This window comes from Flavobacterium sp. B183 (genome assembly GCF_023539155.1).
Taxonomy (GTDB): Bacteria; Bacteroidota; Bacteroidia; order Flavobacteriales; family Flavobacteriaceae; genus Flavobacterium; species Flavobacterium tructae.
The window spans coordinates 3,978,042-4,035,712 of sequence record NZ_CP097434.1 but is presented as its reverse complement, the minus strand read 5'-3'; the positions used below and the strand labels follow the sequence as shown (position 1 = coordinate 4,035,712).

Annotated in this window: 20 protein-coding genes (1 of these 20 only partly in view); 18 read left to right on the top strand and 2 right to left on the bottom strand. The window is 35.6% G+C overall.

The features are described from left to right. The first annotated feature begins 282 nt into the window (after positions 1–282). The 9 genes from M4I44_RS16785 to M4I44_RS16745 all read left to right on the top strand — a co-directional run bounded on the left by M4I44_RS16785 (position 283) and on the right by M4I44_RS16745 (position 7,948). On the top strand, positions 283–609 hold the full coding sequence (locus M4I44_RS16785; RefSeq protein ID WP_249965464.1) for a hypothetical protein: 327 nt from the start codon (positions 283–285) through the stop codon (positions 607–609). A gap of 440 nt (positions 610–1,049) precedes the next feature. After that, positions 1,050–1,562, top strand: coding sequence for a hypothetical protein (locus M4I44_RS16780; protein ID WP_249965463.1), 513 nt, complete (start codon positions 1,050–1,052; stop codon positions 1,560–1,562). 206 nt (positions 1,563–1,768) lie between these two features. Continuing rightward, a complete protein-coding gene (locus M4I44_RS16775; protein ID WP_017496817.1) occupies positions 1,769–2,179 on the top strand; it encodes a hypothetical protein in 411 nt (136 codons plus the stop codon). 523 nt (positions 2,180–2,702) lie between these two features. Then, positions 2,703–2,999, top strand: coding sequence for a hypothetical protein (locus M4I44_RS16770; RefSeq protein ID WP_157495843.1), 297 nt, complete (start codon positions 2,703–2,705; stop codon positions 2,997–2,999). 10 nt (positions 3,000–3,009) lie between these two features. Next, positions 3,010–4,128: a hypothetical protein gene (locus tag M4I44_RS16765; RefSeq protein ID WP_249965462.1), complete on the top strand. Its 1,119-nt coding sequence runs from the start codon at positions 3,010–3,012 to the stop codon at positions 4,126–4,128. Positions 4,129–4,162: 34 nt separating this feature from the next. Next, on the top strand, positions 4,163–4,999 hold the full coding sequence (locus M4I44_RS16760) for a hypothetical protein (protein WP_017496820.1): 837 nt from the start codon (positions 4,163–4,165) through the stop codon (positions 4,997–4,999). 660 nt (positions 5,000–5,659) lie between these two features. Beyond that, a complete protein-coding gene (locus M4I44_RS16755; RefSeq protein WP_249965461.1) occupies positions 5,660–6,577 on the top strand; it encodes an N-acetylmuramoyl-L-alanine amidase in 918 nt (305 codons plus the stop codon). An 84-nt stretch (positions 6,578–6,661) separates the two neighbouring features. Continuing rightward, positions 6,662–7,213, top strand: a complete 552-nt coding sequence (locus tag M4I44_RS16750) for a hypothetical protein (protein WP_249965460.1) — start codon at positions 6,662–6,664, stop codon at positions 7,211–7,213. A gap of 243 nt (positions 7,214–7,456) precedes the next feature. Then, a complete protein-coding gene (locus M4I44_RS16745) occupies positions 7,457–7,948 on the top strand; it encodes a hypothetical protein (protein ID WP_249965459.1) in 492 nt (163 codons plus the stop codon). A 105-nt stretch (positions 7,949–8,053) separates the two neighbouring features. Here M4I44_RS16745 and M4I44_RS16740 read toward each other — a convergent pair whose 3' ends face one another. After that, a complete protein-coding gene (locus M4I44_RS16740) occupies positions 8,054–9,109 on the bottom strand; it encodes a serine hydrolase (protein WP_249965458.1) in 1,056 nt (351 codons plus the stop codon). Between the two features lie 220 nt (positions 9,110–9,329). Continuing rightward, positions 9,330–9,686: a hypothetical protein gene (locus tag M4I44_RS16735; RefSeq protein WP_249965457.1), complete on the bottom strand. Its 357-nt coding sequence runs from the start codon at positions 9,684–9,686 to the stop codon at positions 9,330–9,332. A 280-nt stretch (positions 9,687–9,966) separates the two neighbouring features. Here M4I44_RS16735 and M4I44_RS16730 point away from each other — a divergent pair, with 280 nt between their 5' ends. From M4I44_RS16730 to M4I44_RS16690, 9 genes are all read left to right on the top strand, one after another. Then, a complete protein-coding gene (locus tag M4I44_RS16730) occupies positions 9,967–10,593 on the top strand; it encodes a 4'-phosphopantetheinyl transferase superfamily protein (RefSeq protein ID WP_249965456.1) in 627 nt (208 codons plus the stop codon). A gap of 7 nt (positions 10,594–10,600) precedes the next feature. Next, positions 10,601–11,338 (top strand): thioesterase II family protein, encoded by a 738-nt coding sequence (locus M4I44_RS16725; RefSeq protein ID WP_070908390.1) that lies wholly within the window; start codon positions 10,601–10,603, stop codon positions 11,336–11,338. 562 nt (positions 11,339–11,900) lie between these two features. Further along, positions 11,901–13,499 carry an MBL fold metallo-hydrolase gene (locus M4I44_RS16720; protein ID WP_249965455.1) on the top strand — a complete coding sequence of 533 codons (1,599 nt, stop codon included), beginning with the start codon at positions 11,901–11,903 and terminating at the stop codon, positions 13,497–13,499. 18 nt (positions 13,500–13,517) lie between these two features. Then, positions 13,518–15,317 (top strand): cyclic peptide export ABC transporter, encoded by a 1,800-nt coding sequence (locus M4I44_RS16715; RefSeq protein WP_249965454.1) that lies wholly within the window; start codon positions 13,518–13,520, stop codon positions 15,315–15,317. 76 nt (positions 15,318–15,393) lie between these two features. Beyond that, positions 15,394–16,788, top strand: coding sequence for an aspartate aminotransferase family protein (locus tag M4I44_RS16710; RefSeq protein WP_249965453.1), 1,395 nt, complete (start codon positions 15,394–15,396; stop codon positions 16,786–16,788). Between the two features lie 19 nt (positions 16,789–16,807). Next, entirely contained in the window at positions 16,808–19,186 is a 2,379-nt protein-coding gene (locus M4I44_RS16705) for an AMP-binding protein (RefSeq protein ID WP_249965452.1), read from the top strand. A gap of 113 nt (positions 19,187–19,299) precedes the next feature. Continuing rightward, positions 19,300–31,941: a non-ribosomal peptide synthetase gene (locus tag M4I44_RS16700; protein WP_256472263.1), complete on the top strand. Its 12,642-nt coding sequence runs from the start codon at positions 19,300–19,302 to the stop codon at positions 31,939–31,941. A gap of 13 nt (positions 31,942–31,954) precedes the next feature. Beyond that, on the top strand, positions 31,955–44,818 hold the full coding sequence (locus M4I44_RS16695; RefSeq protein ID WP_249965450.1) for a non-ribosomal peptide synthetase: 12,864 nt from the start codon (positions 31,955–31,957) through the stop codon (positions 44,816–44,818). Further along, on the top strand, positions 44,818–57,671 hold the 5' portion of the coding sequence (locus M4I44_RS16690) for a non-ribosomal peptide synthase/polyketide synthase (protein WP_249965449.1). It continues 3,193 nt past the right edge of the window; 12,854 of the gene's 16,047 nt are visible here — the first part of the coding sequence; it begins with the start codon at positions 44,818–44,820; its stop codon lies beyond the right edge, outside the window. The genes M4I44_RS16695 and M4I44_RS16690 overlap by 1 nt, the downstream gene beginning before the upstream one ends.

The following is a 57,671-nucleotide window of genomic DNA, read 5'->3' as shown; positions in this document are numbered from 1 at the left end:
TTCAAAGATAATAATTATACTATTTATATTTTTAAACAGTTCAAAGATAATCGGTATTCAGTTTAATATGGGGTAATATGTATGAAACATATTTGGTTGTGTAGCATACAGTAAAAAATAATTGGCGTTTCTGTAATCTATTCTTTTCTTGCGGCTTGTTAAACAAAAGTACACTTTTTCTTATGTTTAAAAAATAACAGCCACAGATTATCAGATTCTCATAGATTTTTTAATCATTTTAATCCTTTAATCTGTGGCAAGAATAAAAATCAAAAAACTATTATGGAGCGAAATGAAATGGAGAATCTGGAGAAATTTAAAAAGCTAACGGCGCGTTATTTCCACACCTTAAAGCCGGGCGAAGATCAAACACAAAGCAATACGGCTCAACTGAAGTTTGTCAATTATTATGAGCTGGGTTGTGTGATTACCAATATGCTCAGATTGTGCATAGTGGCGTTGGATGAACATGCTCCTAAGTTTCAGGAGACAGAAAAAAATGAAACGATTAATGTGGGGCTTATTCTAGAAACCGTTTTGCAGCTGTTTCCTATGGATGAACTTGAATTTTTGAGCGAACTGAGTCAGTTGCTGGCTGCCGAGTCGTAGAATGGTATTTAAAAAAAACGTGGAGTCTAATTTTTTTAAACACATAGAAACATAGTTTGGTTTGCATTTAAAAGGCGTTTCACTTTATTTAAAAGCGCATAGTACACTATGTGAAAGAAACGTGTTTCTGTTTTGTATTCTTTTATACAGTTTAAAATCTATGTTTCTATGTGTTAATATTTTTTCATTAATGACGTCTAGCGGGCCAGGAAAAGTAAAGTTTCATGCAAAATTTAAAAAACATGTATTTGCTTGCTCTTAGTGAAACTGTTTTTATTAATCTATCTTAGTTGTGTCAAAATATAAAAGAAAAAATATTTTGACACAAATTGTGTGTCAAAGTTGAAAATAAATTTAAATTTGACACACAATTTGTGTCAAATTTTAAAAATAGAATAAAATTGACACAATAGTTAAAGTAGTAACCCAATTAAAAATAAATGATGGATAAGGAGAAGCAAATAGGAGAACTTTTGGGTATCAAACAGGAAGATATAGCCATGTTACTGCAAATTGTTCGTAGTAAGTGGTCGATGTATGTATCAGGAAAACGTGATTTACCTGTAGCAGCTAAACTAAAACTGAGTGAAATGCTTGCTTTTGTGAAGCAATTGGACGGGCAGGATCAGCATAATTTTGAGCATATCGAAACTCAGAAAGTAAAAACAAAAAAGTTTTTAGAAAAACAACTGGCCACCAATAAACACAAACAACTGGTTACATCCAAAAAACTCGAGAGTCATCAAAAAAAATACGAGGCTACACTCATCGCTTTACAGCTCTCCGATTTCTTAGCAACCAAAGAGGAGCAGACAGTTTTGCAGGTTATTAGAAACAATGCCAAAAAAGATATTACCAAAAATGGCTTAGATGTGCAGGAGCCCTACGTACTTAAACTCTGGGTACTGCAACAAGAGGAACTAAAGCTGAATGAGCGGCTGTTGAGTTATTAGTTGTGAGTTGTGAGTTGTGTAGGTTAGCCGAATGTCCGGCTGAGCGAAGTCGAAGCTGGAGTTTCCGATTAATAATTGATAATTCATAGTGGATAATCTACTTTTTTTGGATAAAAAAGTTAATCTTTTTATAAAATATTTCTTACATATAAAAGGTGTTTTGATTTTTAATACTATTGTAGTATAAATCTTAAAATATTAAAGACATGGCTTATTCTATCAAAAGAATTACAACAGCAGCAGACTGCGACGCTTTATTGATGTGGGCAGAGAAAGAGAAGGCAGAATTAACTTTTAAAAAGCTTTCTGAAGATTATCAGACCACTCGGTTTGAAACTTCGTCTTTAGAAATAGAAGCAATATTAAAGGGGGTGCTCGCCGAACTAAAGGCTGCAGATGTTGTACTTGATGCACTACCGGATGGTCCAACTAAGGAAGACGAGCTTAAAAAGAAGGTAAAGTTAGAGTATAAAAAATTCTTACTCGAAAATCGAAAAGTAAGTTACGGAGTAGTGGCCTTGCTGCAAAAAGAACTGGACTTGCAACGCGTAAACAATGAATTGGAGGAAGTAGAAGAGTTTTTAAGTACTATTACCGCTCATAAAACTACCTTGTAACAGTTTGTAAGTATTAAAAAGAGGGTTGTCTGATAAAGACAACCCTTTTTTATTGAACACTTGTACTAAATAGATTCTCTTCTTTATAAATAAAAACGCGTATAAGTACGTATTGGTTCTATATGTTTTTGATCGTACCTTAGTTTAAGATAGTTTAAACTCATACAATACTTATAAATTATAGTATACTGGGGTAAGTTCTGTTTTTTATTAATATTATCTTCACTACACACGCCTATAAAAAAGCAAATAGTAATGACCTCTTAATAAGTCATAGTTTGCAATAGTATTATTATTCTGGATATATATTTGAGTTACATTTTCCTTATACTTTGCACATAACAAAGATGGAAATTGGTAAAGTTATAATAGTTTTAGTCTCACTTTAGAAAACCTTTTCTTTATAAAATATAGCCGAAATTAAAAAGAGTTTATTACTCTTTCTTTTTAATTCATGTTTCCAAAATATCCTCGGAAGCCGAAAAGAGGGCATCGAGTAGGCGAAATTAAATTATTGAAATTTATGGGAAGTGTTCGTATTAAATTAAGTATTAAGGGAGGTAAAGCACCTGTTCCTGTTTTGGTTTTTATTGACAAAGTTAATAGTAGTCATGACACAAGTATCAAAAGAGATGTTTCTTTTGATGAAACCTTTGTAATTGGAGAAGGGGAATACAATGTGATTGTTTCCGGTGAAAATCCGAAGAAAGGTCAGACCGATGTAGAGGTAAGTTATACAGATAATTTAGGAAAAAACAGTAAGAAATCTTACAATATAACTAGTCCTATTTATTCGAAGATTTTTAAAGTTTTTATATAACCGTAAGCCTATGAAGAGAATATTACTTATTATATCGCTATTACTTAATGTAAATATGCTTTGTCAAGAGCAAATAATTGAAGAAATTGATAATAGTAGAACCGGTAACTTTAAAGATGCGCTTTACAACGTTATTCAGTTGACCACAAAAAATTTTTCTAAAGATGAAAAATCATTAGAATTGAATACTACATTGTTTAAAATCATGTATAATGCTGATATATCAAAATTATCAGATCTCACAATTGAAAAATCTTATTTTTTACGAAATTTTCAAATAAATGCAAAAGTCAATTTAGATGAAAAGTATAAATACACTGGATTTTCGGGAGGTTTTACTTATGCCATCGTCAATGGGAGGGATAGCTTAACAATCAATTTGGCTAAAACTAAATATGGTAAGTATAGAGAACTTTTTATAAGAAGGTTTCAAATTATTCAATCCAAATTAGCGGTCGGTTTAAACGATAAAGAATTAGACGAATTGAATAAAGCCAGTGAAGATTTGCTAAACGGAATTGAATACAATCCTGCTGACAATACTTATTATGAAAAAATAATAAAGGAATTTGAGAAGAATAAAACATCACTTAAAAATATAGATGAAACGGGCCCTAATAATCAGGACATTTCAAATTATATCAAATCTTTAAGTCAGCTTCGGTCTTCAGAGATCGACAAGGCTAAAACTAAACTTCTTTGGACTATTGCTGCCGATGGCTCTACTAATACAGAGGGTAAATTTAATAAATATTCTCTGAGTACAATTCTACTCAAGGGAATTGCAAAATCTAATGAAGAAATTGATGTAAGGTGCACATTTACTTATGCTGATACAAGTTTGGTCAGTATGCCGAGAACGTCTTTAAACGGAAAGGCTGGTTTGAATTTTGTGCTATTGAGAAAGCATCCCGAAAAAATAAGCTGTTTTGAAATTAAAGCTTTGGGGGAGTACAATAAGATTTTTAAAAATGTATTGCCTGATGAGGACCATGAAACTATTACTGCCAATGTAGAATTAAGGATACGATTGGCTAAAGATTTTTGGATTCCAATTACGGTAAAATATGATGTTGAAAATTCCAATGTTCTTGGTTTTCTCAACGTTACATACAATTTTGGGAGTTAACCACAGTTAAATTTAACTATTAAATAGAAACATAATGGAAAATAAAGATATCTGGGATAAATTAAGTACGATAGGTACTTTTTTATCCACTACGGTATTGGTAGTATTTACGTCTCTGGTAGGTTATCAAACTTCAATAATGTCTGATAAGGTTGCCACTTTTGAAAAAAAAATCGATGAAAATAAAATGATTGGAGATCTTATTGAAAAATTTACGCAAGATACTTCTATGAAAAGTAGCATTAGATCAGATTTGGCTTTATTGACGCTGGAAAGGTATTTGAGAAACAATACCGAAGGAGGAGTTTTGAGAGCTCAAGATAAGGAAATGTTAGTTGGTTTTGCAGAATCACTTATTTTAAACACAAAAAAGACAGGTGTAAACAAAGAAGAATTGTCATATAAAGTTCCAAGAGATTTTTTAATGAAGTATGATACTATAAAATGGAACAATATTGTCAGTTTGTATGGGGTGGACAAAACTAGTTCTATTTACCCAACTAATGTAGTATATGACTCAACTATTAAGAACCAACAGCCCGTTTCTCAAGTAGCTGATACCTTGAAATCTACACTCATCACTTCGATACTCAAAAAGATAGTATATATTCAGTATGCCTCAGGTATTAATATTAAAAATGTAGAAAGCATACAGCAAAAATTTAAGGAGAATGAATGGGCCGCACCAAGAATTGACAAGGTTAACGGAAAGTTTAGCAATATTATTAAATACTTTCATGCAGAAGATGAGAGGCTTGCTAAAGAGGCAAACAAATTATTGAATGATGAATATAAGATTGTTAATTCAATTACTCCGAAATATCAAAAATTAGTTCCCATAGGACAAATTGAAGTGTGGACTTCTAAGTAATAAAAGAAACATTGTGTTTTCCCTACTAATAACGTTAAGAAATGATTGGTGACGCTCTTTGCGATTAGGCTTTTGCCCTTTTAGGGCGTAAACAATACGAATCACTATTGATAGTGCGTTGCACTCTGCTATTGCTAAAGCTCTTTCATAGCAATTAGCCGAGTAAATCGCAATTTAATACTAGTATGTACTTACTTCAAAGTAATACCAGATTACAACTAAAACTCTAAAACCAAGCAGGCTGAAAGCCTAAAAGTTATAGCATAGTGCAACGTACTATAATCTAAATTTATGACAAATATCGCCCTGAAAGGGCAAAAGCCCAACCGCAAAGAATTGAATTACGAATGAATTACCTGAACAATAAAATCAGAACGCGAATTAGTTCAGCGGTAAATACTTTCCTTAAATCACGTATAAACACTTGCTTGTAAAATATTGATTGTCAGTATATTTGGTAGATTTTAATGCTTTAAATGATGTTGCTTATAAAACGATAAGTAACGAGCGCTACTACTCATTTTTAATCCTAAACAATGACTTCGACATATTGATTTTACGCATAAAGAGGTTCGTATTTGTGGTTTTATCATCCATAAATGCAAAATGAAGATATTGTTTAAAAACTATCCTATTTCAAACTCTAAAAAACAAATCCTTATGAAAATTGACAAAAACTGGCTTGTTCAGGAAAGCCAAGCAGAAAAAATAGTAAAAGACCCCACCTCGAATTTCCAATATCAAATTTCGCCAAAATATTTAATCATACATTACACGGCAGGCGATAAAGCATCGGGGGCGATAACCTGGTTCAAACAGACTCCCGCACAAGGAAATACAGACCGGATTTGTGCTCACATTGTAGTTGACCTTGACGGAACCATCACGCAGCTTGCTCCATTTAACACCAGATGCAACCATGCCGGTTACAGCAGTTGGGATGGACGAACCGGAATGAATGAATATGCTATTGGTATTGAAATTGTAAATCCCGGATTCTGTGAAAAATTGACAGATGGCAGTTTCAGAAGAAGAGTAGGGGAGAACAAAGACGGAACACCCAGTTATAAAACATATCCTGCGTCAGAAAAAGACAGAATTGTAAAATTGAAACACAAACATAAATTTTGGGACAGTAAAGAAAATCAGTATTGGTTTAAATTTACAGATGCTCAGATAGCAGCGGTCTCTAAATTAAGTAAACTCCTGATTGATACCTACCAATTATCCTTTGTAGTGGGGCACGACGATATCTCACCGGCAAGAAAACCGGATCCGGGACCTGCTTTCCCCTGGGATGATTTTAAAACAAATGTTTTTGGAAAAACAGACAATATCGGAAAGATCTTTTTAGTGAACTCGGTCTCTGATGGCGTTGCCGAATTTAGAACAAAACCCGACAAAACTTCAAGCTCAATCCGAACATTAAAAAATGGCTATGAAGTGGGATTAATTGAAACTTTCGGACAATGGTCGAAAGTTTACTTAGTGAATGATATTAAAGATATCAAGGATTGGAAACATAGTATTAAAATAGAGGGATGGATACATTCAAGTCTTTTGAAGCCTAAAAGTTAAGTTGACTATTTTTATGAAATATGAAATATGTTTAAATTGTGTAAAACAATGGTGATCAATGTGCTAATTATTCAAAGGTAAACTATGAGAACACTTCGAACGAAATATTTGAGTAATATCCCTATAAATGAAGATAATTATAAAGTAGATTTTATAATTTTAGAAAAATATCAAAGCTTCTCCTCAGAAATACTGAGGCTTTCATTGCTTGGTCTAACCATTTACGGTTTTCTGATAACGAATGTAATATTTAAAATTACAGATGTTGACAAGAAAAATTTTATATTTATTAAACCATTCTCAGGGAATAAATTACTATTATTGCTTGGAGCGGTAATCTTGATATTGACCGCCTTAGTAGCTTTAAGTCATCGTTATTTTTCAACTGATTGTATGACACATTTTATTAGAGGCTTTCGTTTACGGCAAAAAATATCTGAAATTAAGAGCGCCCAAACAGATAATAAGAAAGTACTTAACAAGCTCAAAAAAACTTTAAAAAATGAAAAATTGAGCTTTGAGAAAGATTTAAATTTATGCAAATGGTTATTGATTACTTCTTGTCTATTTTTAATTGTAGGGATCTTAATAATCACAATTGCTTTGGCAAGTTCTTTTAAGGATTTACTGATTTAGAGATAAATTTTCAAATTTATCTTTTTATAAAAGTCATCGTTTCATTAATTTAAGGTTTGTTTTTGCTTGGGAGTGAAAAGGAAAACAAGTAACCACTTATTTGGTACTATGACTAGCTTTATATGATAGATTTATTACCCTTCGAAGTATGGAAACGAGACAATATAATGACAAGAAAATCGGAACCTACTATTTATAACTTCGACAATTGTAAATTAGCTGGATATCGGATAAAAAAAGACTATGACAACACATAAATATTGGGGAAAAATAGAACAAGATTGGGCAGGATTTTCTTCGGACATAACTTTTACGGATTCTTTTTTTGACCAACAGGATGTAGAAGTTTTTTTAGGGGAAGAATTTGACGAAGAGGGAGAAGAAATAGAAGAACCGCCAACAGAAAATCAACTGACACAATTTGCAGAAACGTATCAAAATTTTATAACGAATATTGAAACTAACTTGAAGAGTATTCAAAAGAAAGCGTATGAGAGATATTTAAAACTATACGTTCATTTTTATGAAGATTCTGAAAAATCAGGAGAACCGGCGTTAAATATTGACAACCTCGATAAACATAACGAATACATAAAAGAGATTATGTACCTGAGAGTTTTAGACGAGAAGACCATTAAAATATCAATCCGCTATAAACTGGATACAGAACATGGGCTTGAATTCAAGTTTGTAGAGGGACAAATAAAGAATGTGGGTGGAATTGCAGAGACATAATAGAAAACTATTAAGATGCTCTGCAAAAGTTCTAATAAAAAAACTCCCCGAATCAGGCCTGCTTTCCGATGCAATTTCGTTCTATGTGCTGTTTGTTTTTTTAGTTTATATTGATTTATTTATGTCATCATACAATTTATGAACTACTTTTTCCAAAATTTCTCCTGTTTCATTAAAGCTAGTATTTGTCAATATAGATATTCCTATATTTTGTTTAGGATAAATCACAAACCAATTCTGCATTCCGTATATACCTCCGTGATGTCTGTAAATTAATTCATTATCATCTTCTAATATATACCAATGATAGCCTTCCCAAAAATCAGAACCTTCTTTATATAGTTTTTTATGAGATTCATTTACAATATGATTTGACTCGTCAAGTTGTAATTTCATATATTTTATCAAATCTGTAGTGGTAGAATGCAATCCTGAAATTCCGCCCCATAAAGTTCTATTGAAGTTAGGCATTAATTCGTTTTTATCGTTGTAGCCTTTTACCAATCTTAGTCTTTCATTATCATTTAGTGTAAATTTGGTTTGGTTCATTTTATTTGGTTTTAAAACAAATTCGGTTACCAATTCCTCATAAGGTTTTTGATACACTTTTTCAAGTATATAGGCTGTTAACTCTGGAGCCGTGTTGGAATAAAAATAGGTCTCTCCAGGTATCGTTTCAATTTTGATTAATTTCAATCCCTCCAAAAAAGCCGTTTTATTTTCACCTTTTATAGGGAAATTGGGAAACCCGCTTGTATGGGTGAGAAGATGTTTAATTTTTATTGGCTCACCTTTAAACTCTAAATTGGGATAAGGTTCGTTAAGGTAGATTCTAACATCGTCGTCTAAATTTATTTTTTTATCAAGTACGGCTTTAGCGGCTACATAACCGGTAAAAGTTTTAGTTACAGAAGCTAATTCATAACGAGTAGAATCGTTTGGTTTATTTCCTTTTCCAATAGATAACTCTCCAAAATGTTTTATTGTAGATTCCCCATCTTTAAACACTGCTATTGAAACAGAATGAAATCTTTTGTCTTCTAACAACTGATGAGCATTTTTTGTAATCGCATTTTCAATATTTTGCTTATCGTTTTGCTGCTTACTTTTGCACCCAATTAAGGCAAAAATCAAAAATGGCATTAAGTGTTTTAGGGTCATAATTTTTAGTTTAATTACTGGAAGCTTACCTCATGTTTAGCTCTAAAAAAGATTAAATAAATGTTGTTTTATTTAATCTTTTTTAATTCATTAAGTTTTATCAAGAGTAATAATTCTTGCTAAGATATTGAAAAGGGGATTTTTAACATTACGGGAAAGCGTAAATAGCAAAGAAATAATTTAGCTCTGATTTTTTCTAATGCAAAAGCCTAAATTCGATTTAGTTTAAGTTTTTAGCCTTCATACGTAAACAATGCTCAGTTCCTAAATAGAGCGGGTTTCCTTGTTTTTCAGTCCAAAAACCTTCCAGTACATCTGCAGTGATGCATTTATAAACCGCAACCCCTTTATAGATTTTATTTTCGTCTCCTTTATAGCTAAAGTTAATGACCAGAATATTGTCTTTAAAGAACCCGTGACCTTTTTGTTGTTGGGTGTTGTTAATAAGCCATTGGGCAATAATCCGATTGTTTTCATCTAAAGATAAACTCAAAATACCTTTGTAAGTTATCTGATTACTTTCATCCTGATTGCTTCCGGAAATGGAATAATTGCCCACTAAATCCTGTATAGTCATTTACTTCCCGATGCAGAAATTAACAACCCCATATTTACTAAGGTTTCAGGCTCCGAGGTATTACTTTTGACTGTTGGTTGTTATAGATTTTTGTTTTTTAACGAAATTTATTTGATTAATAAAATTTTGTTATTAGGTTAATTACTGCTAAACTTGTAGAATCTTTATTATGAATCACAAAAAGTGAATAACAAAGTATAAAGTTAGTTGATTTATATTTCTTACGAAAATGATTTACATATATTATTCCTATATTTCTGAGAATAATCATAAAAAATTAATGCAAGAGTCTTTGCTAAAATTACCAATTGATTTTCAAAAAAAAGTAAAGAGCTATCGCAGATGGCAGGATGCTCAATTGTCATTATTAGGAAGGATATTACTTTATAAAGGGACTGATAATTTTGATAAAAAATATAGGGAAATCAATATAAAATATACCGAATATAATAAACCTTATTTTGGGGAAGAAAGAGGAGAAGTTTTTTTTAATATTTCTCATTCTGGAAAAATTGTTGTTTGTGCTGTGACTAATCTGTGTGAAATTGGAATAGATATTGAGTTAAAACGCGATATTCAGCTGGAAGATTTTCAACCTCAGATGACAGATGGGGAATGGATAAAAATTACCGGATCTTTTAATAAGATGGATTCATTTTATAATTATTGGACACAAAAAGAAGCTGTAATCAAAGGTTGTGGAAAAGGTTTAGCCGTACCACTAAGGTCTTTTGAAGTATTGAAAAATACAGCAATTGTTGATAATGAAAATTTTTTTCTAAAACAAATTTGGTTAGACGATCAATACAAATGCCATATAGCAACTAATAAATTAGTTAATGAATCAAGTATAAAGATTTCAGAATTTGATTCTTCAAAATTATCCCACAAATTAATTCAGATTTAAAAAATTAATGACAACGAATAATAAAATAATAGCTCTTCCATTTGCAGGAGGTAATAAATATAGCTTTAATAATATTGAAAAGTATATACCAAAAAAGATAGATTGGATTACCTTGGAGCTTCCAGGAAGAGGTAGTCGTTTTAAAGAGAAATTGTTTGACAACGTTGACCAGATGGTAAATGATCTATTTAATCAAATAATGCCACATATACAAGAAGGAAATTATATCATATATGGTCATAGTATGGGGACATTATTAGGATATGAATTGGCAAAGAAAATTACTGAAAAAAGAATGCATAAACCCATGGCTCTTTTTTTTACAGGACGCGGGGCGCCTGGATTTAGCCGCTTTAATAACAAAAAATCTATATTACCCAGTTCTCTTTTTTGGGAAGAAGTAGGTAAAATTGGAGGACTTCCAAAAGAAATTTTAGAATGTAATGAACTTTTGGATCTTTACTATCCAATTATGAAATCGGATTTTAAAGCTATAGAGGATTATAGCTATTTACCGATGGAGATACCCTTTACTTTTCCTATTCATATTTTAATGGGTAAGGATGAGATAGGTTTTGGTGATGAAAAAACCCCTCTTACAGGTATGAAGGACTGGCAAAATGAGACTAGCAATAATTGCACATTTGAACTTTTAGAAGGAGATCATTTTTTTATTTTTAAACATGCTGAATCAATCGCAAAAAGGATATCTCAAATTGCTATTAACTCCGTTGTTATTTTTTAGATTTTATTTTAAGGTTTTGTTCGTGATAATCTGAAATGCGATTTTCTAATTTGCACTTACTAAATATATTATTGTGTAATAAATTAGCTGTAAAACATTCTTAGATACTTCATTGTGATGGAATTCTCTATCCTAACGTTTTGCCTTTTTGAAATAAAATAAGTTTAAAATTATTTTCAGTGAGATATGTAAGTCACTATTTATTAAAGCTTGTTTTTTTGTTATCATTTGTAATACAGTAATATAAAAGTTAAAATAGTAGCATAAATTAAGTTGTAGTTTAACAGAATTTAAAAAAAACGTAAAGTTTTTTGAGAATCTTTTGTAATTACGGTTTCCCGTAAGGTTTAGTATCAGGAATACTATAAATTCGTGGCCTCTTGATTTTATTGGATGAATAATGTTATGTAGTTATCACTAATATTTGGAAGTTTAGGTATGTTAATCAACCTAAATCCATAAGATGAAAGAGGAATTTAATTTTTAGTTACAAACAGCTCTAAATTATCACTCAAAAAATATATGATGCCTTTGAAGGTAAATTAAGTACAAAACAATATTTATGAATACAGATCAAGTTTATTTAAAACCGAATTTAGTAATCGAGCCACTTTTTGATAACTGGTATGCATGGAGTCATTTAATATCTCCGGCAACAGCAGCAATGAATATTGTGGGTAGACATTTGAAAATAATGGGATCCTATATTCAGGCTCCTACTGCCCATGCCGCTGCTGTGAAAAATCCAAAAATGTTAGGTGGACCTTTTATAGATTATGAAGGAAAACGAGTAGACGAAATAGAGCAGTTACGCAACAATACTTTAAAAAGTCAAAAAGATCTCATTGCCTTTAGTGAAGGGATTAAAGAGCTAGATTTAATGCTTAAAACAAAAGCAAAAGGATACTCCCTTGAACCGCTATATGCAGAGGTTCCTGAGATATTAAAGGGCTATGTAGAATTGATTTATGATCTTAACAACCAGCCTTCATTTCGATTTTTTGAGACATTATTATATAATAGTGAATTTTACAAAGAAACTTCACAGAGTATTTTATTATGGTTAACTGATAATGACGAAAGACCCTTTGTACTCAGTACGCCACGTTTAGAAGATAAGGATAAAATACATTTGAATATACCTTTTAATCATAGTGGGCTAGATGAGCTCAGTAAAATGAGAAGAATTCCAGGATCACTAAGTGAAATTAAAAAGAAATTGGATATACCTTCTGATATGGAGGCTGTTTTTGAATCTTTTTTTACAACTGAAGTTCCTAAGCCTTATGAAAAATATACGGGAGATAAAGTAAGAATGCGTTATTTTGGTCATGCTTGTATATTAGTAGAAACTAAGGATGTAAGTATTCTTATAGATCCGATTATTAGTTATTATGGTTATCCTCAGGAAGTGGAGCGATTTTCAGATATGGATTTACCAGATATTATTGATTATGTCTTAATTACACATAATCATCAAGATCATATTTTATTCGAAACACTTATTCCTTTAAGACATAAAATAAAAAATATAGTTGTACCAAGATCTTCTAATGGTAGTTTGCAGGATCCTAGTTTGAAGTTGATGTTTAATTCGATTGGATTTAATAATGTAGTAGAAATTGATGAAATGGATACTATTAAATTTAACGATTGTTCTATTACCGGAATTCCATTTATAGGAGAGCATTCAGATTTAAATATTCAGGCTAAAATATGTCACCATGTGCGTGTTGGAGATTTTAAAATGCTTTTCGTTGCTGATTCCTGCAATGTAGAATCAAAAATCTATCAGAGAGTGCAATCTTTACTTGGAGATGTTGATGTTATCTTTTTAGGGATGGAATGTGACGGAGCGCCACTTTCATGGCTTTATGGTCCATTGCTAACAGAACCATTGGCAAGAGATAAGGATTCTTCCCGTAGATTGGCGGGCTCTAATTTTGAAAGAGGCAGGGGCTTAGTAGAAGCATTTAATCCAAAGGAAGTCTATGTGTATGCAATGGGGCAGGAGCCCTGGCTAGAATTTATTAGTAGTATAAAATATACAGCCGAATCTCATCCTATTGTTCAGTCTGACCTATTGATAAAGGATTGTCAGGCTAACAATATAATTGCTGAACGTTTGTTTGGAGAAAAAGAGATTATGTACTCAAAGTAGGTTGAATTTTTATTCCTTTTGATAATTGAAAATGCGTCAAAAGATCTAAAAAGATATGGACAAACAGATATTGTCGAGAGATTTTTCAAGGTATTTCAGATTTTTTTTCAGGAAATAAAAATTACAATTGCAACTAAATTAGCTAGAAAATTGGGAAAAGCAACATTGCTTAATTTATTAAGATTAAAACTAAAAGTAGCATTACCACTACTTGGATTTTTGGCTGTAATTAATGGTTTATGGAGTAGCAGTTTGTTAATGCTGGTAAGTCATAAAATATCCGGAACTCCATTACCCTTTTATAATGAGTTTGATTGGTTAATTTATTTAATTTTTGTTTTAGTCTCTTTTGTGCTTACCTACTATTTTAATGGCTACATGATAAAAGCGAGCCTAATCTTTGGTAAAGAAATGACTTTGCAAATAATTGATAAACTTCGACTATCAAATTATGAATCTTATTTGCAGATTGGTGAGGAAAGAGTAAGAACGATAATGGAAGATGTACGTACTTTAGAATCACTTCCCGGAGTTTTTATCACTTTTTTTAATTCTCTAGTAATGATAATTGCCGGAATGGGATACATGTTTTGGCTTTATCCTAAAGGAGCCTTAACGATAGTTTCCCTTATTATTATACTGGTTTTTATCTATGTATATCGAAATGGAATTATTGAAAAGGATATGGATGCCAAGAGAGATCTTGATGATGTATTTATGAGATTTTATAACGACTTTTTACATGGGTTCAATAAAGTTAAAATGAGTACTAAGAGAAGTGATTCTATATTTATTGGGCACATTACAGAGAATCGTGATAAAGCAATAAAGCTGAGTACCAAAGCAGGATTATCGTCTTTTGGCAATGAATTATTAGGAGGTTATTTTTTTTACTTTTTGATTGGTGCAATACTTTTTGTCTTACCTGTTGTTTTTAGTATTGATAAAACAGTCATTTCTGGTTTTATGATTACTCTTTTATTCTTAATGGGACCAATTGGTATTTTGATAAACCTTATGAAGAGTGTCATAGGGTATAATGTTGCATTTGCCAGAATTAATGAGTTTAACGATACTCTTACAGATAATTTGAATCATTCAGATGCCCTTCTGTTATCAGCTTCAAATGAAGAGTGGCCAGTTTTAGAAACTCTTTCAATCAATGAGATAACCTATCAGCATGTTGATGAAACAGGAAGTGTTACGTTTGAACTTAAACCAATCAACCTGAAATTTGGGAAAGGGGAAATTATTTTTATCTCCGGAAGCAATGGTAGTGGAAAAAGTACTTTTATCAATTTACTATCAGGATTATATATTCCGAAATCTGGAAACATTTTCCTTAATGATTTAGTAATTACAGATGATAACAGAGCGCAATATAGAGATATGATATCATGTATTTTTTCCAATAATTATCTCTTTACGGAGAATTATGATAATTTCAATCTTCTTCCATCTAACAAGCATTTAGCGGAGCTTTTGAAAAAAATGAAACTGGATAAAGTTATTAGACAGGATGAAAATAACAGAATATTTCAAAATTTGTCCAGTGGCCAGCAGAAGCGCCTCGCATTGATATATACACTTTTAGAAAACAAAGATATTTTCATTTTTGATGAATGGGCTGCGGAGCAAGATCCGGAATTTCGAAAGTATTTTTATGAAAATATAATTCCTGATTTAAAAAATAAAGGAAAAACTGTAATTGCAATTACCCATGATGACGCCTATTACCAGTACTGTGATCGATTAATAAAATTCAATTACGGTGGAATGCTAGTGCAAGAACAAATGGGTTTAGAAGTTGGTAGCTGATTTTCAGAGACCTCTTTAATTAAAGAGTTTAATTCTTCTAGATCTGTATTAATAAAATAAGTAAGAATAATTTACTATGGAGTTACTTAAAAAGTATCATTTATCTGAATGTGCAAAAATTGTTTCAGCTTCAATACCCGGTGAAAAATCGAAAGTATTGTTGAAGCTGCAAAGTGAAATTGAAGGAAGTGTTGTTTCATATCCTAGAAGTATGCCAATTGCAATAAAAAGAGCAAAAGGAAGTATTATTGAAGATGTGGACGGGAATCAGTTTATTGATTTTTTTGGAGGATGCGGAGTTCTGAATGTGGGACATGGTAACGAATATGTGCTTGATTATGTTAAAGAGCAACAAACAGAATTGATTCATGCATTAGATTTTCCAACTGAAAATAAGCTTGATTTAATTCAGCTAATATTAAAAAACTTGCCAACTGAGATTCAGGAGGAATACAAGGTGAGTTTTGGAGGACCTACGGGATCAGATGCTATAGAAGCAGCAATAAAACTGGCAAAAATTAAGACAGGACGTGATGGAATTATAGCTTTCACAGGAGGGTATCACGGAATGAGTTCCGGGGCTTTGGCAGTAACTTCGGATACATTTTTTCGTAATAAATTGACATCCCTAATTCCAAATGTAAGTTTTGCACCCTATAGTTATTGCTATCGTTGTCCTTTCAGTAAAAATAGTGATAGTTGTGAGTTCGAATGTGTAAGTCATTTCGAATGGATATTAAATACGGCACATTCAGGAATTGTAAAACCTGCTGCTATAATACTGGAACCTCTGCAAGGTGAAGGAGGTAATATCGCACCTAAAGAGGGGTACCTTGAACGTATAGTCGAAGTAGCTCATAAACATGATGTTATTGTAATTTTTGATGAAGTTCAAAGTGGTTTTTTCAGAACAGGAAAGTTTTTAGAATTTATGAATACAAAAGCGGTACCTGATATTGTAACATTTTCTAAAGGCTTTGGAGGAATAGGTTTTCCTATTTCCGGATTAATCTATAAAAAAAGTATAGAAGCCTGGAAGCCTGCGGATCATATAGGAACCTTTAGATCTAATCAGGTGAGTATCGCGGCAGCAAGAGGAGCTTTTGATTTTATTGATGAATATGAGATTGAAAAGTATACCGAGTCAATAGGATGCTATTTAATGGAAAAATTGAAGGAATTAGAAGCCGAAAATCCATTTATAGGAGATGTAAGAGGAAAGGGAATGATGTTGGGGGTAGAGTTTGTAAAAGATAAGATTACGAAGGAACCTTTTCCGGAATATCTTAAAGAGCTTAGAGAGGAATGCTTTCAGCGTGGGCTATTGTTTGAAGTAGGTGGTCATTATAAAAATGTAATGAGATTGATCCCTCCTTTAATCACAACTCACAAAATTGTTGATGAAGCAATTGAAATTATGAAAGAGGCCATCAAAGTTAGAATGGAAAAATACTTGGAATCAGTTCTGTAAAAAATAAAACCACATAATAATGCCACTAATAAAATCGACTAATCTAGAAGAAGTAACTTCGAAAGAAACCTTAGTTAAAGTTTTAATTAATCATATTAATCAAGCTCCCAATAAGGTTATTTATAGATTTTTAGAAAATGGGGAAGAAGAAAGTGATCGCAGAACTTTTCAGGATTTATATGATAATGCAAAACGTATTGCGTCTCATATTTTAGAATATGCAAATCCCGGAGATCGTGTTTTACTTTTATATCCGTCAGGATTAGATTTTATAGATGCCTTTGTAGGCTGTTTAATGGCAGGAGTGATTGCAGTTCCAGCTTTTCCACCACAAGGGAAACGAAGAGTGGGGAGATTGGAAAATATTGCTGTAGATTGTAAAGCTACTCTCATTTTGACTATAGAGAGTATATACGTTAAAACAATTAGTTGGTTTGATAATGAAATTTTTGCAGATGTAAAATGGTTGCAAACGAACCTCTTAACTCATAGTTTGGACAAAGAGTTTCCTGTTGTATTACCAAGAGATACAGCTTTTCTTCAATATACTTCTGGATCAACAGGTGATCCAAAAGGAGTTATGGTCACACATTCTAATATTGTCCATAATAATAAATTGATGGAAAATTGTTTTCATCAAAATTTTAACTCAGTAGGAGTTAGCTGGTTACCTATTTATCATGATATGGGACTTGTAGGAAATATTCTTCAGGCTTTATATGTGGGCTTTGAAATGAATATTATGCCTCCAACTGCCTTTATACAAAAACCTCTTCGATGGTTAAAAATTATTTCAGATTATAAAGCGACTTTTAGCGGAGGACCTAATTTTTCATATGATTTGTGTGTTAATCAAATTAAGGAAGAGGATTTAAAAGGACTCGATTTAAGCAGTTGGTCAGTTGCCTATAATGGATCAGAACCAATTAGACCAGAAACCATAAATAATTTTACTACTAGTTTTAGTTTAGTTGGATTTAGCAGCACGCAGTTAATTCCATGCTATGGAATGGCAGAAACGACTCTTATCGTTAGCTGTTCTAATTTTAATTCAGTACCTAAAGTCTTATTATTAGATAAAGAAAATTTTCATTTAGGAAAAGTAAAACTTTTAAATAAAGAAAATAAAAATTCGAATACCATTGAATTTATAGGTAATGGACCAGTTTTAGAAGAATTGGCAATTAAGATTGTCAATCCCGATACTAAGATCTTATGTGAGGAAAATGAAATAGGTGAAATTTGGATTAGTGGGGAAAGCGTTGCAAAAGGTTATTGGCAAAGGGAAGAATTGACTAAAGATTTTTTTCAGGCGCGAATTCAAAATTCGGATGTAAACTTTAGTGCAGACGAAACAGAGTATTTGCGCACAGGCGATATGGGGTTTTTAATGAATGAGCAACTTTTTATAACGGGTCGTTTAAAGGAGATGATGATCATTAATGGAGTAAATCATTTTCCACAAGATATAGAACGTGTTGTACAACAATCTCATATTGATTTGCAAAACAATGCAGGTGCAGCATTTTGTATAGAGGCAAATGGAAAAGATCAATTAGTTGTTGTTCAGGAAATTAAAAGAACGTCAATGAGGGGCTATGATTTTGATTTCATTGTTAAGCGCATAATTGATAGTGTATTTGAGCAACATGAATTAGCTATATATGGAATTGTATTGGTTGAACCGGGAAAAGTTGAAAAAACGTCAAGTGGGAAAATTAAACGATTAGCCACAAAAAAATTATATGAGTCTGCTACTATTGATGGAGTAATGGATCAATGGGTCCGAGGACAAAGCATTAATAATGAACAGTTACAAGAGAACGAAATAGTAAAAGCAGCAACGTTATCTAATGATGTAGAAACGTTTTTACGAGAAGCTGTAGCAACTGAATTAAACGTAGACATATTAGAAATTAATGCTCATACTTCGTTTTCAGAATTAGGTGTAGGTTCTTTAAACATCATAAGACTGATTGGGATAATACATAAAGAATACGGAGTAGAACCTCCAATTCGCAAGATGTTTGAAGATTTGACGAATATAGATGCGATTAGAAAATACATTACTCAGGAAAAGGGACAAACGGAAGCCATATCTGACAATCAGGTAGAGGCTAATGAGCCATTTCATACGAATATTTCTTCTGGTTTGCCGACAAGTTCAAATGAAAAGATTCATACTGGCGCGGATTCTACAACCGATAGTACCGACTTTATTACAATCAGAGATCTGTTAGTGGAACAGAATCGTATTCTTGAACAACAAAATCACATCATTTTGGAGTTTTTAAAGATTTTTAAAACTTCAGAGAATACCAATAAACAGGGAACAGGTGTAAGCGTCGCTGAGATTTCTGAAACTACAAACCTATTTGATAGTATAAAAAAAAAATAATAACTAAAGAAGAAATCAGTCAGACAGGATTATTTGACGGTAAAGATTTTTTTTTAGAAAAACTACCAAAAAAACAGGAAGAACGGCAAGAATCAAATATTTCTAAGGTCAATTTGACTTTGACACAACAGAAGTTTAATCTTCTTCATCAAATTGACCCGGAAAGATCTTTAGCATATAATCAATCTTTCAGCTTACAGATGAAAGGTAAAATAGATGCGTCATTGCTGAAAATAGCAGTATATAATTTCGTAGATACACATAATATTTTAAGAACTCGGGTATCAGAAGACGGAGTACACTTAATTTTCGATTCCTCTATTACTTTACCAATAGAAGAAATAGATTTTTCAAAAGATGGATTAGATCAACAGGAAAAGGCATATAAAGCTTTAGTTGATGTAAACATGCATACTGCATTCTCATTTACAAAAGGGCCTCTAATGCGACTACAGTTAGTAAGATTTTCTTCAGAAGAGACTGCTTTAGTTGTGACGATGCACCACATAATAGCAGATGGATGGTCCTGTGCTTTATTTATTAAAGGAATTGCAAATAACTACAATTCGTTATTTCAGGGAAAGAAACTGGACTTATTACAGCCCGTTGGTTTTAATGAGTATACAAAATGGTTAGAAAATAAATTGAGTAGTGATGCCTGGAAGGTTCACGAAGAGTATTTTATAAATAAGTTTTCTAAAAAATCTTTTAATATAGTACTTCCGTTTGATAACAGTGTATCTCAATATGGGAATGCAGGTAAGTCCGTTTCTTTACGTATTCCTGCAGAAGATATTCTTAGATACAAAAAATGGAGCAGCCAGCAAAATCTAACACTTTTTATGACATTTTTGTCGGCATTCGAACTCTTGTTATGCAAAATAACGGAGAAAAATGAGCTTATTATTGGTATTCCCACAGGTGGCAGAACAATGCCGGATATACAAGAAGCAATTGGAGATTTCTCTCATTTTATGCCTTTTTTAATATCCCATAATTCTAAGGATTCTTTAACAGAATATGTAAAGGATCTAAAAAATAGAATATATGAAACCTATGAGCATCAGGAATATCCTTATGCTAGTTTTATGGAATTGCTCCAAAAAGAGACTGATATAAAATATGATAACTGGGTAAATGTTGTTTTCAATTTTAATGTTAGTGTTTCTAATATTGATATGGAAAGTGTAGACTTACAGGTAGTGCATAATAAACCAGTTTACAGTGATTTTGATTTAATGTTTAATGCCATTGAGGAATCGGGAGATTTAGTTCTTTCTCTGGATTACAGAGAATCTTTCTTAAGCAGTAAATTGGCAAAAGATATTTTAGACTGTTATCAATTTATTTTAAATCAAATCATTGAAAGCGATGGAGGCAGTATAGGAAATATACAATTGTTATCTGAAGATGAAAAAGAGCAACAACTAAAGCATTTTAATAATACAGAAGTATTATTTCCAAAAGATAAAACGATAGTTGATTTGTTTGAAGAACAAGTATTGCGAATGCCGGAAAGCATTGCAGTTGTTTTTGGGAAAAAAGAATTGACATATAAAGAGTTAGATGAAAAATCAAATCAGATAGCCCATTATTTGATAGGTAAAGGATTAAGTCCGGAAGATTTGGTAGGTATTTGTGTCAATCGTTCTTTTGATATGATTATAGCGGTGTTTGGGGTCTTAAAGGCAGGCGGAACTTACGTTCCTATAGATGCCGAGTATCCTGAAGAGCGCATTCATTATATAATTGAAGACAGTAACACCACTTTTTTCATAACAGATCATGCACATGAATTTTTAGCTGCCGAAAACAAGAAAATACAAATTATTACAACAGATGATAGTTGGAACTCAATAGGTAAACAACCATTAAGCAAGGTTGATACTATTATCAATGGAGATCAGTCTGTTTATGTTATTTATACATCAGGTTCTACAGGCAGACCTAAAGGAGTTGTCATTAACCATACGAGTTTATTGAATATGGCTTTGTGTTGGGAGTCATCTTATCATTTGGATAGTGATACTTGCTTATTGCAAATGGCAAGTTTTTCTTTTGATGTGTTTTCCGGCGATTTATGCCGAAGTTTATTATTTGGAGGCAGAATGGTACTTTGTCCTTCAGATGCCAGGTTGGATCCGGCCAGACTTTATGATCTTATTTTAGAAAAGGGTATTACTATATTAGAAGGTACGCCAGGTTTAGTGATTCCATTGATGGATTATATCTACGAGCAAAGTTTAGATTATGCTTGGATGAAGCTCTTAATTTTGGGATCTGATGTATGTAATATTAATGACTTTAAAAGAGTATACAGCAGGTTTGGTCACGCTATGCGAATCATTAATAGTTATGGTACTACTGAAACAACTATTGATAGCTCTTATTTTGAAACTGATAATGTTGAGATTCTTGATGGTTTAGTGAATGTCCCTGTTGGTAAGCCTTTATGGAATAATAGTTTTTATATACTCAACACTTCTGAGTCATTAGTACCTATAGGAGTAATTGGCGAATTGTGTATTGGCGGAGCGGGAGTAGCCCGTGGCTATTTAAACAAGGAAGAATTGACCCGTGAAAAGTTTGTAGCGAATCCTTTTAAAACAGGAGAGCGAATGTACAAAACGGGTGATTTAGCGCGTTGGTTACCTGATGGTAATTTGGAATTTATAGGCAGGAAAGACGATCAGGTTAAGATTCGTGGATATCGTATAGAATTAGGTGAGATTGAGAACGCATTATCATTGCTTCCCGAAGTTACACAATGTTGCGTATTGGCCAGGGAAGATGTAAATGGTGCAAAACGCTTAATAGGTTATGTGGTAGCAGAAGGTGCATTAGATAAAGAGCATCTTCAAAACCAATTAAAACAAAGCCTGCCAGAATATATGATTCCTATGATCTGGATTGCATTAGATGCAATGCCATTAACCAGTAATGGAAAACTAGATAAAAAGGGATTGCCAGATCCGGATAGCTCAGAGTTATCAAGTAAAGAATATGCCGAACCAACTACAGATTTAGAATTACAACTAGTTAATTTATGGCAAGAGTTATTAGGTGTTGAAAGAGTTGGTATTCATGATGATTTCTTTGAACTGGGAGGTCATAGTTTATTAGCAACACGCTTAGTTTCTATAATTCGTAAAGAGTTGACAATAGAAGTTTCTATTCGGGAAATATTTATCCATACTACGGTTTCTAAGTTGGGAACTTTTGTGTCCTCTCAATCCGGAGGTGTTGCCTTACCTACAATTACGGTACAGGATCGTCCAGCCCGTATTCCTTTATCCTTTAGTCAGGAGCGATTATGGTTTTTGGATAAGTTGCAAAGCAGTACAGATTATCACATACCTGTAGTTCTTCATTTAGAGGGACCTTTAGATATATTCATATTAGAAAAAACTTTACAGCAAATTGTTTATCGTCATGAGGTATTACGAAGCGTACTTCTTTCAGAGCATGGAATTGGTTATCAGGAAATTATCAGTGCAGAAAACTGGTCATTGGATAGAGAAATTGTATCAGATGAAGTATTATTACAAAGTAATATAGCAGACTATCTGAAGAAACCTTTTGATTTATCTAAGGATTATATGCTAAGATGTTGCTTATATGATTGTGGGAACGAAAAATATGTACTGGCCAGTGTATTCCATCATATTGCCAGTGATGGTTGGTCCGGTGGGGTCTTAGTCAATGAGTTTATGAAGTTGTATAATATACTTCAATTAGATCGAACAGCAAGTCTTCCAAAATTGAGTTTGCAGTATGCAGACTATGCCATTTGGCAACGAAAATATGTAGTAGATACTGTTTTAGAAGAGCAATTATCTTATTGGGAAGAGAAGCTGCAAGACGTTAGCACTTTAGCATTGCCAATGGATTATGCACGCCCTTCAGTACATAGCACAAATGGAGCTTCTATATCTTCTGTATTAGATAAAACGTTAACAGCATCCTTAGATTCCTTATGCCGATCAGAAGGTGTTACGCTGTTTATGTTTTTATTATCAGCCTTCAAAGTTTTATTGTCTCGTTATAGCGGACAGTCTGATATTTGTGTGGGAACACCAATTGCAAATCGTACGCAATTGGAGTTAGAAGACATGATTGGCTTTTTTGTAAACACTATTGCTCTTCGCAGTGATTTAAGCGGAAACCCAAGTTTTAGTAATTTATTAGCAAGGGTAAAACAGACAACCTTAGAGGGATATGACCATCAATTAGCTCCTTTTGAAAAGGTAGTAGATCGTGTGGTTACTACTCGTGACATGTCTATGAATCCTTTGTTTCAAGTACTTTTTGTGTTACAGAATACGCCTGATGCATCTCGAGAATTGAGTTTAGAGAATATTAAGATTTCAAATTATAAGTTTGATAACATTACCTCTCAATTTGATTTGATGTTAAATGTATTTGAGGATAATAATGGTATTTCATTGGAGATGTCATATTGTACAGCTTTATTTGATAAGGCTACAATCGAGAGTATGCTGCTGCATTATCAGGAATTATTGCAAAGTATTGTAAGCAGTACCAAACAACCAATCAGTACTCTGTCGATGCTTAGCCAGGCAGAAGAGCATCAATTATTGAATGTTTTCAATAACACTGAAGCTGCCTATCCATCAGATAAAACAATTGTTGATTTATTTATCGAGCAGGTTAAGCAAACACCTAATGCTGTTGCAGTTGTTTATGAAGATGAAAAACTAACCTACAAAGAATTAGATCAGCGCTCCAATCAGTTGGCACACTATTTACGTGAGCAGGGTGTAAAACCCGATGCTCTTGTAGGGATCTGTCTGGAGCGCAGTTTAGAAATGCTAATTGGTATCCTTGGGATCTTAAAATCAGGAGGCGCTTATGTTCCTATTGATCCGGAGTATCCAACAGATCGTATCGCTTATATGCTTAAAGATGCTGGTATTGATTTGGTTGTAAGCAGTCAAACCAGTTGTAATGTTATAAACAGAGATGAAGAATTATCCGTTCTGTGTCTGGATAAAGATTGGGAACTTATCTCAGGGTATCCAACAACAGCGCTTAGTACTGTATTGACAGCCTCTAATTTAGCGTATGTGATATATACCTCAGGAAGTACCGGTACACCTAAGGGAGTTTTGATAACGCATAAAAATGTAGTTCGATTATTTAAAAACGAATCCCCGTTATATGATTTTGGGTCCGGTGATGTCTGGACTTTGTTTCATTCCTTTTGTTTTGATTTCTCAGTATGGGAGATGTATGGAGCCTTATTACATGGAGGCCGTTTAGTGGTTGTTTCTAAGTTCCTAACAAAAGATGCTGTTTCTTTTAAGGAATTACTAATAAAAGAAGGTGTAACAGTTTTAAATCAGACACCAGGTTCATTTTACGTACTTCAGGAAGAATTTTTATCCAAAAAATCATCACATTCTCTGCGTTATGTAATTTTTGGAGGAGAGGCGCTGAATTCCACTTATTTGGAAAGATGGAAGCGTTCTTATGTAGATTGTAAACTGATCAACATGTATGGCATCACAGAAACAACTGTACATGTAACTTACAAAGAGATTACAGAGTCAGATACACAGAGTTTGATCAGTAATATAGGTACTGCAATTCCAACTTTAGGATGTTACATAGTGGATGCTCATTTAAATCTGGTTCCCATAGGAGTAGAAGGAGAATTGTGTATCTCGGGAGCAGGAGTAGCACGAGGTTATTTAAATAGAGAAGACTTAACCAATGAGAAGTTTATAGCGAATCCGTTTAGTGCGGATAAAACTTCCAGATTATACCGATCGGGAGATTTAGCACGCTGGCTTCCGGATGGAAACATAGAATATATCGGCAGAAAAGACGATCAGGTTAAAATTCGCGGCTATCGAATAGAATTAGGTGAGATTGAAAACGCCTTGTCTTCTTTAGCGGGAGTTACACAATGTTGTGTTTTGGCCAAAGAAGATACAGCAGGCAACAAACGTCTGGTTGGTTATGTAGTTTTAGAAGGAGCATTAGACAAAGAGCAATTACAAAACCAATTAAAATTAAGTCTGCCACAATACATGGTTCCTCAATTATGGGTAGCATTAGATACAATGCCATTAACCGGTAACGGAAAACTGGATAAAAAAGCATTACCAGATCCGGATGGTTCAGAACTATCGAGTAAAGAATATGTAGCACCACGCAACGAAACAGAAACCCAATTAGCTGAAATCTGGCAAAACCTGTTAGGGGTAGAACAAGTAGGGATTCATGATAACTTCTTCGAACTCGGAGGTCACAGTTTGCTGGTAGTTCAATTGATATCCCGCCTACAGGCGTTAGATTTTAATATCGCAGTTAAAGATATTTTTGCAGGCCCAACTATAGCTTCTATTGGTGATAAGCTATCTTCGATATCGTTTGTTTACACTGTTCCTGCTAATGGAATTTTAGTAACAAGTGATTGTATCACACCATTGATGGTTCCTTTACTTGATTTTGAGCAAAACGATTTAGATAAGATAGTGGCAATGGTTCCAGGTGGTATTTCAAATATTGAAGACATCTATCCTTTATCTCCATTACAAGAAGGGATTTATTTTCACCATCTTATGAGCAATGCTGTTCAGGGAGATCCTTATATTCTTTCGGGTTTACTTTCATTTTCTGATTCAAAAAAGCGTACAGACTTTATCGAAGCCTTACAGTTTGTGGTGAATCGCCATGATATTTTGCGTACCTCTTTTTTAAGTGCTGATTTACCTGATGTTGTTCAGGTAGTATTGCGAGAAGCTGTTTTACCAGTAGAATTATTAGAGAGTTCAAACTTGGATAATTCCAAAGCTATTTTACCACAGTTGAAAGTATTGGCAACTTCAGGTACTCATTGGATGGATACCTCTAAGGCTCCATTACTGGAATTGAAATTAACAGATGATCCTGAGAACGAATCATATTATCTGGTAGTCTATTATCACCATTTAATAATGGACCATGTTGGTTTAGAGAAAATCATGGAAGAGGTAATGGTACACCTGTCAGGAGAAGGGGAAAATCTTTCAGTTCCTTTTTTATATCGGGATTTTATTGGGCATACTTTGCATGCACAATCAGTCAGCGATGGAGAGTCTTATTTTAGGTCATTATTGGGAGCAATTAATGAACCTACCTATCCATTTAATTTATCAAATGCCTTAGGAGATGGTACAAAAATTGAAGAGGCCACAGTTACCCTTTCTAAAGATTTAAGTACAGCATTGCGTACTACTTGTGTCCATTTAAGTATTAGTCCTGCTGTATTGTTTCATGCGGCTTTCGGATTGGTAATAGCAAGATGCAGTAATAAGCAGTATGCGGTGTTTGGCTCCTTATTTTCTGGACGTTTGCAAGGCTCTTTAGGTGCGGCAGATTCTTTAGGTTTGTTTATCAATACACTACCAGTTGCTTTGGAATTAAAAGGCAGTGTTATGGAGTATTTAGAGGAAGTTAAGTTAAGATTAGGAGAATTGTTATCTTATGAGCAAACTCCTTTATCTTACATTCAGGATTGGAGTGGTATTTCCAATCAAATGGCCCTTTTCAGTGCTTTATTAAATTACCGTCATTCTTCAGCAGTAGAAGAGGGTAATATGAAAAATTTGGGGATAACGCTAATTGATGATTATGAACGAACGAACTATCCTTTTAACTTTATTGTAGATGATTTTGGTATTGATTTTGGATTAACAGCACTTGTGGATGTGAACATTGGAGCAGGTCGTATACTTCAATTCATGGAACAATCATTAATTCAACTTATAGATGGCTTAACTTTTGAAAAAGAAGTAAGCATAAATACGTTGAATATCCTGTCTAATAAAGAAAAACACCAACTATTAGATGTTTTTAATGACACTGATGCTGTATATCCAGTAGATAAGACCATAATAGATTTATTTGTCGAACAGGTTAAACAAACACCAAATGCTATCGCAATTGTTTATAAGGACGTGGAACTAACTTATAAAGAATTAGATAAACACTCCAATCAATTGGCTCATTATTTATTATCAAATAATAGTATTATTGCAGATAGTCTAATAGGAGTAGTTTTAGAGCGCAGTGAATGGTTAATTATTTCATTTCTTGCGATATTGAAAACAGGTGCAGCTTATGTACCAATAGATTCCAATTTTCCGGAAGATAGAAAAGAATACATAAAGAAAGATAGTAACTGTTCTGTTGTTATAGATGATTTAGTACTGGAAACATTCAAAAAGAATTGCTCCGATTACTCTGATGACTTCCCTGAAATAAATACCAGCCCTGATAATTTGGCATACATTATTTACACTTCGGGTAGTACGGGTAAACCAAAAGGGGTAATGATTGAACATCGAAATATTGTCAATACAATACTATCTCAGATTTCTGCTTTTTCAATTAGTAATAAGGATAGCTGTCTGCAATTTGCGAGTATTTCGTTTGATGCTTCTATTTGGGAGATAGGTATTTCTCTTTTGAGTGGCAGTCGCTTATGCATTATAAAAGAAGAAGCAAAATCAGATGTTACCTTTTTTAGAAACTTTATAGCAAATAATGCTATTACTTTTGCAACCTTGCCACCGGCTTTTTTACAATTATTAGCTGTTGACGATATAAAAAGTATTAAAACGCTAGTTACTGCAGGAGAGTCAATACCTTTAGAAGTAGCGAAGAGATTTTCTGAGCATTACAACTACATTAATGCTTACGGACCTACAGAAGCAAGTATTTGTTCTACAACTTTCCAGGGAGGTATAAAAAATAGGGTATCCATTGGGAAACCTATTGATAATACTCAGGTGTATGTGATGAATGAGGAACACAATCTTTTACCTGTTGGAGTAGTAGGTGAATTATGTGTGGGAGGAGCAGGAGTAGCACGAGGTTATTTAAATCTGGAACAATTAACCAAAGAAAAATTTATAAACAATCCTTTTATTGAAGGAGAGCGAATTTATAAAACGGGAGATTTGGCACGCTGGTTACCAGATGGCAACCTTGAATTTATAGGGAGAAAAGATGATCAGGTTAAAATTCGGGGCTATCGTATTGAATTAGGAGAGATTGAAAATGTATTATCATCATTATCAGGAGTTGTCCAGTGTTGCGTTTTAGCCAAAGAAGATTTAAATAACACCAAACGTTTAGTTGGTTATGTGGTACCTGAGGGTGATTTCGATAAAGAAATAGTACAAAACCAATTAAAGCTAAGTTTACCTGAGTATATGGTTCCACAATTGTGGGTGACCTTAGAAGTAATGCCATTAACCACTAATGGTAAGCTGGATAAAAAAGCATTGCCAGATCCGGATAGTTCAGAATTATCAAGTAAAGCATATGTAGCACCGCGAAACGAAACGGAAGAGGAGTTAGCTATCATCTGGAAAGAATTATTAGAGATTGATAAGGTAGGAATTCATGATAATTTTTTTGAATTGGGGGGGCATAGTTTATTGGCTACTCGTTTGGTTTCCATGATTCGAAAAAAGTTATGTATAGAAGTTACTATCAAGGAAATATTTGAACATACCACAATCACCGAATTAGCAGCTCATGTATCCGTCCAGTCAGAAGGAGTTTTATTGCCAAATATTATTGTAGAGGATCGTCCTGTTCGCATTCCTTTATCCTTTAGTCAGGAACGATTATGGTTTTTGGATCAGTTGCAAGGCAGTACAGAATATCACATCCCTATTGTTCTTCGTTTAGAAGGCGTATTAGAAGTATCGATACTGAAGCAAACCTTACAGGAGATTGTTTCCCGTCATGAGGTTTTACGCAGTATGCTTCTTTCAGAAGAAGGAATTGGTTATCAGGAAATTATCAGCGCTAAAAACTGGTCATTGGATCAATTGGAAATAAAAGACAGATCAATGTCCGAAAGCAGTCTACGGGATTATCTGATGCGTCCTTTTGATTTATCGAAAGATTACAAGCTACGAGCATGTTTGTATGATCTTGGAGACAATCAATATGTCTTAGCAATTGTATTTCATCATATTGCCAGTGATGGCTGGTCAGGAGGAATCCTGACCAATGAGTTTATGGAATTGTACAACGCTCTGCAGTTTGGTCACGCGGCCGCTTTACCAGAGCTTAGTTTACAGTACACAGATTATGCGATATGGCAGCGCAAGTATTTAGAAGGAATTATTTTAGAGAATCAGTTGTTGTATTGGGAGGAGAAATTGAGAGGTGTTGGTACTTTATCGTTACCAACAGATCACATACGTCCTTCTGTGCAGAGTAGTGTGGGAGCGAGTGTTTCTTTTATACTGGATAAGGAACTAAGCGCTTCATTGGAGTCAGTATGCAAAGAAGAGGGAGTAACCTTGTTCATGTTGTTTTTGTCCATTTTTAAGGTTTTGTTGTTCCGATATACAGGACAGGAGGATGTTTGTGTAGGAACTCCTATAGCTAACCGTACACAATCGGAGTTAGAGGGTATGATAGGTTTTTTTGTCAATACGCTGGCACTTCGAAGTGATTTGAGTGGTGATCCTAGCTTCAGAGAACTATTGGCAATGGTCAAGCAGACTACTTTGGAGGGATATGACCATCAGTTGGTTCCTTTTGAGAAAGTAGTCGATCGTGTAGTTACTACCCGGGATATGAGCATGACCCCTTTGTTCCAAGTGATGTTTATAGTACAGAATGCATCAGCAACGAATAAAAAATTAGATTTAGAGGGGGTTGTGGTATCAGATTACGAGTTTGATATGGTTACTACGCAGTTTGATTTGACATTGAATGTATCAGAAGAAGAGGAAGGAATTTCACTGAACATAAATTACAGTACTGCCTTGTTCGAAAAGACAACAATCGATCGAATGCTGTTGCATTATCAAGAGTTGTTAAAAAGCGTCGTAGCCGATACTTCCAGGTCTTTGGGTAATCTGTCGATGCTTACCAAAGAAGAACAACATCAATTATTGGATGTTTTTAATAACACTGATGTCGCATATCCAAAAGATAGGACTGTAATTGATTTATTTACTGAACAGGTTAAACGAACACCAGCTGCTATTGCAGTTGTTTATAATGGTGAGGAACTAAGTTATAAAGAATTAGACCAACGTTCGAATCAGTTGGGACATTATTTACAAGAGAAAGGAGTTAAACCAGATGCTCTTGTTGGTATCTGTTTGGAACGTAGTTTAGAGATGTTTATTGGTATTCTGGGAATCTTAAAATCAGGAGGCGCTTATGTTCCCATCGATCCGGATTTTCCAAGAGATCGTTTAAATTACATGCTTACAGATGCTGGTATTGATTTGGTGTTAAGCAGTGAGTTAAGCCGTGCAGTTATAGATAAACGTGAAGGTTTGTCAGTTTTATCTTTAGATAGTGATTGGGATCTTATCTCAAACTGCTCAAAAAGAGAATTGAGTCCTCTGTTATCGCCTTCTAATTTGGCATATGTTATTTACACCTCGGGAAGTACAGGTGTTCCTAAAGGAGTTCCTGTTGTTCATACCAGTTTAGTTAATTTCTTGTTGAGTATGATTAATGGTTTAGAAATGAGTGATTTAAAATCATTTCTGTCAGTGACAACATACACTTTTGATATTTTTTATTTAGAATTTTTCACTCCTTTATTATTAGGAGCTAAAGTTATCATGTTAGATAGCATATCCATAAAAGATGCAGATAAACTTCAATCTTTTATAGCGGATTACCGCCCTGATTTTATGCAGGCGACACCATCAACCTGGCAAATGCTTATTGATAATGACTGGGACAATAAAGAAGGAGTTACAATTTTAACCGGAGGAGAAGCTATTAAGGAATCTTTAAAGGATAGCCTTACTACTATAAGTAATTTTGTTTGGAATCTATATGGTCCAACAGAGGCTACTATTTGGGTTACAGCTCAAAGATTAAATCGTTTTCAAAAAGTAAACATAGGTAGAGCGATAGATAATGTTAAGATATACATAGTTGATAATTATGATAAGATAGTGCCATTAGGAGTAATTGGAGAATTGTGTATAGGAGGCGTTCAGGTAGCAAGAGGGTATTTAAACCGAGAAGAATTAACAAATGAGAAGTTTATATCGAATTTGTATAAAGAGGGAGAACGAGTTTATAGAACAGGCGATTTGGCACGTTGGTTACCTGATGGTAATATTGAACTTGTAGGAAGAAAAGACGACCAGGTTAAGATTAGAGGTTATCGTATAGAATTGGGCGAGATTGAAAACGTCTTGTCTTCTTTACCGGGAGTAGCACAATGTTGTGTATTGGCTAAGGAAGATTCAGCTGGTAGCAAGCGTCTGGTTGGTTATGTTGTACCTGAGGGAGATTTCGATAAAGAAGTATTACAAGAACAATTAAAGATAAGTTTACCGGAATATATGGTTCCCCAATTGTGGGTGACTTTAGAGACAATGCCATTAACCAGTAATGGAAAGCTGGATAAAAAGTCATTACCAAATCTGGATGGGTCAGAATTATCAAATAAAGAATATGTAGCACCACGCAACGAAACGGAAGCGCAGTTAGCAGAAATCTGGCAAGAATTATTAGGGATTGATAAGGTAGGAATTCATGATAACTTTTTTGAATTGGGAGGGCATAGTTTATTGGCAACCCGCTTAGTGTCTATGATTCGTAGAGAACTATTAATAGAAGTATCTATTCGAAACATTTTCAGATTTAATACTGTAGAAGAGTTAGCATCATATATCATTTATAAACTAGTCAACTCTACTGATACTAAAAATGATTATAGTATAAACATTGAATTATAATTTAATAATGCACATGGAATTTTCAAGTTTTTTTGAAAGATTAAATAAAGAAGGAATAAAATTAGTATTAAACGGTGATTTATTAAGTGTTAAATCAAATACCAACATAGATCCGGCCATACTTTTGGAGATAAAAAATAATAAGGAATTAATTATTCAGTATCTAAAAAAGTATCAGGATGAAAATACAACAGAAGAATTATTAAAAAAGATTACTCCTTACAATAGGAATACTTTTACTAAAATTCCACTATCGTTTAGTCAGGAGCGTTTATGGTTTTTGGATCAGTTTGGCGGTAGTGCAGAATATAATATGCCCATTGTGCTGCATTTAGATGGAACAGTAAGTATTTCAATTTTAGAAGAAGCATTACAGACCATTGTTTTGCGTCATGAGGTCTTACGCAGTATGCTTTTATCAGAAGAAGGTATCGCTTATCAGCAAATCATCAGTGCAGAAGGCTGGTCACTGGATACAGAGATCATATCGGATGAACTCGTCTTAAAAAATCAGATCGCCCACTATATCAACCAACCTTTTGATTTATCAAAAGATTATAAACTGCGAGCGTGTTTATACACTTTAGGGAATCAGAAATATGTGCTGGCTTGTGTTTTCCATCATATTGCCAGTGATGGCTGGTCGGAGGGAATTTTGGTGAATGAGTTTACACAATTATATAGTGCATTACAATCCAACAGCGTACCTAATCTACCAACACTTCATTTACAATATGCCGATTATGCGATTTGGCAGCGTAACTATTTAGAAGGAGCAGTTTTAGAGGATCAGTTGTCGTACTGGGAATCCAAACTAAGTGGCGTAAGCACTTTGTCCTTACCAACAGATTATCCGCGTCCTTCAGTTCCGAGCAATGCAGGAGCAGCTGTCTCTTTAGCCTTAGACCAGAAGCTTAAAACTTCATTAAATGCTATCTGTAAAGAGGAGGGAGTAACCTTGTTTATGCTTTTATTATCCGCTTTTAAGATCTTGTTATCGCGTTACAGTGGTCAGGAAGACATTTGTGTTGGAACACCAATTGCAAATCGAACGCAAGCAGAATTAGAAGGAATGATTGGCTTTTTTGTCAACACCCTGGCCCTTCGCAGTGATTTGAGCGGTGACCCGAGTTTTAAGGATGTGTTGTCAAGAGTAAAACAAACCACTTTAGAAGGTTACGACCATCAGTTAACCCCATTTGAGAAGGTAGTTGATCGTGTGGTTACAAGCCGTGATAGGAGCATGAGTCCGTTGTTTCAGGTGATGTTTGTATTACAAAATGAGGGAGATAATCAAGTCCAAAAAGAGAGCGAATTACATGATATCATTATTTCCGGATATGAGTTTGATACGGTTAGTTCTAAGTTTGATTTGACATTTAGTGCATCAGAAAATAACAATGGTATTTCATTAACGGTAAATTATTGCACAGCTTTATTTGATAAGGCTACAATCGAGAGTATGCTGCTGCATTATCAGGAATTATTGCAAAGTATTGTAAGCAGTACCAAACAACCAATCAGTACTCTGTCGATGCTTAGCCAGGCAGAAGAGCATCAATTATTGAATGTTTTCAATAACACTGAAGCTGCCTATCCATCAGATAAAACAATTGTTGATTTATTTATCGAGCAGGTTAAGCAAACACCTAATGCTGTTGCAGTTGTTTATGAGGATGAAAAACTAACCTACAAAGAATTAAACCAACGTTCGAATCAATTGGCATATTATTTACGTGAGCAGGGTGTAAAACCCGATGCTCTTGTAGGGATCTGTCTGGAGCGCAGTTTAGAAATGCTAATTGGTATCCTTGGGATCTTAAAATCAGGAGGCGCTTATGTTCCTATCGATCCGGAATATCCAACAGATCGTATCGCTTATATGCTTAAAGATGCTGGTATTGATTTGGTTGTAAGCAGTCAAACCAGTTGTAATGTTATAAACAGAGGTGAGGATATATCCGTTCTGTGTCTGGATAAAGATTGGGATCTTATCTCAGGTTATCCAACAGCAGAGCTTAGTACTGTATTGACAGCCTCTAATTTAGCGTATGTGATATATACCTCAGGAAGTACCGGTACACCTAAGGGAGTGATGAATGAACATAGCGGTATTGTGAATCGTCTATTATGGACACAATCCCATTATCAGCTTAAGAGTGATGATGCAATTTTACAGAAAACCTCTTTTAGTTTTGATGTATCGGTATGGGAATTTTTATGGGCTATTAGCTGTGGAGCACGATTGGTTTTTGCCAAACCCGAAGGACATAAAGATGTTGAGTATTTAAAACAGATTATAGAAAAGGAAAACATCACAACGATTCATTTTGTTCCTTCGATGCTGAGGGTTTTCTTAGAAGATATTAACTTAGGAGACTGTAAATCGTTAAAACAGGTTCTGTGTAGTGGAGAGGCTTTACAAGTAGATCAGGTACTCTTATTTAAGGAAAAATTCAGGAATGTTCGATTAGATAACTTATACGGTCCTACAGAAGCTGCAATTGATGTGAGTTCATGGGAAGTACCTCTGGAAGATGTTTTATCTCAGGTTTTAATTGGAAAACCGGTAGTCAATACCAGTTTATATGTTTTAGATCATCAAAATCAATTAGTACCAATAGGCGTAATTGGCGAATTGTGTATTGGAGGAGCTCAGGTAGCCCGAGGATATTTGAACAAGGAAGAATTAACAAAGGAAAAATTTATAGCAAATCCATTTAAAGAGGGAGAGCGAATTTACAAGACAGGCGATTTAGCGCGTTGGCTTCCGGATGGCAACATAGAATACATTGGCAGAAAAGACGATCAGGTTAAGATTCGCGGCTATAGAATAGAATTAGGCGAGATCGAAAACGCCTTATCTTCTTTAGCGGGCATAAACCAATGTTGTGTTTTGGCCAAAGAAGATACAGCAGGCAATAAACGTCTGGTAGGTTATGTAGTTTTAGAAGGAGAATTGAACAAAGAGACATTACAAAACCAATTAAAATTAAGCTTACCGGAATACATGGTTCCTCAATTGTGGGTGACTTTAGAAAAAATGCCGCTCACCAGTAACGGAAAGCTGGATAAAAAAGCATTGCCGGATCCGGATGGTTCAGACTTATCGAGTACCGAATACGTCGCTCCGCGCAATGAAACAGAAACCCAATTAGCAGCAATCTGGCAAAACCTGTTAGGTGTAGAACAAATAGGGATTCATGATAACTTTTTCGAACTCGGAGGTCACAGTTTACTGGCTACGCGTTTAGTTTCAATGATCCGTAAGGAGTTAATAATAGAAGTATCCATCCGCGAAGTATTTGAACATGCCACAATCTCAGACTTAGCAGCCCATATAGCGGCACAGTCTGGAGTGGTTTTATTACCAGGTATTGTTGCAGAAGAACGTCCGGCTCGTATTCCTTTATCGTTTAGTCAGGAACGATTATGGTTTTTGGATCAACTTCAAGGCAGTACCGAATACCATATCCCTATAGTTTTGAGTTTGGAAGGGGCCTTAGATATATCGCTGTTGGAACAAACTCTTCATGGTATTGTTTCGCGCCATGAAGTCTTACGCAGCATGCTTTTATCAGAAGAAGGTATCGGTTATCAGCAAATCATCAGTGCAGAAGGCTGGTCACTGGATACGGATACGGTATCGGATGAATTAGTATTAAAAAATCATATCGCCCACTATGCCCATAAACCTTTTGATTTATCTAAAGACTATAAACTGCGCGCGTGTTTATACACCTTAGAGAATCAGAAATATGTTTTGGCCTGTGTTTTCCATCATATCGCCAGTGATGCCTGGTCGGGGGAAATCTTGGTTCATGAATTTATGGAACTATACAGTTCCTTTGAATCCAACAGCACCCCTAATCTACCAACACTTCATTTACAATATGCCGATTATGCCATTTGGCAGCGCAAACATTTAGAAGGAGCAGTTCTGGAGGATCAGTTATCCTATTGGGAATCCAAACTAAAAGGAGTAAGCACTTTATCCTTACCAACAGATTATGCCCGTGCTTTGGTTCCAAGCAATGCAGGAGCAGCTGTTTCTTTAGAGATAGACCAAAAGCTGAGCGCATCATTAAACACGATCTGTAAAGAAGAAGGCGTAACGATGTTTATGCTATTATTATCGGCTTTTAAAGTCTTATTATCGCGTTACAGCGGTCAGGAAGACATTTGCGTAGGAACGTCAATCGCCAATAGAACCCAATCGGATTTAGAGGGCATGATCGGATTTTTTGTCAACACCCTGGCCCTTCGCAGTGATTTAAGCGGCAATCCGAGTTTTAAGGATCTATTGTCAAGAGTAAAACAGACCACTTTAGAGAGCTACGACCATCAGTTAGCCCCATTTGAGAAAGTAGTAGATCGGGTAATTACAACCCGTGATAGAAACATGAGTCCATTGTTTCAGGTATTGTTTTCTTTACAGAATAATCAGGAAAGCAACCCTGTTGCTCTAAAAGGTCTCAGCTTATCCTCTTATGATACCCAAGTGGTAAATTCTCAGTTTGACTTATTGTTCAATATATCAGAAAACCAGGGAGGTATCTCATTGAACATGGTATACAGCACCGCTTTATTTGAAAAAACAACAATAGAGCGAATGCTATTGCATTATCAGGAACTGTTACAAAATATTGCAAAGAATATTACAGAGCCTGTAAAAAACCTGTCTCTGCTTACTCCGGCAGAAGAGCATCAACTACTCAATGTATTCAATCACACAACTGCAGCATATCCATTAGATAAAACAATAGTTGATTTATTTACAGAGCAGGTAAAGAAAACCCCGGCTGCTATCGCAGTTGTTTGTGGAGACGAAACATTAAGCTATCAGGAATTAGATGCAAAATCCAATGACCTGGCGCTATACTTACAAAATCACTACCATGTCACCTCCAATGATATTGTAGGTCTGATGTTAGATCGCAGTATCTGGTCTATTATTTCAATAATTGGAACACTAAAAGCGGGTGCTTGTTACCTTCCGATCGATAAAGAATATCCGGAGAATCGCAAATCTTTTCTAGTCAAAGATGCTAATGTAAAATTACTGATTATAGAATCGGAAAGCTTATTTGATGTAATAGAATATGCAGTTCCTATTTTTTCTATCGACGTAGAATTTGATAGCGTATTAAGCCAGGCTTCATCATTCCCGGCTTTAAAAACCAACACCATCCAATTATCAGATTTGGTTTATGTCATTTATACCTCAGGAAGTACAGGAAATCCAAAAGGAGTAATGATCGAGCATAACAGTTTGGTGAACTACTTATCGTACAGTATCTCACATTATGGAGACGGGGATAACGCTCAGAGTTTCCCCCTATTTAGCTCCTTATCCTTTGATTTAACCCAGACCAGTATCTATTTGACACTTTTAACAGGAGGACAACTGCACATCTATAAAGATAATGATGTTAGCTCCGTATTGAAGGCCATTGTTTCAAATGATGCTATTACCTCTATAAAATTAACCCCGTCACATTTGTCCTTTTTCAGAGACTTAGGTCATTCTCCATTAAAAAGATTCATCATCGGTGGCGAACAATTAACCCATTCCGATCTGTCTCATTTAGGAGAATTGGATCCATCGGTTAAACTGTTTAACGAATATGGACCTACTGAATCCACTATTGGCTGTAGTGTATTAGAGGTTACCCACTATGAATCCTTAGATCGCATCCATATAGGCCGTCCAGTGGGAAATACCCATATCTATATAGTAAACGAGGCTTTAGGATTATTACCAATAGGAGTAACAGGAGAATTGTGTGTAGGAGGTATTCAGGTAGCGCGAGGATATTTAAATCGAGAAGAACTAACAAATGAGAAATTTATCGACAGCCCCTTTTTAGAAGGCGAACGAATGTATAAGACAGGGGATTTAGCACGCTGGCTTCCGGATGGGAACATAGAATATATCGGCAGAAAAGACGATCAGGTTAAAATTCGCGGCTATCGAATAGAATTAGGGGAGATTGAAAACGCCTTGTCTTCTTTAGCGGGTGTAAATCAATGTTGTGTTCTGGCTAAAGAAGATACAACAGGCAACAAACGTCTGGTTGGTTATGTAGTTTTAGAAGGAGAATTGAACAAAGAGCAATTACAAAACCAATTAAAATTAAGTCTGCCACAATACATGGTTCCTCAATTGTGGGTAACTTTAGATACAATGCCATTAACTGATAACGGAAAACTGGATAAAAAAGCATTACCAGATCCGGATGGTTCAGAACTATCGAGTAAAGAATATGTAGCTCCTCGTAATGATACAGAAACACAGCTAGCCGAGATCTGGCAAAACCTGTTAGGGGTAGAACGAGTAGGAATTCATGATGATTTCTTCGAACTCGGAGGTCACAGTTTGCTCGCTACGCGTTTAGTTTCGATGATCCGTAAAGAACTCTCTAAAGAGATTGAAATTGCGGATGTTTTTGCCTATACCACGATTTCAGACTTAGAAACTCATTTATCATCTCAGTCAGAAGGTGTTTTACTTCCAGTTATTACAGGGGGAGAGCGTCCGGAGCGAATTCCTTTGTCGTTTAGTCAGGAACGACTATGGTTTTTGGATCAGCTTCAGGGCAGTACCGAATACCATATTCCTATAGTTTTGAGTTTAGAAGGCGCTTTAGAGATATCGCTGCTGGAACAAACCCTGCATGGTATTGTTTCGCGTCATGAGGTCTTACGCAGTATGCTTTTATCAGAAGAAGGTATCGCTTATCAGCAAATCATCAGTGCAGAAGGCTGGTCACTGGATACAGAGAACATATCGGATGAACTCGTCTTAAAAAATCAGATCGCCGACTATGTTAATCAACCTTTTGATTTATCAAAAGACTATAAACTGCGAGCGTGTTTATACACTTTAGGGAATCAGAAATATGTGCTGGCTTGTGTTTTCCATCATATTGCCAGTGATGGCTGGTCGGAGGGAATTTTGGTGAATGAGTTTACACAATTATATAGTGCATTACAATCCAACAGCACCCCTAATCTACCAACACTTCATTTACAATATGCCGATTATGCGATTTGGCAGCGCAACTATTTAGAAGGAGTAGTTTTAGAGGATCAGTTGTCGTACTGGGAATCCAAACTAAGTGGCGTAAGTACTTTGTCCTTACCAACAGATTATCCCCGTCCTTCGGTTCCGAGCAATGCGGGAGCAGCTGTCTTTTTAGCCTTAGACCAGAAGCTTAAAACTTCATTAAATGCTATCTGTAAAGAAGAAGGAGTAACCTTGTTTATGCTTTTACTATCCGCCTTTAAGATCTTGTTATCGCGTTACAGCGGTCAGGAAGACATTTGTGTCGGAACACCAATTGCAAATCGAACGCAAGCAGAATTAGAAGGAATGATTGGCTTTTTTGTCAACACTCTGGCGCTTCGCAGTGATTTGAGCGGCGATCCGAGTTTTAAGGATGTGTTGTCAAGAGTAAAACAAACCACTTTAGAAGGTTACGACCATCAGTTAACCCCATTTGAGAAGGTAGTTGATCGTGTGGTTACAAGTCGTGATAGGAGCATGAGTCCGCTGTTTCAGGTGATGTTTGTATTACAAAATGAAGGAGATAATCAAGTCCAAAAAGAGAACGAATTACATGATATCATTATTTCCGGATATGAGTTTGATACGGTTAGTTCTAAGTTTGATTTGACATTTAGTGCATCAGAAAATAACAATGGTATTTCATTAGTTTTAAACTATTGTACAGCTTTATTTGATAAGGCTACAATCGAGAGTATGCTGCTGCATTATCAGGAGTTACTTGCTAGTATTGTTGGCAATATTAAACAACCAATCAGTACTCTGTCGATGCTTACCCAGGCAGAAGAGCATCAATTATTGAATGTTTTCAATAACACTGAAGCTGCCTATCCATCAGATAAAACAATTGTTGATTTATTCGAAGAGCAGGTTAAGCAAACACCTAATGCTGTTGCAGTTGTTTACGGAGATGAAAAACTAACTTACAAAGAATTAGACCAACGTTCGAATCAATTAGGGCATTATTTACGCGAGCAGGGTGTAAAACCCGATGCTCTTGTAGGGATCTGTCTGGAGCGCAGTTTAGAAATGCTAATTGGTATCCTTGGGATCTTAAAATCAGGAGGTGCTTATGTTCCTATTGATCCGGAGTATCCAACAGATCGTATCGCTTATATGCTTAAAGATGCTGGTATTGATTTGGTTGTAAGCAGTCAAACCAGTTGTAATGTTATCAATAAAGAACTATCCGTTTTGTGTCTGGATAAAGATTGGGAACTTATCTCAGGGTATCCAACAACAGCGCTTAGTACTGTATTGACAGCCTCTAATTTAGCATATGTGATATATACCTCAGGAAGTACCGGTACACCTAAGGGAGTTTTGATAACGCATAAAAATGTAGTTCGATTATTTAAAAACGAATCCCCGTTATATGATTTTGGATCCGGTGATGTCTGGACTTTGTTCCATTCCTTTTGTTTTGATTTCTCAGTATGGGAAATGTATGGAGCCTTATTACATGGAGGCCGTTTAGTGGTTGTTCCTAAGTCCCTAACAAAAGATGCTGTTTCTTTTAAGGAATTACTAATAAAAGAAGGCGTAACAGTTTTAAATCAGACACCAGGTTCATTTTACGTACTTCAGGAAGAATTTTTATCCAAAAATTCATTACATTCTCTGCGTTACGTAATTTTTGGAGGAGAGGCGCTGAATTCCACTTATTTGGAAAGATGGAAGCGTTCTTATGTAGATTGTAAACTGATCAACATGTATGGCATCACAGAAACAACTGTACATGTCACTTACAAAGAGATTACAGAGTCAGATACACAGAGTCTGATCAGTAATATAGGTACTGCAATTCCAACTTTAGGATGTTACATAGTGGATGCTCATTTAAATCTGGTTCCCATAGGAGTAGAAGGAGAATTGTGTATCTCGGGAGCAGGAGTAGCACGAGGTTATTTAAATAGAGAAGACTTAACCAATGAGAAGTTTATAGCGAATCCGTTTAGTGTGGATAAAACTTCCAGATTATACCGATCGGGAGATTTAGCGCGTTGGCTTCCGGATGGAAACATAGAATATATCGGCAGAAAAGACGATCAGGTTAAAATTCGCGGCTATCGAATAGAATTAGGTGAGATTGAAAACATCTTATCTTCTTTAGAAGGAGTCTCACAATGTTGTGTTCTGGCCAAAGAAGATACAGCAGGCAATAAACGTCTGGTTGGTTATGTAGTTTTAGAAGGAGCATTGAACAAAGAGCAATTACAAAACCAATTAAAATTAAGTCTGCCACAATACATGGTTCCTCAATTATGGGTAACTTTAGATACAATGCCATTAACCGGTAACGGAAAACTGGATAAAAAAGCATTACCAGATCCGGATGGTTCAGAACTATCGAGTAAAGAATATGTAGCACCACGCAACGAAACAGAAGCGCAATTAGCAGAAATCTGGCAAAACCTGTTAGGGGTAGAACAAGTAGGAATTCATGATAACTTCTTCGAACTTGGCGGTCACAGTTTGCTCGCTACGCGTTTAGTTTCAATGATTCGTAAGGATTTAAAAAGAGAAGTTTCTATCCGTGAAGTATTTGAACATACCACGATTTCGGAATTAGGAACTCATTTATCATCTCAGTCAGAAGGTGTTTTACTTCCGGTTATTACAAGGGGAGAGCGTCCGGAGCGAATCCCTTTATCTTATAGTCAGGAACGACTATGGTTTTTGGATCAGCTTCAGGGCAGTACCGAATACCATATCCCTATAGTTTTGAGCTTAGAAGGCGCTTTAGAGATATCGCTGCTGGAACAAACCCTGCATGGTATTGTTTCGCGTCATGAGGTCTTACGCAGCATGCTTTTATCAGAAGAAGGCATCGCTTATCAGCAAATCATCAGTGCAGAAGGCTGGTCACTGGATACAGAGATCATATCGGATGAACTCGTCTTAAAAAATCAGATCGCCGACTATGTCAATCAACCTTTTGATTTATCAAAAGATTACAAACTGCGAGCGTGTTTATACACTTTAGGGAATCAGAAATATGTGCTGGCATGCGTGTTTCATCATATCGCCAGTGATGGCTGGTCGGAGGGAATTTTGGTGAATGAGTTTACACAATTATATAGTGCATTACAATCCAACAGCACACCTAATCTACCAACACTTCATTTACAATATGCCGATTATGCGATTTGGCAGCGTAACTATTTAGAAGGAGCAGTTTTAGAGGATCAGTTGTCGTACTGGGAATCCAAACTAAGTGACGTAAGCACTTTGTCCTTACCAACAGATTATCCCCGTCCTTCAGTTCCGAGCAATGCAGGAGCAGCTGTCTCTTTAGCCTTAGACCAGAAGCTTAAAACTTCATTAAATGCTATCTGTAAAGAGGAGGGAGTAACATTATTTATGCTTTTATTATCCGCTTTTAAGATCTTGTTATCGCGTTACAGTGGTCAGGAAGACATTTGTGTTGGAACACCAATTGCAAATCGAACGCAAGCAGAATTAGAAGGAATGATTGGCTTTTTTGTCAATACCTTGGCGCTTCGCAGTGATTTGAGTGGCGATCCGAGTTTTAGAGATGTGTTGTCAAGAGTAAAACAAACCACTTTAGAAGGTTACGACCATCAGTTAACCCCATTTGAGAAGGTGGTTGATCGTGTGGTTACAAGCCGTGATAGGAGCATGAGTCCGTTGTTTCAGGTGATGTTTGTATTACAAAATGAAGGAGATAATCAAGTCCAAAAAGAGAACGAATTACATGATATTATTATTTCCGGATATGAGTTTGATACGGTTAGTTCTAAGTTTGATTTGACATTTAGTGCATCAGAAAATAACAATGGTATTTCATTAGTCTTAAACTATTGTACAGCTTTATTTGATAAGGCTACAATCGAGAGTATGCTGCTGCATTATCAGGAATTAGTGCAAAGTATTGTTGGCAATATCAAACAACCAATCAGTACTCTGTCGATGCTTACCCAGGCAGAAGAGCATCAATTATTGAATGTTTTCAATAACACTGAAGCTGCCTATCCATCAGATAAAACAATTGTTGATTTATTCGAAGAGCAGGTTAAGCAAACACCTAATGCTGTTGCAGTTGTTTATGAGGATGAAAAACTAACCTACAAAGAATTAAACCAACGTTCGAATCAATTGGCATATTATTTACGTGAGCAGGGTGTAAAACCCGATGCTCTTGTAGGGATCTGTCTGGAGCGCAGTTTAGAAATGCTAATTGGTATCCTTGGGATCTTAAAATCAGGAGGCGCTTATGTTCCTATCGATCCGGAATATCCAACAGATCGTATCGCTTATATGCTTAAAGATGCTGGTATTGATTTGGTTGTAAGCAGTCAAACCAGTTGTAATGTTATAAACAGAGGTGAGGATATATCCGTTCTGTGTCTGGATAAAGATTGGGAACTTATCTCAGGGTATCCAACAACAGCGCTTAGTACTGTATTGACAGCCTCTAATTTAGCGTATGTGATATATACCTCAGGAAGTACCGGTACACCTAAGGGAGTGATGAATGAACATAGTGGTATTGTGAATCGTCTATTATGGACACAATCCCATTATCAGCTTAAGAGTGATGATGCAATTCTACAGAAAACCTCTTTTAGTTTTGATGTATCGGTATGGGAATTTTTATGGGCTATTAGCTGTGGAGCACGATTGGTTTTTGCCAAACCCGAAGGACATAAAGATGTTGAATATTTAAAACAGATTATAGAAAAGGAAAACATCACGACGATTCATTTTGTTCCTTCGATGCTGAGGGTTTTCTTAGAAGATATTAACTTAGGAGACTGTAAATCGTTAAAACAGGTTCTGTGTAGTGGAGAGGCTTTACAAGTAGATCAGGTACTCTTATTTAAGGAAAAATTCAGGAATGTTCGATTAGATAACTTATACGGTCCTACAGAAGCTGCAATTGATGTGAGTTCATGGGAAGTACCTCTGGAAGATGTTTTATCTCAGGTTTTAATTGGAAAACCGGTAGCCAATACCAGTTTATATGTTTTAGATCATCAAAATCAATTAGTACCAATAGGTGTAATTGGCGAATTGTGTATTGGAGGAGTTCAGGTAGCCCGAGGATATTTGAACAAGGAAGAATTAACAAAGGAAAAATTTATAGCAAATCCATTCAAAGAGGGAGAGCGAATTTATAAGACAGGCGATTTAGCACGTTGGCTTTCGGATGGCAACATAGAATACATTGGCAGAAAAGACGATCAGGTTAAAATTCGCGGCTATCGAATAGAATTAGGCGAGATCGAAAACGCCTTATCTTCTTTAGCGGGCGTAAACCAATGTTGTGTTTTGGCAAAAGAAGATACAGCAGGCAATAAACGTCTGGTAGGTTATGTAGTTTTAGAAGGAGCATTAGACAAAGAGCGACTACAAAATCAATTAAAATTAAGCTTACCGGAATACATGGTTCCTCAATTGTGGGTGACTTTAGAAAAAATGCCGCTCACCAGTAACGGAAAGCTGGATAAAAAAGCATTGCCGGATCCGGATGGTTCAGACTTATCGAGTACCGAATACGTCGCTCCGCGCAATGAAACAGAAGCCCAATTAGCAGCAATCTGGCAAAACCTGTTAGGTGTAGAACAAATAGGGATTCATGATAACTTTTTCGAACTCGGAGGTCACAGTTTGCTGGCTACGCGTTTAGTTTCAATGATCCGTAAGGAATTTGAGATTGAAATTACAATCAAAGATATATTTGAATTCACAAGAATAGAAGAATTAGGGACCTATTTGAGGCATAAAGAAATTAAAGAAAAAGAAAGCCAAGACATCACTTATAAAAAAATAATAACAATATAATGGACAAAATATTAAATCTTTTAAAAAGAGCTCAAGATGAGGGGGTGAGGTTAGAGTTAGAAGGCGGTAACTTGGTTTTGAAATCAGAAAACGAGAATATTAATGATACATTGTTATCAGATGTAAAAAATAATAAAGATCTTATTATTAAACATCTTGAAAAATTTGAAGTAAATAGAAATAACAATAAGGGATTAGGAAAGCATACTGTAAAGCCATTTGATAGAAGTCTTCTCAAACAAATTCCTTTATCTTATAGTCAGGAGCGTTTATGGTTTCTGGATCAGTTGGGCGGTAACGGAGAATATAATATGCCTCTGGTGTTACGTTTAGATGGAGCATTAAATATTTCAATTTTAGAGGAATCATTACAGACTATTGTTTCGCGTCATGAAGTATTACGCACGAATCTTTTATCAGAAGATGGGATTGGGTATCAGGAGGTTGTTGAGGCAGGGGATTGGTTTTTGGAACAAGAGGCAGTATCAGATGAAGAAATGCTGGAGAAGCACTTACATAAATATCTAAATACTCCTTTTAATCTGTCAAATGATTATAAATTAAGAGCATGTTTATATACATTAGGAGATGAGAAATATGTTTTAGCTTGTGTTTTCCACCATATTGCAAGTGATGGCTGGTCGGGGGGAATTTTGGTTAATGAATTTGTGGAGCTGTACAGCGCTCTGAAATCGAACAGCACTCCTGATTTACCCGAGCTTCATTTACAATATGCCGATTATGCCATTTGGCAGCGCAATTATTTAGAAGGCGAGGTTTTAGATAATCAGTTATCGTACTGGGAAGCAAAACTAAACAATGTAAGCACTTTGTCCTTACCGACAGATCATGCACGACCTTCTGTACAGAGCAGTGCAGGAGGAAGTATTTCCTTAGAATTGAATAAAAAAATAAGCACTTCACTAAGTTCTATATGCCAAGAAGAAGGTGTAACGCTGTTTATGTTATTGCTATCGGCCTTTAAGATTTTGTTATCACGCTACAGCGGACAGGATGATATTTGCGTAGGAACACCAATAGCCAATAGAACCCAGTCTGATTTAGAAGGAATGATCGGTTTTTTTGTCAATACTTTGGCACTTCGCAGTGATTTAAGCGGAGATCCGAGTTTTAAGGATTTGTTGTCGAGAGTAAAACAGACCACTCTGGAGGGGTATGATCATCAGTTAACTCCATTTGAGAAGGTTGTTGATCGTGTGGTTACAAGCCGTGATATGAGCATGAGTCCATTGTTTCAGGTTATGTTTGTATTGCAAAATGAAGTTGATAGTCAGGGAGAAAAAGACAGGGGATTACATGATATTATTATTTCGGAATACGAGTTTGATACGGTTACTTCCAAGTTTGATTTAACCCTTGGTGTAGCAGAAAACAGCAATGGTATTTTACTAACAGTAAATTACTGTACGGCTTTATTTGACAAGATTACGATCGATCGAATGCTTTTGCATTACCAGGAGTTATTGAAGAATATTATTAGAGATATCAATAAACCAATAGGTAAATTATCAATATTACCTCAGGAAGAAGAACATCAATTACTGAATGTTTTTAATGCTACTTCTATTGATTATCCTAAGGACAAGACAATTATAGATTTGTTTTCAGAACAGGTGTCTGAAAGACCAAAAGCGACAGCGGTTATTTTTAATAATCAGGAACTGACTTATGAGGATTTGGATGTGAAATCCAATCAGTTCGCAAGGTTTTTGATAAATAAAGGAGTCGGAAAAGAAGATCTGATAGGTATTTGTATTAATCGTTCTTTCGAGATGCTTATTGGTATTTTAGGGATATTGAAATCAGGAGGTGCTTATGTTCCAATCGATCCGGAGTACCCGGCAGACCGTATAGCTTATATGTTAGAGGATTCAGGTGTGAAATTTTTACTTAGTGATAGTAAGAGCTTAGTTGCATTTCCAGATAAAGCGAATTTAGATATTATTTTATTAGACCGCGACTGGGATGTAATAGCTCGTGAATCAACGGAATCAATCCACAGAATCTCAGCTGGGGAGAATTTGGCTTATATAATTTATACATCCGGAAGTACCGGACAGCCCAAAGGCGTAGAAATTAGTAATAGATCACTGGCATCCCGATTACAGTTTTATAAACTATATTATGCCATGACGGCTGAGGATAAGGTTTTATTTTATCGTTCATTTAGCTTTGATGGTGCTATTGAAGAGTATCTGATGCCTTTTACAATTGGAGGCTGCTGTGTTATGGCGTCAGTAAATTTCAAAGATGATTTATTTCAGAACATTATAAACACTATCCAAAAATATGAGATAACAAAGGTGAATATGCCGCCTTTATTGTTACAAAATATATTGGATTACATATCGGATACTGACCTCAAGAAATTGCAAAGTTTGCGTCATGTGGTATCAGGCGGCGATAAAATAAATACCAAAGTGGTCAATACTTTTAACAGCAGACTTGGCAGCAGATATTTAATAGCACTGTACAATTCATATGGACCAACTGAGAATACGATTGATTCAACTATTTATCGATTTGCGAATGATGTAGAATATACTACCATACCTATTGGTGGGCCTGTAGGCAATTCTGAGGTTTATATTTTGGATGAAGCAGACTCTTTGGTTGCCATAGGTTTGTTAGGAGAAATTTGTGTCTCCGGAGATGGTATTGCTCGAGGTTATTTAAATAAACCATTACAAACGATAGAGAAGTTTATCGAACATCCTTTTAAATCTGGTGGAAAGTTATATAAAACCGGAGATATAGGAAGATGGTTACCTGATGGAACAGTAGAGTTTATGGGAAGAAAAGATGATCAGGTTAAAATTCGTGGTCATCGTATAGAATTGGGCGAAATAGAATATGCACTACTAAAACTAGAGGAAGTTAGAAAAGCAGTAGTACTTGTAAAAGCAGATCAAAACTCAAATAAACGTTTAGTCGCTTTTTTAGAACTTACAGAAGAAATAAATACCGGGAATTTAAGAACACAATTGTCCAAAGTGCTTCCTAAGTTTATGATTCCGAATCAATTTATTCAACTCGAAGCAATACCTTTTACCAGTAATGGTAAGGTAGATAAAAATGCATTGCCTGACCCGGATGATTCAGAAGTATCGAGTAAAGAATATGTGGCGCCACGCAACGAAACAGAAATACAGCTAGCCGAGATCTGGCAGAACCTGTTAGGCGTAGAACAAGTAGGAATTCATGACAACTTCTTTGAACTCGGAGGTCACAGTTTACTGGCTACGCGTTTAGTTTCGATGATCCGTAAGGAGTTAATGATAGAAGTTTCTATCCGTGAAGTATTTGAACATACTACAATCTCAGAATTAGGAACTCATATAGCGGCACAGTCAGAAGGTATTTTACTTCCGGTTATTACAGGAGGAGAGCGTCCGGAGCGTATCCCTTTATCGTTTAGTCAGGAACGACTATGGTTTTTGGATCAGCTTCAGGGCAGTACCGAATACCATATTCCTATAGTTTTGAGTTTAGAAGGCGCTTTAGAGATATCGCTGCTGGAACAAACCCTGCATGGTATTGTTTCGCGTCATGAGGTCTTACGCAGTATGCTTTTATCAGAAGAAGGTATCGCTTATCAGCAAATCATCAGTGCAGAAGGCTGGTCACTGGATACAGAGAACATATCGGATGAACTCGTCTTAAAAAATCAGATCGCCGACTATGTTAATCAACCTTTTGATTTATCAAAAGACTATAAACTGCGAGCGTGTTTATACACTTTAGGGAATCAGAAATATGTGCTGGCTTGTGTTTTCCATCATATTGCCAGTGATGGCTGGTCGGAGGGAATTTTGGTGAATGAGTTTACACAATTATATAGTGCATTACAATCCAACAGCACCCCTAATCTACCAACACTTCATTTACAATATGCCGATTATGCGATTTGGCAGCGCAACTATTTAGAAGGAGTAGTTTTAGAGGATCAGTTGTCGTACTGGGAATCCAAACTAAGTGGCGTAAGTACTTTGTCCTTACCAACAGATTATCCCCGTCCTTCGGTTCCGAGCAATGCGGGAGCAGCTGTCTTTTTAGCCTTAGACCAGAAGCTGAGCGCATCATTAAATGCTATCTGTAAAGAGGAGGGAGTAACCTTGTTTATGCTTTTACTATCCGCCTTTAAGATCTTGTTATCGCGTTACAGCGGTCAGGAAGACATTTGTGTCGGAACACCAATTGCAAATCGAACGCAAGCAGAATTAGAAGGAATGATTGGCTTTTTTGTCAACACTCTGGCGCTTCGCAGTGATTTGAGCGGCGATCCGAGTTTTAAGGATGTGTTGTCAAGAGTAAAACAAACCACTTTAGAAGGTTACGACCATCAGTTAACCCCATTTGAGAAGGTAGTTGATCGTGTGGTTACAAGCCGTGATAGGAGTATGAGTCCGTTGTTTCAGGTGATGTTTGTATTACAAAATGAAGGAGATAATCAAGTCCAAAAAGAGAACGAATTACATGATATTATTATTTCCGGATATGAGTTTGATACGGTTAGTTCTAAGTTTGATTTGACATTTAGTGCATCAGAAAATAACAATGGTATTTCATTAGTCTTAAACTATTGTACAGCTTTATTTGATAAGGCTACAATCGAGAGTATGCTGCTGCATTATCAGGAATTATTGCAAAGTATTGTAAGCAGTACCAAACAACCAATCAGTACTCTGTCGATGCTTAGCCAGGCAGAAGAGCATCAATTATTGAATGTTTTCAATAACACTGAAGCTGCCTATCCATCAGATAAAACAATTGTTGATTTATTTATCGAGCAGGTTAAGCAAACACCTAATGCTGTTGCAGTTGTTTATGAAGATGAAAAACTAACCTACAAAGAATTAGATCAGCGCTCCAATCAGTTGGCACACTATTTACGTGAGCAGGGTGTAAAACCCGATGCTCTTGTAGGGATCTGTCTGGAGCGCAGTTTAGAAATGCTAATTGGTATCCTTGGGATCTTAAAATCAGGAGGCGCTTATGTTCCTATTGATCCGGAGTATCCAACAGATCGTATCGCTTATATGCTTAAAGATGCTGGTATTGATTTGGTTGTAAGCAGTCAAACCAGTTGTAATGTTATAAACAGAGATGAAGAATTATCCGTTCTGTGTCTGGATAAAGATTGGGAACTTATCTCAGGGTATCCAACAACAGCGCTTAGTACTGTATTGACAGCCTCTAATTTAGCGTATGTGATATATACCTCAGGAAGTACCGGTACACCTAAGGGAGTTTTGATAACGCATAAAAATGTAGTTCGATTATTTAAAAACGAATCCCCGTTATATGATTTTGGGTCCGGTGATGTCTGGACTTTGTTTCATTCCTTTTGTTTTGATTTCTCAGTATGGGAGATGTATGGAGCCTTATTACATGGAGGCCGTTTAGTGGTTGTTTCTAAGTTCCTAACAAAAGATGCTGTTTCTTTTAAGGAATTACTAATAAAAGAAGGTGTAACAGTTTTAAATCAGACACCAGGTTCATTTTACGTACTTCAGGAAGAATTTTTATCCAAAAAATCATCACATTCTCTGCGTTATGTAATTTTTGGAGGAGAGGCGCTGAATTCCACTTATTTGGAAAGATGGAAGCGTTCTTATGTAGATTGTAAACTGATCAACATGTATGGCATCACAGAAACAACTGTACATGTAACTTACAAAGAGATTACAGAGTCAGATACACAGAGTTTGATCAGTAATATAGGTACTGCAATTCCAACTTTAGGATGTTACATAGTGGATGCTCATTTAAATCTGGTTCCCATAGGAGTAGAAGGAGAATTGTGTATCTCGGGAGCAGGAGTAGCACGAGGTTATTTAAATAGAGAAGACTTAACCAATGAGAAGTTTATAGCGAATCCGTTTAGTGCGGATAAAACTTCCAGATTATACCGATCGGGAGATTTAGCACGCTGGCTTCCGGATGGAAACATAGAATATATCGGCAGAAAAGACGATCAGGTTAAAATTCGCGGCTATCGAATAGAATTAGGTGAGATTGAAAACGCCTTGTCTTCTTTAGCGGGAGTCACACAATGTTGTGTTTTGGCCAAAGAAGATACAGCAGGCAACAAACGTCTGGTTGGTTATGTAGTTTTAGAAGGAGCATTGAACAAAGAGCAATTACAAAACCAATTAAAATTAAGTCTGCCGCAATACATGGTTCCTCAATTATGGGTAGCATTAGATACAATGCCATTAACCGGTAACGGAAAACTGGATAAAAAAGCATTACCGGATCCGGATGGTTCAGAACTATCGAGTAAAGAATATGTAGCTCCGCGTAATGATACAGAAACACAGCTAGCCGAGATCTGGCAAAACCTGTTAGGGGTAGAACAAGTAGGGATTCATGATAACTTCTTCGAACTCGGAGGTCACAGTTTGCTCGCTACGCGTTTAGTTTCAATGATTCGTAAGGAGTTAATGATAGAAGTTTCTATCCGTGAAGTATTTGAACATACCACGATTTCGGAATTAGGAACTCATTTATCATCTCAGTCAGAAGGTATTTTACTTCCGGTTATTACAGGGGGAGAGCGTCCGGAGCGTATTCCCTTATCTTTTAGTCAGGAACGACTATGGTTTTTGGATCAGCTTCAGGGCAGTACCGAATACCATATCCCTATAGTTTTGAGTTTAGAAGGCGCTTTAGAGATATCGCTGTTGGAACAAACCCTGCATGGTATTGTTTCGCGTCATGAGGTCTTACGCAGCATGCTTTTATCAGAAGAAGGTATCGCTTATCAGCAAATCATCAGTGCAGAAGGCTGGTCACTGGATACAGAGATCATATCGGATGAATTATTAAAAAATCAGATCGCCGACTATGTCAATCAACCTTTTGATTTATCAAAAGACTATAAACTGCGAGCGTGTTTATACACTTTAGGGAATCAGAAATATGTGCTGGCTTGTGTTTTTCATCATATCGCCAGTGATGGCTGGTCGGAGGGAATTTTGGTGAATGAGTTTACACAATTATATAGTGCATTACAATCCAACAGCACACCTAATCTACCAACACTTCATTTACAATATGCCGATTATGCGATTTGGCAGCGTAACTATTTAGAAGGAGCAGTTTTAGAGGATCAGTTGTCGTACTGGGAATCCAAACTAAGTGGAGTAAGCACTTTGTCCTTACCAACAGATTATCCCCGTCCTTCAGTTCCGAGCAATGCAGGAGCAGCTGTCTCTTTAGCCTTAGACCAGAAGCTTAAAACTTCATTAAATGCTATCTGTAAAGAGGAGGGAGTAACCTTATTTATGCTTTTATTATCCGCCTTTAAGATCTTGTTGTCGCGTTACAGTGGTCAGGAAGACATTTGTGCTGGAACACCAATTGCAAATCGAACGCAAGCGGAATTAGAAGGAATGATTGGTTTTTTTGTCAATACCCTGGCGCTTCGCAGTGATTTGAGCGGCGATCCGAGTTTTAAGGATGTGTTGTCAAGAGTAAAACAAACCACTTTAGAAGGTTACGACCATCAGTTAACCCCATTTGAGAAGGTGGTTGATCGTGTGGTTACAAGCCGTGATAGGAGCATGAGTCCGTTGTTTCAGGTGATGTTTGTATTACAAAATGAAGGAGATAATCAAGTCCAAAAAGAGAGCGAATTACATGATATCATTATTTCCGGATATGAGTTTGATACGGTTAGTTCTAAGTTTGATTTGACATTTAGTGCATCAGAAAATAACAATGGTATTTCATTAGTCTTAAACTATTGTACAGCTTTATTTGATAAGGCTACAATCGAGAGTATGCTGCTGCATTATCAGGAATTAGTGCAAAGTATTGTTGGCAATATCAAACAACCAATCAGTACTCTGTCGATGCTTAGCCAGGCAGAAGAGCATCAATTATTGAATGTTTTCAATAACACTGAAGCTGCCTATCCATCAGATAAAACAATTGTTGATTTATTTATCGAGCAGGTTAAGCAAACACCTAATGCTGTTGCAGTTGTTTATGAAGATGAAAAACTAACCTACAAAGAATTAGATCAGCGCTCCAATCAGTTGGCACACTATTTACGTGAGCAGGGTGTAAAACCCGATGCTCTTGTAGGGATCTGTCTGGAGCGCAGTTTAGAAATGCTAATTGGTATCCTTGGGATCTTAAAATCAGGAGGTGCTTATGTTCCTATTGATCCGGAATATCCAACAGATCGTATCGCTTATATGCTTAAAGATGCTGGTATTGATTTGGTTGTAAGCAGTCAAACCAGTTGTAATGTTATAAACAGAGATGAAGAATTATCCATTCTGTGTCTGGATAAAGATTGGGATCTTATCTCAGGTTATCCAACAGCAGCGCTTAGTACTGTGCTGACGGCCTCTAATTTAGCATATGTGATATATACCTCAGGAAGTACCGGTATACCTAAGGGAGTGATGAATGAACATAGCGGTATTGTGAATCGTCTACTATGGGGACAATCCCATTATCAGCTTAAGAGTGATGATGCAATTTTACAGAAAACCTCTTTTAGTTTTGATGTATCGGTATGGGAATTTTTATGGGCTATTAGCTGTGGAGCACGATTGGTTTTTGCCAAACCCGAAGGACATAAAGATGTTGAATATTTAAAACAGATTATAGAAAAGGAAAACATCACAACGATTCATTTTGTTCCTTCGATGTTGAGGGTTTTCTTAGAAGATATTAACTTAGGAGACTGTAAATCGTTAAAACAGGTTCTGTGTAGTGGAGAGGCTTTACAAGTAGATCAGGTACTCTTATTTAAAGAAAAATTCAGGAATGTTCGATTAGATAACTTATACGGTCCTACAGAGGCCGCAATTGAAGTTAGTTCATGGGAAGTACCTCTGGAAGATGTTTTATCTCAGGTTTTAATTGGAAAACCGGTAGCCAATATCAGTTTATATGTTTTAGATCATCAAAATCAATTAGTACCAATAGGTGTAATTGGCGAATTGTGTATTGGAGGAGTTCAGGTCGCCCGAGGATATTTGAACAAGGAAGAATTAACAAAGGAAAAATTTATAGCAAATCCATTCAAAGAGGGAGAGCGAATTTACAAGACAGGTGATTTAGCGCGTTGGCTTCCGGATGGAAACATAGAATACATTGGCAGAAAAGACGATCAGGTTAAGATTCGCGGTTACAGAATAGAATTAGGGGAGATTGAAAACGCCTTATCTTCTTTAGCGGGCGTAAACCAATGTTGTGTTCTGGCCAAAGAAGATACAGCAGGCAATAAACGTCTGGTAGGTTATGTAGTTTTAGAAGGAGCATTAGACAAAGACAGACTACAAAACCAATTAAAGTTGAGCTTACCGGAATACATGGTTCCTCAATTGTGGGTGGTATTAGATACAATGCCATTATCCGGTAGCGGAAAGCTGGATAAAAAGTCATTACCAGATCCTGATTTTTCAGGCTTATCCAGTAAAGAATACGTCGCTCCGCGCAATGAAACAGAAACCCAATTAGCAGCAATCTGGCAGAACCTGTTAGGTGTAGAACAAATAGGGATTCATGATAACTTTTTCGAACTCGGAGGTCACAGTTTGCTGGCTACACGTTTAGTTTCGATGATCCGTAAGGAGTTAATAATAGAAGTATCCATCCGCGAAGTATTTGAACATGCCACAATCTCAGACTTAGCAGCCCATATAGCGGCACAATCTGAAGGGGTTTTATTACCAGGTATTGTTGCAGAAGAACGTCCGGCCCGTATTCCTTTATCGTTTAGTCAGGAACGATTATGGTTTTTGGATCAGCTGCAAGGCAGTACAGAATATCACGTACCTATTGTTCTTCGTTTAGAGGGCGCATTAGACGTATCGATACTGGAACAAACCTTGCATTGTATAGTTTCGCGCCATGAAGTCTTACGCAGTATGCTTTTATCAGAAGAAGGTATCGGTTATCAGCAAATCATCAGTGCAGAAGGCTGGTCTTTGGATCAGCTTGCAATATCTGATGTAACTTTACTAGAAAACAGTCTGGATCGTTATCTGGCCCAGCCCTTTAATTTATCGAAGGATTATAAGTTAAGAAGTTGCCTGTATGACTTGGGCAATGAGCAGTATGTCTTAGCATGTGTGTTGCATCATATTGCCAGTGACGGTTGGTCAGAGGGTATTTTGGTAAATGAGTTTATAGAACTGTACAATGCCATGACTCAAGGCAGGAATCCAAATTTACCTACGTTACCAATCCAGTATGCGGATTATGCTATTTGGCAGCGTAAATATATTTCAGGGGAAGTTTTGGAGACCCAGTTGAGTTATTGGGATGATCAATTGCAAGGAGTATTACCATTATTGCTACCTACAGACTATGTGCGACCATCGATTCAGAGTAGATCAGGAGCGAGTATGTCATTTCATATAAATCAAGAAGAAAAAGTTGCATTAGACTCAATTTGCAGATCGGAAGGGGTTACGATGTTTATGCTGTTATTATCGGCTTTCAAAGTGTTGTTATATAAATATAGCGGACAAGAGGATATTTGCGTTGGTACGCCTATAGCCAATAGAACACAGGCTGAATTAGAAGGAGTAATAGGATTTTTTATTAATAATCTAACGATTCGCACTAGGATAGATTCTCAAAGTTCCTTTAAGGATTTATTAGTTCAGGTTAAAGAAACAACTTTAAGTGCCTATAATAACCAGAGTGCTCCATTTGAAAAAATTGTAGACAGGGTGATGACAACTCGGGATACGAGTATGAGCCCTTTGTTCCAGGTAAAATTTTTATTAGATAATACTCCAAGATCAACAGAAGCATTTTTAGATCAAATAACGATAGACAGCTATGAAAGAGATCATATAAGTTCGATATTGGATATTTCATTTAATGCTGTAGAGACAGAAAAAGAGATTTTATTCAATATTGAATATTGTACAGATTTGTTCAAAAGTGATACTATTCAATCTATGATCATTCATTTTGAAGAAATCATCAGTAGTATAATTAAAAATTTAAATGAACCAATAAGTAAGCTTGAGATGTTATCTATTGAAGAAAAACATCAAATACTCTATGAATTTAATAACACCCAAGTTGCTTATCCAAAAGACAAGACTCTAGTTGATTTATTCGAAGAACAGGTTAAGAGAACCCCAAATAATATTGCTGTCGCGTTTGAAGATGAAGTATTAACTTATAAAGAACTAAATGAACAATCAGATTGTTTGGCGTATTATTTAAAGAATACAGGTCAGTTAGAATCAGAAGATATAGTAGGAGTAATGATAGATCGTAATATATGGTCAATTGTTTCTATGTTAGGTATTATGAAATCAGGGGCTTGTTATTTACCAATTGACAAAGATTATCCAGATACACGTAAGTCATTTATTATAGAAGATGCCAATGTAAAATTATTAATTATAGATTCAGAAAGCTTATTTGAAGTGATGGACTATAATACAAAGATATTTTCAATAGACATCGAGTTTGAAAAAATATCGAAAGAGGTTACAGAAGTAGATTCAAAAACTAGTAATGTTAAATCTTCAGATTTAGCTTATGTAATTTATACTTCCGGAAGTACAGGCAATCCAAAAGGAGTTATGATCGAGCATGGTAGTATTGTCAATACAATAGTATCACAAATAAATGCTTTTTCAGTAACCGAAGTTGATAGTTGTTTACAATTTGCGAGTCATTCTTTCGATGCTTCCATATCAGAGATTTTTATATCGTTATTATCAGGATCACAATTATATATAATAGAAGAAGGAAATAAACTTGATGTGAGTTATTTTGTCGATTATGTTGCAAAAAATCAAATATCCATAGCCACATTACCTCCTGCCTTTTTAACATTATTAGATTGTAATCAAATATCTGGCATAAAAACATTGATAACAGCAGGAGAACAAGCACCATTAAAACAGGCAAAGTTATTTGCAAAAACAGGAAAATACATCAATGCTTATGGCCCTACAGAAGCTAGTATTTGCGCCACTATCTTTAGTGGTGATATGGGTACAACGGTTCCTATAGGAACACCAATAGCCAACACCCAAATTTATATACTTGATGATAGTCAAAATACAGTTCCCATCGGAGTAATTGGAGAATTATGCATATCAGGAGCTGGTATAGCTCGTGGCTATTTGAATAGAGATGACTTAACGAGAGAGAAGTTTATAAGGAATCCTTTTATTGAAGGGGAACGACTATACAAAACAGGTGATCTGGCCCAATGGTTACCTGATGGAAATATAGAATATATTGGCAGAAAAGACGATCAGGTTAAAATACGCGGATATCGAATAGAGTTAGGCGAGATCGAAAATGTATTGTTTTCTTTAGCAGGAATTACACAGTGTTGTGTATTGGCCAGGGAAGGAGCAAATGATAGCAAGCGTCTGGTAGGTTATGTTGTATCTGAAGATGATTTTGATAAGCAATCGACACAAGAATCACTAAAATCGAAATTACCTGACTATATGGTACCTCAGTTGTGGGTAGTATTAGATAGTTTTCCATTAACCACTAATGGTAAAGTTGATAAAAAGATATTACCCGATCCGGATAGCTCAGATTTATCCGGTAAAGAATATATAGCGCCACGTAATGAAACAGAAGCGCAATTAGCAGAAATCTGGCAGAATTTGTTAGACGTAGAACGAGTAGGAGTTTATGATAATTTCTTTGAGTTGGGCGGTCATAGTTTACTGGCCATTAGAATGATATCGATGATACGTAAAGTGTTTGAAGTTGAAATGTCAATCTATGAGGTTTTTGAATATCAAAGTATCTTTGAGATCTCAGTACTCTTGTTGTCAAGAGATAAACAGCTTTTACTACCAACTATTGT

Bases quoted from the DNA above. Each gene is read 5' to 3' on its own strand.
- M4I44_RS16785 (WP_249965464.1), top strand. From the start codon at position 283: ATGGAGCGAAATGAAATGGAGAATCTGGAGAAATTTAAAAAGCTAACG.
- M4I44_RS16780 (WP_249965463.1), top strand. From the start codon at position 1,050: ATGATGGATAAGGAGAAGCAAATAGGAGAACTTTTGGGTATCAAACAG.
- M4I44_RS16775 (WP_017496817.1), top strand. From the start codon at position 1,769: ATGGCTTATTCTATCAAAAGAATTACAACAGCAGCAGACTGCGACGCT.
- M4I44_RS16770 (WP_157495843.1), top strand. From the start codon at position 2,703: ATGGGAAGTGTTCGTATTAAATTAAGTATTAAGGGAGGTAAAGCACCT.
- M4I44_RS16765 (WP_249965462.1), top strand. From the start codon at position 3,010: ATGAAGAGAATATTACTTATTATATCGCTATTACTTAATGTAAATATG.
- M4I44_RS16760 (WP_017496820.1), top strand. From the start codon at position 4,163: ATGGAAAATAAAGATATCTGGGATAAATTAAGTACGATAGGTACTTTT.
- M4I44_RS16755 (WP_249965461.1), top strand. From the start codon at position 5,660: ATGAAAATTGACAAAAACTGGCTTGTTCAGGAAAGCCAAGCAGAAAAA.
- M4I44_RS16750 (WP_249965460.1), top strand. From the start codon at position 6,662: ATGAGAACACTTCGAACGAAATATTTGAGTAATATCCCTATAAATGAA.
- M4I44_RS16745 (WP_249965459.1), top strand. From the start codon at position 7,457: ATGACAACACATAAATATTGGGGAAAAATAGAACAAGATTGGGCAGGA.
- M4I44_RS16740 (WP_249965458.1), bottom strand. From the start codon at position 9,109: ATGACCCTAAAACACTTAATGCCATTTTTGATTTTTGCCTTAATTGGG.
- M4I44_RS16735 (WP_249965457.1), bottom strand. From the start codon at position 9,686: ATGACTATACAGGATTTAGTGGGCAATTATTCCATTTCCGGAAGCAAT.
- M4I44_RS16730 (WP_249965456.1), top strand. From the start codon at position 9,967: ATGCAAGAGTCTTTGCTAAAATTACCAATTGATTTTCAAAAAAAAGTA.
- M4I44_RS16725 (WP_070908390.1), top strand. From the start codon at position 10,601: ATGACAACGAATAATAAAATAATAGCTCTTCCATTTGCAGGAGGTAAT.
- M4I44_RS16720 (WP_249965455.1), top strand. From the start codon at position 11,901: ATGAATACAGATCAAGTTTATTTAAAACCGAATTTAGTAATCGAGCCA.
- M4I44_RS16710 (WP_249965453.1), top strand. From the start codon at position 15,394: ATGGAGTTACTTAAAAAGTATCATTTATCTGAATGTGCAAAAATTGTT.
- M4I44_RS16705 (WP_249965452.1), top strand. From the start codon at position 16,808: ATGCCACTAATAAAATCGACTAATCTAGAAGAAGTAACTTCGAAAGAA.
- M4I44_RS16695 (WP_249965450.1), top strand. From the start codon at position 31,955: ATGGAATTTTCAAGTTTTTTTGAAAGATTAAATAAAGAAGGAATAAAA.